The sequence below is a fragment of the Janibacter massiliensis genome, from assembly GCF_900289115.1.
GTDB classification, from domain to species: Bacteria; Actinomycetota; Actinomycetes; order Actinomycetales; family Dermatophilaceae; genus Janibacter_A; species Janibacter_A massiliensis.
Window position 1 is genome coordinate 1,562,098 of the sequence record NZ_LT985196.1, and the last position, 57,671, is coordinate 1,619,768.

The 57,671-nt window shown below is 72.4% G+C and carries 49 protein-coding genes (2 of these 49 only partly in view); 35 read left to right on the forward strand and 14 right to left on the reverse strand.

Translation table 11 applies throughout. The annotated features are described in order from the left end of the window. The 3 genes in view from def to dapF are tightly spaced (each overlapping or abutting the next) and all read left to right on the forward strand, a layout consistent with a single transcriptional unit that may run on beyond the window. Window positions 1–117, forward strand: partial view of a peptide deformylase gene (gene def, locus DAA34_RS07655; RefSeq protein WP_106818317.1) — the end only. The gene continues 555 nt to the left of window position 1, outside the view; the window shows 117 of its 672 coding nt (coding positions 556–672); the start codon falls outside the window, past its left edge; the stop codon is at window positions 115–117. Continuing rightward, a complete protein-coding gene (gene miaA / locus DAA34_RS07660; protein ID WP_106818318.1) occupies window positions 114–1,034 on the forward strand; it encodes a tRNA (adenosine(37)-N6)-dimethylallyltransferase MiaA in 921 nt (306 codons plus the stop codon). Before def ends, miaA begins: the two co-directional genes overlap by 4 nt. Continuing rightward, complete coding sequence (gene dapF, locus DAA34_RS07665; protein WP_106818319.1) at window positions 1,031–1,897, forward strand: diaminopimelate epimerase; 867 nt, start codon at window positions 1,031–1,033, stop codon at window positions 1,895–1,897. Before miaA ends, dapF begins: the two co-directional genes overlap by 4 nt. 9 nt (window positions 1,898–1,906) lie before the next feature. On the opposite strand, the gene DAA34_RS07670 is transcribed toward dapF, so the two are convergent. Genes DAA34_RS07670 through DAA34_RS07680 form a run of 3 tightly spaced genes read right to left on the reverse strand, consistent with a single transcriptional unit; the run spans window position 1,907 to window position 5,380 of the window. Next, entirely contained in the window at window positions 1,907–2,512 is a 606-nt protein-coding gene (locus tag DAA34_RS07670) for a class I SAM-dependent methyltransferase (protein ID WP_106818320.1), read from the reverse strand. Between the two features lie 22 nt (window positions 2,513–2,534). Next, window positions 2,535–4,052: a glycerol kinase GlpK gene (gene glpK / locus DAA34_RS07675; protein ID WP_106818321.1), complete on the reverse strand. Its 1,518-nt coding sequence runs from the start codon at window positions 4,050–4,052 to the stop codon at window positions 2,535–2,537. Next, entirely contained in the window at window positions 4,049–5,380 is a 1,332-nt protein-coding gene (locus DAA34_RS07680) for a family 1 glycosylhydrolase (RefSeq protein ID WP_199847441.1), read from the reverse strand. Before DAA34_RS07680 ends, glpK begins: the two co-directional genes overlap by 4 nt. Window positions 5,381–5,507: 127 nt before the next feature. Here DAA34_RS07680 and DAA34_RS07685 point away from each other — a divergent pair, with 127 nt between their 5' ends. Beyond that, window positions 5,508–7,226: a glycerol-3-phosphate dehydrogenase/oxidase gene (locus DAA34_RS07685; protein WP_234354163.1), complete on the forward strand. Its 1,719-nt coding sequence runs from the start codon at window positions 5,508–5,510 to the stop codon at window positions 7,224–7,226. Here DAA34_RS07685 and DAA34_RS07690 read toward each other — a convergent pair. Further along, on the reverse strand, window positions 7,216–8,955 hold the full coding sequence (locus DAA34_RS07690; RefSeq protein ID WP_106818323.1) for a thiamine pyrophosphate-binding protein: 1,740 nt from the start codon (window positions 8,953–8,955) through the stop codon (window positions 7,216–7,218). The two genes, DAA34_RS07685 and DAA34_RS07690, sit on opposite strands and share 11 nt — an antisense overlap. Window positions 8,956–8,990: 35 nt before the next feature. Then, window positions 8,991–10,589: an FAD-binding dehydrogenase gene (locus tag DAA34_RS07695; RefSeq protein ID WP_106818324.1), complete on the reverse strand. Its 1,599-nt coding sequence runs from the start codon at window positions 10,587–10,589 to the stop codon at window positions 8,991–8,993. A gap of 132 nt (window positions 10,590–10,721) precedes the next feature. Here DAA34_RS07695 and hflX point away from each other — a divergent pair, with 132 nt between their 5' ends. Beyond that, window positions 10,722–12,257 carry a GTPase HflX gene (hflX, locus tag DAA34_RS07700; protein WP_106819952.1) on the forward strand — a complete coding sequence of 512 codons (1,536 nt, stop codon included), beginning with the start codon at window positions 10,722–10,724 and terminating at the stop codon, window positions 12,255–12,257. 182 nt (window positions 12,258–12,439) lie between these two features. Here the strand turns inward: hflX and DAA34_RS07710 are convergent, their stop codons facing one another. Next, on the reverse strand, window positions 12,440–15,016 hold the full coding sequence (locus DAA34_RS07710; protein WP_106818325.1) for a DEAD/DEAH box helicase: 2,577 nt from the start codon (window positions 15,014–15,016) through the stop codon (window positions 12,440–12,442). Window positions 15,017–15,082: 66 nt separating this feature from the next. Between DAA34_RS07710 and DAA34_RS07715 the strand changes: the two genes are divergently transcribed. Both DAA34_RS07715 and DAA34_RS07720 read left to right on the forward strand, forming a co-directional pair. Beyond that, window positions 15,083–17,809 (forward strand): MGH1-like glycoside hydrolase domain-containing protein, encoded by a 2,727-nt coding sequence (locus tag DAA34_RS07715; protein ID WP_106818326.1) that lies wholly within the window; start codon window positions 15,083–15,085, stop codon window positions 17,807–17,809. Beyond that, entirely contained in the window at window positions 17,806–18,591 is a 786-nt protein-coding gene (locus tag DAA34_RS07720; RefSeq protein ID WP_106818327.1) for an SDR family NAD(P)-dependent oxidoreductase, read from the forward strand. The genes DAA34_RS07715 and DAA34_RS07720 overlap by 4 nt, the downstream gene beginning before the upstream one ends. 21 nt (window positions 18,592–18,612) lie before the next feature. Here the strand turns inward: DAA34_RS07720 and DAA34_RS07725 are convergent, their stop codons facing one another. Continuing rightward, window positions 18,613–20,286 carry an MMPL family transporter gene (locus tag DAA34_RS07725; protein ID WP_234354164.1) on the reverse strand — a complete coding sequence of 558 codons (1,674 nt, stop codon included), beginning with the start codon at window positions 20,284–20,286 and terminating at the stop codon, window positions 18,613–18,615. Window positions 20,287–20,431: 145 nt separating this feature from the next. On the opposite strand from DAA34_RS07725, the gene DAA34_RS07730 reads away from it, so the two are divergent. From DAA34_RS07730 to rpsT, 3 genes are all read left to right on the forward strand, one after another. Beyond that, window positions 20,432–22,615 carry an ATP-dependent DNA helicase gene (locus DAA34_RS07730; RefSeq protein WP_234354165.1) on the forward strand — a complete coding sequence of 728 codons (2,184 nt, stop codon included), beginning with the start codon at window positions 20,432–20,434 and terminating at the stop codon, window positions 22,613–22,615. 43 nt (window positions 22,616–22,658) lie between these two features. Continuing rightward, a complete protein-coding gene (gene holA / locus DAA34_RS07735; protein ID WP_407657017.1) occupies window positions 22,659–23,651 on the forward strand; it encodes a DNA polymerase III subunit delta in 993 nt (330 codons plus the stop codon). A 167-nt stretch (window positions 23,652–23,818) separates the two neighbouring features. After that, window positions 23,819–24,079, forward strand: a complete 261-nt coding sequence (gene rpsT, locus DAA34_RS07740) for a 30S ribosomal protein S20 (RefSeq protein WP_106818329.1) — start codon at window positions 23,819–23,821, stop codon at window positions 24,077–24,079. Between the two features lie 80 nt (window positions 24,080–24,159). Here rpsT and DAA34_RS07745 read toward each other — a convergent pair whose 3' ends face one another. After that, window positions 24,160–24,702: a type II toxin-antitoxin system PemK/MazF family toxin gene (locus tag DAA34_RS07745; protein ID WP_106818330.1), complete on the reverse strand. Its 543-nt coding sequence runs from the start codon at window positions 24,700–24,702 to the stop codon at window positions 24,160–24,162. 107 nt (window positions 24,703–24,809) lie between these two features. Between DAA34_RS07745 and DAA34_RS07750 the strand changes: the two genes are divergently transcribed. The 5 genes from DAA34_RS07750 to DAA34_RS07770 all read left to right on the forward strand — a co-directional run bounded on the left by DAA34_RS07750 (window position 24,810) and on the right by DAA34_RS07770 (window position 30,909). Further along, complete coding sequence (locus DAA34_RS07750) at window positions 24,810–26,453, forward strand: alkaline phosphatase D family protein (protein ID WP_106818331.1); 1,644 nt, start codon at window positions 24,810–24,812, stop codon at window positions 26,451–26,453. Further along, window positions 26,450–27,742 carry an alkaline phosphatase family protein gene (locus DAA34_RS07755; RefSeq protein ID WP_106818332.1) on the forward strand — a complete coding sequence of 431 codons (1,293 nt, stop codon included), beginning with the start codon at window positions 26,450–26,452 and terminating at the stop codon, window positions 27,740–27,742. The genes DAA34_RS07750 and DAA34_RS07755 overlap by 4 nt, the downstream gene beginning before the upstream one ends. 142 nt (window positions 27,743–27,884) lie before the next feature. Next, a complete protein-coding gene (locus tag DAA34_RS07760) occupies window positions 27,885–28,457 on the forward strand; it encodes a hypothetical protein (RefSeq protein ID WP_106818333.1) in 573 nt (190 codons plus the stop codon). A 101-nt stretch (window positions 28,458–28,558) separates the two neighbouring features. Beyond that, entirely contained in the window at window positions 28,559–30,424 is a 1,866-nt protein-coding gene (gene lepA / locus DAA34_RS07765) for a translation elongation factor 4 (RefSeq protein WP_106818334.1), read from the forward strand. 17 nt (window positions 30,425–30,441) lie between these two features. Continuing rightward, window positions 30,442–30,909 carry a hotdog fold domain-containing protein gene (locus DAA34_RS07770; protein ID WP_106818335.1) on the forward strand — a complete coding sequence of 156 codons (468 nt, stop codon included), beginning with the start codon at window positions 30,442–30,444 and terminating at the stop codon, window positions 30,907–30,909. A gap of 3 nt (window positions 30,910–30,912) precedes the next feature. Here the strand turns inward: DAA34_RS07770 and DAA34_RS07775 are convergent, their stop codons facing one another. Further along, window positions 30,913–31,695, reverse strand: coding sequence for a tyrosine-protein phosphatase (locus tag DAA34_RS07775; RefSeq protein WP_106818336.1), 783 nt, complete (start codon window positions 31,693–31,695; stop codon window positions 30,913–30,915). A 58-nt stretch (window positions 31,696–31,753) separates the two neighbouring features. Here DAA34_RS07775 and hemW point away from each other — a divergent pair, with 58 nt between their 5' ends. After that, window positions 31,754–32,998, forward strand: a complete 1,245-nt coding sequence (hemW, locus tag DAA34_RS07780; protein ID WP_106818337.1) for a radical SAM family heme chaperone HemW — start codon at window positions 31,754–31,756, stop codon at window positions 32,996–32,998. 27 nt (window positions 32,999–33,025) lie between these two features. Here the strand turns inward: hemW and DAA34_RS07785 are convergent, their stop codons facing one another. Further along, the gene (locus tag DAA34_RS07785) at window positions 33,026–33,883 is read right to left on the reverse strand and encodes a DUF4870 domain-containing protein (protein WP_106818338.1); all 858 of its coding nucleotides are present in this window, start codon (window positions 33,881–33,883) and stop codon (window positions 33,026–33,028) included. 1,142 nt (window positions 33,884–35,025) lie between these two features. On the opposite strand from DAA34_RS07785, the gene hrcA reads away from it, so the two are divergent. The 15 genes from hrcA (at window position 35,026) to leuA (ending at window position 51,781) form a co-directional block, all read left to right on the forward strand. Beyond that, window positions 35,026–36,057, forward strand: coding sequence for a heat-inducible transcriptional repressor HrcA (hrcA, locus tag DAA34_RS07800; RefSeq protein WP_106818341.1), 1,032 nt, complete (start codon window positions 35,026–35,028; stop codon window positions 36,055–36,057). Window positions 36,058–36,109: 52 nt separating this feature from the next. Beyond that, on the forward strand, window positions 36,110–37,231 hold the full coding sequence (gene dnaJ, locus DAA34_RS07805; RefSeq protein WP_106818342.1) for a molecular chaperone DnaJ: 1,122 nt from the start codon (window positions 36,110–36,112) through the stop codon (window positions 37,229–37,231). Further along, window positions 37,231–37,980 (forward strand): 16S rRNA (uracil(1498)-N(3))-methyltransferase, encoded by a 750-nt coding sequence (locus DAA34_RS07810; RefSeq protein ID WP_106818343.1) that lies wholly within the window; start codon window positions 37,231–37,233, stop codon window positions 37,978–37,980. Before dnaJ ends, DAA34_RS07810 begins: the two co-directional genes overlap by 1 nt. Before the next feature lie 92 nt (window positions 37,981–38,072). Next, a complete protein-coding gene (locus DAA34_RS07815; RefSeq protein WP_106818344.1) occupies window positions 38,073–39,122 on the forward strand; it encodes a WXG100 family type VII secretion target in 1,050 nt (349 codons plus the stop codon). Window positions 39,123–39,136: 14 nt separating this feature from the next. Next, a complete protein-coding gene (locus tag DAA34_RS07820) occupies window positions 39,137–39,928 on the forward strand; it encodes a hypothetical protein (protein WP_106818345.1) in 792 nt (263 codons plus the stop codon). Beyond that, window positions 39,925–40,590 carry a hypothetical protein gene (locus DAA34_RS07825; RefSeq protein WP_158707674.1) on the forward strand — a complete coding sequence of 222 codons (666 nt, stop codon included), beginning with the start codon at window positions 39,925–39,927 and terminating at the stop codon, window positions 40,588–40,590. Before DAA34_RS07820 ends, DAA34_RS07825 begins: the two co-directional genes overlap by 4 nt. Window positions 40,591–40,654: 64 nt before the next feature. Next, the gene (locus tag DAA34_RS07830; RefSeq protein WP_106818347.1) at window positions 40,655–41,719 is read left to right on the forward strand and encodes a PhoH family protein; all 1,065 of its coding nucleotides are present in this window, start codon (window positions 40,655–40,657) and stop codon (window positions 41,717–41,719) included. Next, the gene (gene ybeY / locus DAA34_RS07835) at window positions 41,716–42,177 is read left to right on the forward strand and encodes an rRNA maturation RNase YbeY (RefSeq protein WP_106818348.1); all 462 of its coding nucleotides are present in this window, start codon (window positions 41,716–41,718) and stop codon (window positions 42,175–42,177) included. Before DAA34_RS07830 ends, ybeY begins: the two co-directional genes overlap by 4 nt. Window position 42,178: 1 nt before the next feature. Further along, complete coding sequence (locus DAA34_RS07840) at window positions 42,179–43,465, forward strand: hemolysin family protein (RefSeq protein ID WP_106818349.1); 1,287 nt, start codon at window positions 42,179–42,181, stop codon at window positions 43,463–43,465. Beyond that, window positions 43,462–44,427 carry a GTPase Era gene (gene era, locus DAA34_RS07845; RefSeq protein WP_106818350.1) on the forward strand — a complete coding sequence of 322 codons (966 nt, stop codon included), beginning with the start codon at window positions 43,462–43,464 and terminating at the stop codon, window positions 44,425–44,427. The genes DAA34_RS07840 and era overlap by 4 nt, the downstream gene beginning before the upstream one ends. A gap of 46 nt (window positions 44,428–44,473) precedes the next feature. Further along, on the forward strand, window positions 44,474–46,213 hold the full coding sequence (locus DAA34_RS07850) for a BCCT family transporter (RefSeq protein ID WP_199847442.1): 1,740 nt from the start codon (window positions 44,474–44,476) through the stop codon (window positions 46,211–46,213). A gap of 10 nt (window positions 46,214–46,223) precedes the next feature. After that, complete coding sequence (locus DAA34_RS07855; protein WP_106818351.1) at window positions 46,224–47,255, forward strand: aspartate-semialdehyde dehydrogenase; 1,032 nt, start codon at window positions 46,224–46,226, stop codon at window positions 47,253–47,255. Between the two features lie 107 nt (window positions 47,256–47,362). Next, on the forward strand, window positions 47,363–49,060 hold the full coding sequence (locus DAA34_RS07860; RefSeq protein ID WP_158707675.1) for a hypothetical protein: 1,698 nt from the start codon (window positions 47,363–47,365) through the stop codon (window positions 49,058–49,060). A 33-nt stretch (window positions 49,061–49,093) separates the two neighbouring features. Then, window positions 49,094–49,885 (forward strand): hypothetical protein, encoded by a 792-nt coding sequence (locus DAA34_RS07865; protein ID WP_158707676.1) that lies wholly within the window; start codon window positions 49,094–49,096, stop codon window positions 49,883–49,885. A gap of 162 nt (window positions 49,886–50,047) precedes the next feature. Then, complete coding sequence (gene leuA / locus DAA34_RS07870) at window positions 50,048–51,781, forward strand: 2-isopropylmalate synthase (protein ID WP_106818354.1); 1,734 nt, start codon at window positions 50,048–50,050, stop codon at window positions 51,779–51,781. A 142-nt stretch (window positions 51,782–51,923) separates the two neighbouring features. On the opposite strand, the gene thiD is transcribed toward leuA, so the two are convergent. Further along, a complete protein-coding gene (thiD, locus tag DAA34_RS07875) occupies window positions 51,924–52,763 on the reverse strand; it encodes a bifunctional hydroxymethylpyrimidine kinase/phosphomethylpyrimidine kinase (RefSeq protein WP_234354166.1) in 840 nt (279 codons plus the stop codon). Between the two features lie 40 nt (window positions 52,764–52,803). Here thiD and DAA34_RS07880 point away from each other — a divergent pair, with 40 nt between their 5' ends. Beyond that, complete coding sequence (locus DAA34_RS07880; protein WP_106818355.1) at window positions 52,804–53,817, forward strand: permease; 1,014 nt, start codon at window positions 52,804–52,806, stop codon at window positions 53,815–53,817. Next, on the forward strand, window positions 53,814–54,569 hold the full coding sequence (locus DAA34_RS07885) for a TIGR03943 family putative permease subunit (protein ID WP_158707677.1): 756 nt from the start codon (window positions 53,814–53,816) through the stop codon (window positions 54,567–54,569). The genes DAA34_RS07880 and DAA34_RS07885 overlap by 4 nt, the downstream gene beginning before the upstream one ends. A gap of 8 nt (window positions 54,570–54,577) precedes the next feature. Here DAA34_RS07885 and DAA34_RS07890 read toward each other — a convergent pair whose 3' ends face one another. Then, window positions 54,578–55,204 carry an alpha-ketoglutarate-dependent dioxygenase AlkB gene (locus tag DAA34_RS07890; protein WP_106818357.1) on the reverse strand — a complete coding sequence of 209 codons (627 nt, stop codon included), beginning with the start codon at window positions 55,202–55,204 and terminating at the stop codon, window positions 54,578–54,580. A 90-nt stretch (window positions 55,205–55,294) separates the two neighbouring features. On the opposite strand from DAA34_RS07890, the gene recO reads away from it, so the two are divergent. Both recO and DAA34_RS07900 read left to right on the forward strand, forming a co-directional pair. Next, window positions 55,295–56,065, forward strand: a complete 771-nt coding sequence (gene recO, locus DAA34_RS07895) for a DNA repair protein RecO (RefSeq protein WP_106818358.1) — start codon at window positions 55,295–55,297, stop codon at window positions 56,063–56,065. Beyond that, on the forward strand, window positions 56,062–56,847 hold the full coding sequence (locus tag DAA34_RS07900) for an isoprenyl transferase (RefSeq protein ID WP_106818359.1): 786 nt from the start codon (window positions 56,062–56,064) through the stop codon (window positions 56,845–56,847). Before recO ends, DAA34_RS07900 begins: the two co-directional genes overlap by 4 nt. A gap of 7 nt (window positions 56,848–56,854) precedes the next feature. Here the strand turns inward: DAA34_RS07900 and DAA34_RS07905 are convergent, their stop codons facing one another. Then, window positions 56,855–57,253: a Fur family transcriptional regulator gene (locus DAA34_RS07905; RefSeq protein WP_106818360.1), complete on the reverse strand. Its 399-nt coding sequence runs from the start codon at window positions 57,251–57,253 to the stop codon at window positions 56,855–56,857. Window positions 57,254–57,273: 20 nt separating this feature from the next. After that, window positions 57,274–57,671, reverse strand: the end of a protein-coding gene (locus tag DAA34_RS07910) for a metal ABC transporter permease (RefSeq protein WP_106818361.1). The gene runs 577 nt beyond the window's last position; the window shows 398 of its 975 coding nt (coding positions 578–975); its start codon lies off the right edge, out of view — the gene reads right to left on this strand; its stop codon occupies window positions 57,274–57,276.

Consider the following 57,671-nt stretch of genomic DNA (forward strand, 5'->3'; position numbering starts at 1 on the left):
GACCCCTTCGGGCACGACGACGTCGACCCGGACGAGGTCGACCCCGACGACGTGGACCCCGACGACGTGGCCGCCGCCGACGAGCGCCCGGACGAGACGCCGTCCGCCCGGGGGTGAGCCCCGCGCCGCTCCTCGTCGTCCTCGGCCCGACGGCGACGGGCAAGAGCGACCTCGGGATCGCCGTGGCCGAGCGGCTCGGGGGAGAGGTCGTCAACGCCGACGCGATGCAGCTCTACCGGGGCATGGACGTCGGCACGGCGAAGGTCCCCGCGGATCGGCGCCGGGTGCCCCACCACCAGCTCGACGTCCTCGACGTCACGCAGGAGGCGACGCTCGCGGGCTACCAGGCCGCCGCACGGGCCGATGTCGATGCGATCCGTGCCCGGGGCGGTGTCCCCGTCCTCGTGGGCGGCTCGGGCCTGTACCTGCGCGCGGTGACCGACGACCTCGTCATCCCGCCGACCGACGCCGACGTGCGTGCGCGGCTGGAGGCGGAGGCGGCTCGCGTCGGCACCGCAGCCCTCCACGCGCGGCTCGCCCGGCTCGACCCGGCCGCGGCGACCGCGATCCTGCCGACCAACACCCGTCGGGTGGTGCGGGCGCTCGAGGTCGTCGAGCTCACCGGTCGCCCGTACTCGGCGACGATGCCCGACCGCACCTTCCGCGGACCGACGCTCCAGCTCGGGCTCCGCCTGCCCCGCGAGGACCTCGACGCCCGCGTCGACGCGCGGGTCGAACGGATGTGGGCGACCGGCATCCTCGACGAGACCGCCCGGCTCCTCGCGGCCGGCCTGCGGGAGGGACGTACCGCGCCGCGGGCCATCGGGTACGCCCAGGCGGTGGCGCAGCTCGACGGGTCGCTCGAGCAGCGGGAGGCGATCGAGGACACCCAGCGGGCGACCCGTCGTCTCGTCCGCCGGCAGGAGTCGTGGTTCCGGCCGGACCCGCGCACGCGGTGGCTGCCCGCCGACGCCCCCGACCTCCTCGACCGAGCGCTCGCCGTGATCGACGAGTCCGGGATGATGGGGGCATGAGCGACGGCATCCGGTTCACCAAGGGCCACGGCACCGAGAACGACTTCGTCCTGATCCTCGACCGGGACGGGACCCGGGACCTCAGCCCCAGCCAGGTCGTCGCCCTCGCCGCCCGCCGGGCGGGGATCGGCGGCGACGGGGTCATCCGGGTCGTCCCCACCCGGTTCGCCACCGACGAGCACGTGCGCGCGCTCGCCGAGCGGGCGCCGTGGTTCATGGACTATCGCAACGCCGACGGCTCGCCCGCTCAGATGTGCGGGAACGGCACCCGGGTCACCGCCGAGCTCCTCGCCCGCGAGGGCCTCGTCGACGACGAGGTCGTGCTCGCCACCCGCGCCGGTGCCCGGACCGTCGTGCGCGACCCCCGCGGCTGGCGCACGAGCATGGGCCGGTGGTCCTTCGGTGACGAGGCGACCGCCCGCGCCGACGGCTTCGACGCGCTCGTCCACCTCGACCCGGGTCAGCCGTACTCGGCGCTCTCCCTCGATCTGGGCAACCCGCACACCGTCGTCGCCCTGCCCGAGACCGTCGACCTCGACTCGGTCGACCTCACGGTGGCCCCCGAGGTGCGCCCGACTCCCCTGGAGGGCGTCAACGTCGAGATCGTCCGGCCCCTCGGGCCCGGGCACCTGTCGATGCGCGTCCATGAGCGCGGTGTCGGTGAGACGCGGTCGTGCGGGACGGGTGCCTGCGCCGCGGCCCTGGCCATGCGCTTCTGGGCGGGCGAGCCGGACGGTGCCGACCGGTGGACCGTCGACGTGCCCGGCGGCCGCCTCGAGGTCACCGTCCGCGGGGACGAGGTCGAGCTCGCCGGCCCGGCCGTCCTCGTCGCCGACGGCACCAGCCCGCTCGTCACGGGCTGACCGTCCGCGTCACCGAGTCACGCGCAGGACGCGGAACCCCTTCGAGGAGGCGACCCGCTCCGTCGGCAGCGCCAGCTCCTCGGTGATCCACCGCTGGAGGGAGTCGGCCCCGAGGTTCTTGCCGACGACGAGCCATGCCTGCCCCATCGGCGTCAGTCGGGGCAGCCAGCTGCGGAGCAGCTCGTGCAGCGCCGCCTTGCCGATGCGGATCGGCGGGTTCGACCAGATCTCCTCGAAGCGCAGCTCCGGGTCGACGTCACCGGGAGCGCACGCGACCACCGAGTCGAGGCCGAGCCGGGCGGCGTTGCGGTGCGTCAGGTCGACCGACCGCGCGTTGACGTCGACGGCGACGACGTGGGCGTCGGGGGAGCGAAGGGCGAGGGAGAGGGCGATCGGTCCCCAGCCGCAGCCGAGGTCGAGGATCGCGCCGGTCGGCACCGGGTCGGGTGCCTCCTCGAGGAGGATCGCCGTCGCCTTGTCCAGGCCTCCGGGCGAGAAGATCCCCGGCGCGGTCTCGACGACGACCTCGCGCCCGGCCAGCCGCACGGTGCGCTCGACGCGCTCGTCCGGCGACGCGGGGTCGGCGGTGAAGTAGTGGTCCGGCACGCCGCTCACCCTAGGGCCGGGCGACGGCCCGTCAGAGCACGTCGTCGTCGACCCAGTCGAGGGTCCGGGCCACGGCCTTGCGCCAGTTGCGGAACAGCCGGTCGCGCTCCGACGTCGGCATCTGCGGGGTCCACCGCCGGTCCTCGGCCCAGTTCGCCGTGATCTGGTCGGTGCTCTCCCAGTAGCCGACCGCGAGCCCCGCGGCGTAGGCCGCCCCCAGCGCGGTCGTCTCGGCCACCTCGGGGCGGACGACGTCGACGCCGAGCATGTCGGCCTGGAACTGCATGAGCAGGTCGTTGACGACCATCCCGCCGTCGACCTTCAGCTCGGTGAGCTCCACCCCGGAGTCGGCCCGCATCGCCTCGATCACCTCGGCGGTCTGGAACGCCGTCGCCTCGAGGACGGCGCGGGCCAGGTGCCCCTTCGTCACGTATCGGGTGAGCCCCACGAGCGCACCCCGGGCGTCCGGGCGCCAGTGGGGCGCGAACAGTCCCGAGAACGCGGGCACGAAGTACGCGCCGCCGTTGTCCTCCACGGACAGCGCGTGCTCCTCGATCTCGGCCGCGGTCGAGATGAGGCCGAGGTTGTCGCGGACCCACTGCACGAGGGAGCCGGTGACCGCGATCGAGCCCTCGAGCGCGTAGACCGCCGGGGCGTCGCCGAGCTGGTAGCACACCGTCGTCAGCAGCCCGTTCGCGCTCGGCACCGGCTCGGTGCCGGTGTTGAGGAGCATGAAGTTGCCCGTGCCGTAGGTGTTCTTCGCCTGGCCCGGCTCGAGGCAGGCCTGGCCGAACGTCGCGGCGTGCTGGTCCCCCAGGATTCCCGCGACGGGGACACCGTCGAGGATGCCCGGGCGGCACGTGCCGTACTCCTGCGAGCTCGAGGCGATCGTCGGCAGCATCGACCGGGGGATCCCGAGCTCGGCGACGATGTCCTCGTCCCACGCGAGCGTCCGCAGGTCCATCATCAGCGTCCGCGAGGCGTTGGTGACGTCCGTGACGTGGACCCCGCCGTCCGGCCCGCCCGTGAGGTTCCACACGAGCCACGAGTCGATCGTCCCCATGAGCAGGTCGCCGGCCTCGGCCCGCTCGCGGGCACCCTCGACGTTCTCGAGGATCCACGCCACCTTCGGGCCGGCGAAGTACGTCGCCAGGGGCAGCCCGGTCGTCGCGGCCCAGCGCTGCTCGCCGCCGTTGCGGGCGAGCCGGTCGACGATGCCCTGGGTGCGGGTGTCCTGCCAGACGATGGCGTGGTGGACCGGCTCTCCCGTCCGGCGGTCCCAGACGACGACCGTCTCGCGCTGGTTGGTGAGGCCGACGGCCGCGACGGCGCTGCTCGGCAGGTTGGCCCGGGCCAGAGCGCCACCGACGACGGTCCGGGTGGTGCGCCAGATCTCCGTCGCGTCGTGCTCGACCCATCCGGCGCGGGGAAGGATCTGCGCATGCTCGAGCTGTGCACTGGCGACCGGCTTCCCCGTGGGGTCGAAGACGATCGCCCGGGTGCTCGTCGTCCCCTGGTCGATCGCGAGGACGTGCTGGGCCGGCGTCATCGGCGGGCTCCTCTCTGCAGGCGGCCGAGGGTGGTCTCCCACGGCGCGGCGAACACCCCGAACGCCGGGGGGCAGACGGGTTGGTGGTCATGGGGCACCCCGCGCCCGGCGATGATCCGGCGGTAGGCCTCGACCCCGTCGGTCGGCACGCGGGTCAGGTCGCCGTCGCGGACCTCGACCCGCCACAGCGCGAACCGCGGGCGGTACGAGCCCCACTCGTAGTTGTCGGTGAGCGACCAGTGGTTGTACCCGATGACCGGGATCCCCTCGGCGATCGCCAGCTGAATCTGACGGACGTGGTCCGCCAGGTGCTGCCCGCGGGTGATGCCGTCCGCGCGCGGACGCCCGTCGTCGGTCGGCATCCCGTGCTCGACGATCCAGATGGGCAGACCGGGGAACTTCTTGGCGTAGATGCGCAGCATGTAGCGCAGGGACTCCGGCTGCGGCGTGATCGACCGGTAGTGCCCGATCGTGTCGCGCCAGACGGTGAGGTCGTCCAGGCTCAAGCCGTAGTAGTAGTCGATGCCGACGAAGTCCAGGGTGTCCCGGCACCGGTCGACGAACCACGAGTCGGTCAGGTGGTGCAGCGGTGCGGGCACGCAGGCGAGGTTGCTCGACACCATGCACCCGGGATCGACCTCGTGGGCGATCGCGTACGCGCGCTGGTGGCACTCGAGCAGACGGGCCTGCATCGTCCGGCGCTGCGCGCGGCTCAGCCGCCGGTTGCGTCGCTCCCCGTCGAGGTAGAAGGAGGGTTCGTTGATCGTGATCCACGTGACCCCGCGCCCGGCGTACCGCTGCAGCACCCGCTCGGCGTGCGCCAGCCAGGCATCGACGATCCCGTTCCAGTCCCAGCCCCCGCGCCCGAGCACCCACCCCGGGTAGACCCGGTGGTCGATCGTGATCATCGCCCGCAACCCGTGGCGGTCGAGCTCGTCCATGACCGCGTCGTAGAACGCCCAGCCCTCCTCGGAGAGGACACCGGGCGCCGGTTCGGTGCGGGCCCACTCGAGCGAGAACCGGAAGGTGTCGACGCCCAGGGAGGCGGCGAGCGCGATGTCCTGCGCGTACCGTCCCGCGAAGTCCGGCCCCGTCCCGAACGGCTCCCGGATCATCGGCGCGCGGCTGCTCTCGTGGCGGGTCCAGTTGCTGTCGGGGGAGCGTCCCTCCGCCTGGTACCCCGACAGCGCCACGCCCCAGCGGAAGTCCTCGGGCAGGGGAGGGGCCGGAGCGGCCGGCGGCACCCGCCGCCGGGCCGCCTCCGTCACCCCGGCGGCGCCGAGCAGACCTGCGGCGACCGCGACGAGGGGCAGGGCGTCCTTGACCATGCGGGGCATCCTCGCAGCCCCGGCACCCCCATGGGTGGGTGGACCACCTACCGTTGGCACGTCCGCCTCCCGCGACGCCCCGGACCGACCCGGCGGCCGCTCCGGGACCGACCCCCGGGAGCCGATCGTGCCGCGCGCCACCGCCCTCGACCCCACCTACCGCGCCGCTGCGTGGCGGGAGCTGACCACGGCCGACCCGCTCGACGTCCTCGTCGTCGGCGGAGGCGTCACGGGCGCCGGCGTCGCGCTCGACGCCGTGACGCGCGGCCTGCGGGTCGGGCTCGTCGAGCAGCGCGACCTGGCCTCGGGCACCTCGTCCCGGTCGAGCAAGCTCTTCCACGGCGGGGTCCGCTACCTCGAGCAGATGAACTTCGGGCTCGTCCGCGAGGCGCTGCGCGAGCGGGAGCTCATGCTCACCCGGCTGGCGCCGCACCTCGTCCGCGCAGTGTCCTTCCTGTACCCGCTCGAGCGCGGGTGGGAGCGGCCGTACGTCACGGCGGGCCTCACGCTCTACGACCAGATGGGCGGGGAGCGGTCCGTCCCCGGCCACCGACAGCTGAGCCGCGCGCGCGTCAAGCAGGTCGCGCCGGGGCTGCGTGACGGCGCGCACCAAGGCGGCCTGCTGTACCACGACGCGCAGGCCGACGACGCCCGGCACACCCTGACCGTGGCCCGGACTGCCGCGACCTACGGCGCATCGATCCTCACCTCCGCCCAGGTCGTCGGCCTGCTCGAGGACGGCGAGCGGGTCGTCGGCGCCACGGTGCTCGACGTCGAGACGGGGGAGGAGCACCAGGTCCGGGCCTGCTGCGTCATCGTCTGCGCCGGGGTGTGGACGGACGCGGTGCAGTCCCTCGTCGGCGGTGACCTCCCGTTCCGGGTGCGGGCCTCGAAGGGGGTCCACGTCGTCGTGCCGCGCGACCGCATCGACTCCTCGACCGGCCTCATCCTGCGCACCGAGTCCTCGGTCCTCTTCTGCATCCCGTGGGGCTCCCACTGGCTCATCGGGACGACGGACACCGACTGGTCGCACGACCTCGCGCACCCCTCGGCGACGCGCGCCGACGTCGACTACCTGCTCGCCGAGATCAACGAGGTGCTCGCCCGCCCGCTCGTGCCGGAGGACGTCGAGGGGGTCTTCGCCGGTCTCCGACCGTTGCTCGCCGAGGGCGACGACGAGGGCAGCACGGCGTCGTTGAGCCGCGAGCACGCCGTGGCCCGGACCCGACCCGGGCTCGTCTGCGTCGCCGGCGGAAAGTACACGACCTACCGGGTCATGGCCAAGGACGCGGTCGAGGCGGCGTCGGAGGACCTCGACGACACCCTTCGGGAGTGCATCACCGACGAGGTGCCCCTCATCGGTGCCGATGGCTACCGCGTCCTGGTCAACCAGGCCGAGCGGATCGCGCGCGACCACGGGCTCCCCGTGTGGCGCGTCCAGCACCTTCTCGATCGGTTCGGGGGGCTGGTCGACACCCTCCTCGACCTGGGCGCGGCCGACCCGACGCTCCTGGCGCCCGTGCCCGGCGCCCAGGAGTACCTGCAGGTCGAGATCGTCCACGCCGTGACCCACGAGGGTGCCCTGCACCTGGAGGACGTCCTGTGCCGTCGGACCCGGATCTCCATCGAGGAGCGCGACCGCGGGGTCGCCGCGGCCCCGGCCGTCGCCGAACTCATGGCGCCCCACCTCGGGTGGGACGAGGAGGCGCGTGACCGGGAGGTCGCCGCCTACCTCGCCCGGGTGGAGGCCGAGCGGCTCAGCCAGGTGATGCCGGACGACGCCTCGTCGGACGCCGCCCGGCTCGCCGCGCCGGAGGTGCGGGAGGTGCGCCCCCTCAGCCGGTGATCTTCCGCGACACCGCGCGGCCGGCGATCCGCAGCTTGTCGCGGGTCGGGAAGCGCTTGAAGTTCGTCTTGATGATTCCTTGGGTGAACGTCGAGCTGCGCGAGTAGTCGATGTGCACGTCGACGACGACGGGGCGGCCTTCGGCAGCGAGCGTGTGCGCCCGGTCGACCGAGGCGGCCAGGTCGTCGGCCCCGGTGATCCGGATGAGCTCCGAACCCGTCGCGGCGGCGAGGTGCTCGATCGCCATCGTCGGCATGACCGTGCACGTCTTGCGGTTGTAGGGCAGTGCCTGGGCCTGGGCGATCTGCGCGAGCTCGCCGTCGTCGAAGACGTAGACGACGAGGCCCAGGCCGAGGGCGCTCGCCGTCACCAGCTCGGACCCGGTCATCCGGAAGCAGCCGTCGCCGACGAAGGTGACGACCTCTCGGCCGGGGTGGGCGAGCGCGGCGGCGATGCCCGCCGGGACGGCGTACCCCATGGCGTTGAAGTCCGTCGGGGAGATGAAGTCGCGGGTCCCGCGCAGCGGCCACAGCTCGGCGGCCAGGAAGGTGTGGTTGCCGTCGTCCACGGTGGTGAGGCAGTCGTCGCCCACCCGGGCGTCGACGGCGTCGAACAGGGCTGCGGGGTTGACGCGATCCCCGCTGTCGTGGGTGAGGAAGTCGGCGCGGTACGACGCCTTCCGCTTCGCGATCTCCGCCGCCAGCGTCTGGGCCCGCTCGCCCGCGCGTCCGGCGCGGCCGGACACCCGCTCCAGCAGCGCCGGCACGATCGCCGCCGCGTCGCCGACGAGGCCGATGCGGGCGGGGTAGTTCCGGTCGATGACGGCCGGGTCGATGTCGACGTGGACGAGGTTCCTCGGCGGGTCGATGCCGAACGAGCCCGTGGCGATCTCGCCGAACCGGGCACCCACGGCGAGCATGGCGTCGTGCCCCTCGGCGGCCTCGCGCGCCGACGGCACCGCGGCGGGTCCGAAGCAGAACCCGGCGTGCAGCGGGTGGTCGTGGGGGAACGTGGCAACACCCTGGAGGGTCGTCACGACCGGCGCGCCGAGCGCCTCGGCGAGCCGCACGAGGTCCTCGCGGGCCCGGCGGGCGCCCCACCCGACGTAGAGGACCGGCTTCTCCGCAGACAGGAGGATCTCGGCGGCCTTGTCGAGCTGGACCGCGGGGGGCAGCGGCGCGGCCGGGGCGGGGACGAAGGGCTCGGGGTCCGGGGCGTCCTCGGCCTGCATCTGGAGGTTGACCGGCAGCTCGACGAGCACGGGGCCGGGGGTGCCCGTGGTGGCGATCCGGTAGGCCTCGTGGATCATCCCGGGAACGTCGGCGACCCGCTCGGCGCGGAACGCGGCCTTCGTCAGGCCCTTGGCGAGCTCGAGCTGGTCCATCTGGTGCAGCTGGTAGCCGAACTCCCCGTCCGAGCGGACCCCGCCGGTGATGACGAGCATCGGGATCCCGTCGAGCATGGCCTCGCCGATGCCGCTCGCAGCGTGGGTGAACCCGGCCGCGGGGACGAGCGCGAGACAGCCGACACCCGACCCGACACGGCTCATCGCGTCGGCCATGAAGCCGCCGTTGAACTCGCTCGTCACGAGGACCGGGGTGATCTTCTCGCTGCGGTCGAGCTCGTCGTAGAGCTCCGTGTTGTGCACCCCGGGGATGCCGAAGGTGTGGGTGACACCGACCTCCTCGAGGGCGCGGACGGCGAGGCTGGCTGCGGTCGTGCGGGGCATGGCGATCCTGTCCTGGGACGGTGGTCGGTCGAGGGTCAGTGGGCGAGGTGGGCGGCGAGGGTCCGCGCGGTGAGGATGCAGCCGCCCAGGAGGGTTCCCTCGAGCGTGCGCTTGCCGTGCATCCCGCCGCCGCCGAAGCCGGTCGACTCCCCGACGGCGTGCAGGCCCTCGATCGGCCGTCCGGCGGTGTCGAGGACCGCGCAGCTCTCGTCGGTGTGGATGCCGCCGAGACTCTTGCGGACGTTCGGGCGCATCCGGATGGCGACCAGCTCGCCCTTCCCGTCCTCGATCGGGTGGAACGCCTTCGTGCGCATCTTGTCGGCCGGGAAGGCGCGGACGGCCCGCAGGGAGACCAGCTGGTCGTCGGTGTAGAGGGACGAGCTCGACTTGATCTCCGCGTCGTACGAGCGGACGTCCTGGGCCATGCCCGCAGTGTCGATCCGGACGCCCGGGGTGACGCTCTCCATCCGGCGGGCGAGCTCCTCGAGCGAGGACGCGGTGACGACGTCCGGGCAGCGGTCGACGAGCGACTGCGGGATCTTCGTCTGGCCCAGGAGGATGTCCTTGGCGATGCCGGGGAGGTTCCTGGTGCGGAAGTTCGGGTTGTAGGTCGCGCCCTGGATGGCGAGCTCCTTGGCGAGGATCGCGCGGTTGAGGACCGCCCAGGAGTGGGTGTAGCCGGACTGCATGACGCGGGAGACGGCGTCACGGGTGTCGTACCCGGCCAGCAGCGGCGGGTCGAAGCGTCGCCCGTCGCCGCGCATCCACAGCGCGCTCTTCATCGGGATGAGCGACAGTCCGTGGCGGTCGTGGTCGCCCGCCCAGTTCGTCACGCCCGCGACGTAGACCCACATGTTCTCCATGTTCGTCAGGGCGGCCCCGAGCTCGACGGCGCGGTCGTGCATGGCGCCGTCGCTCGTCTCCCACACGCCGATGAGGAGGTCCTCGGGCACCTGGTGCCACACGGCCGTGGGCCAGTGCTCGCGGATCTTGTCGATGTTGCCGGTGAACCCGCCGGAGGCGATGACGGTCGCGTCGGCCCGCACCTCGAAGTCGTTGCCCGTGTCGTCGGTGCCCCGAACCCCGACGACACGGCCGCCCTCGGAGAGGATCTCCTCGACGCGGTGCTCGAACCGCAGGTCGAGCCGACCGCCCTCGAGCGGCTCGATCGCCTGGCGCACGCCCGACACGACGGCCGGCCCGCAGCCCCACATGATGTGGAACCGCGGGACCCGGTTGCCCTTGCCCGCGTGGGCCCGCTCCGCCCAGTTGGCGGTCGGGAAGAACGAGAGGCCCAGGTTCTCGAGGAACTCACGAACGTCGGGCACGCACCGCTCGACGTACTTCTTCCCCCAGTGCTGCTGCGTCTCGCTGCCGGGGCCGTACTCGGCGTACGACCGCCAGTCCTCCCACGCCATCTCGGGGGAGTCCTTGACGCGCGCGCGGCGCTGCTCGGGCGAGTCCACGAAGAACCAGCCGCCGAAGGCGTCGCGGGCCTGCCCGCCGAAGCGGTCCCGGCCGTCACCCTCGAGGACGGTGACCCGGCGCCCGGCCCGGACGAGCTCGAGCGCGGTGACCAGACCGCTGATCCCTCCGCCGATGATGACGACGTCGGTGCCTTCCGCTGCGGCCATGCCCGCCTCCGTCCGTTACTGCTCGGTAACCTCGTCCTCAACCTACCCCTTCGGGAACGAGGGCGGTCGAGGCGGTGCCGGGGAGGAACCAGGTCGACCCGCATGCCGTCCGGGTGCGACCATGGGCCGACGATGACGGAACCCGACGAGACCACCCAGGTCCACGAGACCGATGACCACCGGCCCGGCGGAGCGGCACGGCACGGCGGCGAGCCTGCACTGCCACGAGGGGTGCTCGCCCGACGGGCGGCCGCACTCGCCGACCCGCCGACCGACGACAGTTTCCTCGACGACGCGGCGCTCGGCTTCGACGGCGAGCAGCTCGACCGCGAGGACCGCGCGGCGCTCCGGCGCGTCGGTGGGCTGTCGACCGAGCTCGAGGACGTCACCGAGGTCGAGTACCGCGCCCTGCGACTCGAGCGGGTCGTGCTTGCGGGCGTGTGGTGCGACGGCACCGCCGAGGAGGCCGAGAACTCCCTGCGCGAGCTCGCGGCCCTCGCCGAGACGGCGGGGTCGGAGGTTCTGGCCGGCGTCCTCCAGCGGCGCCAGCGTCCCGACCCCGGGACCTACCTCGGGAAGGGTAAGGCCGCCGAGCTGCGCGACATCGTCGTCGCCGAGGGCGCGGACACGGTCGTGTGCGACTCCGAGCTCGCTCCGAGCCAGCGGCGGGCGCTCGAGGACGTCGTCAAGGTGAAGGTCATCGACCGGACCGCGCTCATCCTCGACATCTTCGCGCAGCACGCGAAGAGCAAGGAGGGCAAGGCCCAGGTCGAGCTCGCCCAGCTGCAGTACCTCCTGCCGCGCCTCCGCGGGTGGGGTGAGTCGATGTCCCGGCAGGCCGGTGGCCAGGCTGCCGGTGGTCAGGGCATGGGGTCGCGCGGCCCCGGTGAGACGAAGATCGAGCTCGACCGGCGCCGGATCAACAGCCGGATCGCCAAGCTGCGACGCGAGCTGACCGGGATGAAGACCCACCGGGACACCCGTCGTTCCGCGCGGCGCGCGGGCTCCGTGCCCGCGGTCGTCATCGCCGGGTACACCAACGCGGGGAAGTCGACCCTCCTCAACCGCCTGACCCGGGCCGGGGTTCTCGTCGACAACCAGCTCTTCGCGACGCTCGACACGACCGTCCGCCGGACCGAGACCGAGGACGGTCGGGAGTACACGCTCACGGACACCGTCGGCTTCGTCCGTCAGCTCCCGCACGAGCTCGTCGAGGCCTTCCGCAGCACCCTCGAGGAGTGCGCGGACGCCGACCTGCTCCTGCACGTCGTCGACGGCAGCCACCCGGACCCGGAGGGGCAGATCAGCGCCGTGCGCGCCGTGCTCGCCGACGTCGACGCCGCGGACGTCAAGGAGATCGTCGTCGTCAACAAGGCCGACGTGGCCGCCCCGGACGTCGTCGACCGGATCCTGCGGAACGAGAAGCACTCGATCGCCGTGTCCGCGCGCTCCGGCCGGGGCGTCGACGCGCTGCGGGACCTCGTCGCGCGCGAGCTGCCCCGACCAGAGGTGGAGGTCGACGTCGTCGTCCCGTACGAGCGGGGCGACCTCGTCTCCCGGATCCACGCCGAGGGCGAGGTCCTCACGACCGAGCACGGCGAGGCGGGGACCCGGGTCCGGGCTCGGGTCAACGGAGACCTCGCCGGGGAGCTGGCCGAGCTCGGGTGAGGCGGGCGGGGTTCACCGGTCGGCGAGGACGTCGGCGGTGGGCCTGACACGGATCTGCGGCTCGTAGAGACCCATGACCTGCAGCGCCGCGGCGTGATTGTCGTCGGTGGAACCGGCGCACGCGTCCGGCACGACGGTGACGAAGCGCCCGGCGTCGGCCCCGAGGTCGGCGCGCAGCGGTCTCAGAGACGGCGCAGCGCCGTGACGACGACGACCGCCTGGCCCGCCGCGTCCGAGCCGTCGACGTCGAGCGCGGCCTCGATGATCCAGTCGTGGTCGTCGGCCGGGTCCGAGAGCGTCTGCACGACCGACCACCACCGGCCCGTGCCCGACGGTGGCTCCGGGTGCTCGCGATCGATCCGCACCCACCGGGGGCTGCGGGCGTCGGCGTCCAGGCGGATCTCGTCGTGCTCGTCCCAGTAGGCGCCCAGGGCGGCATCCCAGGCGTCGCGGTCGAGGACACCGTCGAGCTCGCGCAGCCGGTCCTCGTCGAGCGCGGCGAGCGCGTCGACGTCGTCCCGGGCAGCGAGGACGACCCGGCGCCACAGCGCGTTGCGGACCATCGTCTCGAAGACGGCCCCACGTTCGGTGACCGGTCGGGGCGGGCGCGGACCGTCCTGGTGCGCGACCGCTGCCGCCACGGCCGACGGGTCGGCGCCGGAGACGAGCGCCTCCCACTCGTCCAGCAGCGAGGAGTCGACCTGGCGGACGGTCTCCCCGAGCCACTCGATGAGCTGCTCGAGCGCCTCGTCCCGGTGGGCAGCCGGAACGGTCCGCGACAGCGTCCGGTACGCATCAGTGAGGTAGCGCAGGACGAGCCCCTCGGACCGCTGCAGGTCGTAGCGGCTGACGAGCTCGGTGAATGTCGAACCGGTCTCCCACATCTCGCGGACGACCGACTTCGGACCGAGCCCGTCGACCGGCAACCACGGGTGCGTCTCGCGGTAGGTCTCGTACAACGCCTCGAGGAGCTCACGCAGCGGCTGGGGGTGGATGACCTCCTCGAGGAGGACCATCCGCTCCTCGTACTCGATCCCGTCCGCCTTCATGCGGGCGACGGCTTCGCCCCGGGCAGCCCGCTGCTGGGCCCACAGCACCTGGCGGGGCGCCTCGAGGATCGCCTCGACGACGGAGACGACGTCGAGGGCGTGGTCGGGGGAGTCGGGGTCCAGCGCCTCGAGCGCGGCGACGGCGAAGCTCGCCAGGGGCTGGTTGAGCGCGAAGTCCCGCGGGAGCTCCTGCGTCGTCACGATCGTGCGGCCGTCGCCGTCGGGCACGGGCAGGCGGAGCAGGACCCCCGAGTCGAGCAGGGATCGGCCGAGCCGCAGCGCACGCAGGGCCAGGCGCGTGCGCCCTCGGCGGTCCTCGTGGTTGTCCCGGGTCAGCCGGGCGAGCCGGGCGATCGCGTCCCCGGGTCCCGAGACGACGTCGAGGATCATCGCGTCGGTGATCCGCATCCGGCTCGTCAGCGGTTCGGGCGTGCCGGCGACGAGCTTGTCGAAGGTGTCCTCGGTCCAGACGACGAACCCGTCGGGGGCCTTCTTGCGCTTGTACCCCTTCCGACGCCTCGGGTCGTCCCCGATCTTCGCCAGCGCGCGCTCGTTCTCGATGACGTGCTCGGGTGCCTGGACGACGACGTGACCGCGGGTGTCGAAGCCCGCGCGGCCCGCGCGGCCGGCGATCTGCATGAACTCCCGCACCCGCAGCACGCGGTGGCGTGAACCGTCGAACTTCGTCAGGCCGACGAGCAGGACGGTGCGGATCGGCACGTTGATCCCGACCCCGAGCGTGTCGGTGCCGCAGACGACCTTGAGCAGCCCGGCCTGCGCGAGCTGCTCGACCAGGCGCCGGTAGCGCGGCAGCATCCCCGCGTGGTGGACCCCGATCCCGCGCCGCAGGAGGGCCGAGAGGGCCTTGCCGAACCCGGTGGCGAACCGGTGCCCCGCGATGCGCTGGGCGATCGCGTCCTTCTCCTCCCGGGTGAGGAAGGAGTGCTGCTGGAGGCTCGCGGCGTGCTCGGCCGCGGCGGCCTGCGTCGCGTGGACGACGTAGACCGGCGCCTCCTTCTCCTCGACGAGCCGGGCCAGGCGCTCGTCGAGCGGCTCGAGGGACCACTCGAAGGTCAGAGGCACGGGCCGGGGCGCGTCGTCGACGACAGCCACCCCCCGACCGGTCCGGCGCTCCAGGTCGGTGACGAACCGGTCGACCGGCCCGAGCGTTGCGGACATCAGCAGGAACTGGGCCCCGGTCAGCTCCAGGAGGGGCACCTGCCAGGCCCACCCGCGGTCGGGGTCGGCGTAGTAGTGGAACTCGTCCATGACGACGAGCCCGACGTCGGCGTCGCGGCCCTCGCGCAGGGCGAGGTTGGCCAGCACCTCGGCGGTGCACACGATGATCGGCGCGTCCGGGTTGACCGACGCGTCGCCCGTGAGCATCCCGACGTCGTCGGCGCCGAAGATCGCGCACAGGTCGAAGAACTTCTCCGAGACGAGCGCCTTGATCGGCGCGGTGTAGAACGACACCTCGTCCCTGGCGAGCGCGGCGTGGATCGCGGCGACGGCGACGAGCGACTTGCCCGATCCGGTCGGCGTGGCCAGGACGACGTGCGCGCCGCCGGCGAGCTCGACCGCCGCCTCCTCCTGGTGGGGGTAGAGGGGCGTGCCGCGGGCCTCGGCCCAGGTGACGACGTCCTCGAGGGCCTGCTCGGGACTCGTGCCGCCGCTCCTCCGGGGGAGGCTCGGGGCAGGGGTCGCGGACATCGTGCCCATGCTGTCACGTGCCGCGGCCCGGTCGCCCGAGGGCGCAACCTTTGACAGGGTGGGGCCGTGGCCACGGACAACACCGACGCGACCCGCCCCCCGTCCCCGGAGACCGCCGAGCACCGGCGGCTCGCCGAGGCACCCGGACCCGACGCGGACTGGCGCGTGTGGGGGCCCTACGTCTCCGGCCGGCAGTGGGGGACGGTCCGGGAGGACTACTCCGCGCACGGCGACGCCTGGGAGTTCTTCCCCTTCGAGCACGCCCACACCCGGGCCTACCGCTGGGGCGAGGACGGCATCGCCGGGCTGTCCGACCGCTACGGCTTCCTCAACGTCGCCACCGCGCTGTGGAACGGCAGGGACGACCGGCTCAAGGAGCGCTACTTCGGCCTCACGGGACCGCAGGGCAACCACGGCGAGGACGTCAAGGAGTACTGGTGGCATCTCGACGCCACCCCCACCCACAGCTTCGCCGAGCACCTGTACCGCTACCCGCAGGCGGCCTACCCCTACGAGGAGCTCGTCCGCCGGTCCGCTGAGCGGGGCTACGGCGACCCGGAGCTCGAGCTGAGCGAGCTCGGCCTGCTCGAGGAGAACCGCTTCTTCGACGTCGTCACCCGGCACGTCAAGGCGAGCCCGTTCGACGTCCTCGTCGAGATCGAGGTGACGAACCACGGGCCGGACCCCGCGCCGCTCGTCGTCGCCCCGCAGGTGTGGTTCCGCAACACGTGGGCCTGGGGTCGGGACACCCGGCAGCCGGAGATCCGCAAGACCGTCGTCGGACCGGGCGTCAGCGGCGCGGTCCTGCACCACGAGTGGCTCGGGGGCCACCACGTCGTGGCGGAGGGCGACTGCGAGCTCATGCTGACCGACAACGAGACGAACCAGCTCGCGACCTTCGGCACCGCGCAACGGCAGCCGCAGCACCCGAAGAACGCCATCGACGCCGCGATCGTCCACGGCGACCGTTCGATGCTCGCCGATCGGCGCGGCACGAAGGCGGCCTTCGTCTGGCGGTTCGACGCCATCGCCCCCGGGGCGACCGAGCGCGTCCGGCTCCGGCTCTTCCGCGACGACCAGGGGATCGACCCGGCGCGGGCGTTCGAGGGTCTCGACGGCGCCGCCGGCCTTGTCGCGACCCGCCGTGCCGAGGCGGACGCCTTCTACGCCGCCGTCATCCCCGCGGCGACGAGCGCCGAGGACGCCCACATCGCCCGGCGCGCCTTCGCGGGACTGATGTGGTGCAAGCAGGTCTACCGCTACGACGTGCGGGAGTGGCTCGAGGGCGACCCGGGGCAGGTCCCCCCGCCGGGCGAAAGACGCGCGCCGCAGCCGGCCGGGCGGAACACGTCGTGGGAGACGCTCTCGCTCGCGGACGTCATCTCCATGCCCGACGAGTGGGAGTACCCGTGGTTCGCCACGTGGGACCTCGCGTTCCACTGCGTGGCCCTGGCCCACGTCGACCCCGCTTTCGCCAAGGAGCAGCTCCTGCTGCTGTGCCGCGAGTGGGCGATGCACCCCAGCGGCCAGATGCCCGCTTACGAGTGGAACTTCTCCGACGTGAACCCACCGGTCCACGCATGGGCCGCGTGGCAGGTGTTCTCCATCGACGGGGGCTCGGACCACGACTTCCTCGTCAAGGTCTTCACCAAGCTGCTGCTCAACTTCGGCTGGTGGGTCAACCGCAAGGACGTGGACGGGTCGAACCTGTTCGAAGGCGGCTTCCTGGGGATGGACAACATCGGTCCGTTCGACCGGTCGGCCCCGATGCCCGACGGTCGACGGCTCGAGCAGGCGGACGCGACGAGCTGGATGGCGTTCTTCTGTCTCAACATGCTGCGGATGGCCTGGGAGCTGGCCCGCACGCAGAAGGCGTGGGACGAGACGGCGACGAAGTTCCTCGAGCACTTCCTCCTCATCGCCGAGGCGATGGACAAGATCGGATCGGCGAACATCGCGCTGTGGGACCCCGAGGACGGGTTCTTCTACGACACGGTCATCGACGACTCGGCGGGCCGGACCACGCCGGTCCGGGTGCGCTCGATGGTCGGGCTCCTGCCGCTCATGGCAGTCGCCTGCGAACCGGACTGGGTCGAGACGGACCTGCCCGACTTCACCGCCCGTCGGTCCTGGCTGCTCGAGCGCCGTCCCGACCTCACCGACTCCGTCGTCCACTCCGAGTTCCACGGCATCCCGGACATCACCCTCTCGCTCGTCGACGCCGACCAGTTCCGGCGGGTGCTCGCGACGCTGCTCGACGAGGGGGAGTTCCTCTCACCGTTCGGCATCCGGTCCCTCTCGGCCGCCTACCGCGACGGGCTCACCCTCGACCTCGGCGACACGATGCTCGACATGCGCTACGCCCCCGGCGAGTCCGAGAACGGGATGTTCGGCGGCAACAGCAACTGGCGCGGACCGGTGTGGTTCCCCGTCAACGTGCTCCTCACCGACGCGCTGCGCACGTACGCCGTCGACATGAACCGCGAGCTCGCCGTCGAGTTCCCCACAGGCTCGGGCGCCCACGTGCCCCTCCACGAGGTCGCCCTCGGGCTGGAGCAGCGGCTGATCGACCTCTTCCGGCTCGCGCCGGACGGCCGACGGCCCTCCGACCCGGTCCACGTCCCGTCGGGACCGCTGTGGGGCCAGGCCCACCCGACGTTCAGCGAGTACTTCCACGGGGACACCGGCGCCGGGCTCGGCGCCTCCCACCAGACCGGGTGGACCGCGATGGTCGCCCACCTCGTCTGCACCACCAGCCGCGACATCCACGCAGAGAGGGAGCACGACCGATGAGCCAGAGCACCACCCCGACCCGCCCGCTCGAGGGCAAGGTCGTCGTCGTCACCGGGGGGAACTCCGGGATCGGTGAGGGCATCGTCCGCGAGGCCGCCGCGCAGGGCGCGAAGGTCGTCATCGACTGGGTCAGCAACGAGGAGGCCACCGACCGCATCGTCGCCGACGTCACGGCCGCCGGTGGACAGGCGATCGGGTTCCGGGCCGACGTGAGCAAGGTCGCCGAGCTTCAGGCGCTCGCCGACGCAGCCGTCGAGGCCTACGGCCGGATCGACGTGTGGGTGTCCAACGCGGGCGTCGAGTTCCACCAGACCCTCGAGACGCTCACCGAGGACCGGTACGACCTGCTCATGGACATCAACCTCAAGGGTGCCGTGTTCGGTGCGAAGGTCGCCGCGGCCCAGATGGAAAAGCAGGGCGACGGCGGGGTCATCGTCAACATCACCTCCACCCACGAGGACTGGCCCATGCCCTCGGACCTCGCGTACTGCATCTCCAAGGGCGGGATGCGGATGCTCACCCGGACCGCCGGCGTGGAGCTCGGTGCGAAGGGGATCCGGGTCGTCGGCGTGGGGCCCGGCGCGATCGACACCCCCATCAACGCCGACGACGACGAGAGCGCCAAGGACGCGCTGCGGCAGGCCATCCCGCTGGGGTACATCGGGTCGCCGCTCGACATGGGCAAGCTCGTGTGCTTCGTGGCCTCCGACGCCGCCAGCTACGTCACCGCGACGACGATCATGGCCGACGGCGGTCTCATGCAGAAGCCCGGCGCGGTCTGACCGCACATGAGGGAGTCCTCATCAGCGACTCATCGGGCCTTCACGGGCCGCACCTAGCGTCATCCGTGCCGCCAGACGGGCGGCCGCGGATGACGACAGGAGATGTGACATGGGTGGTTCCGGACGTACGAAGGGCATCGCGATCCTGCTGGCTCTGCTCCTCGTGCCCACCGTGGGAATCGGCGCCTGGGCCGCGGCGCGAGGCGGTGACGGTCCGCGCGTCGAGGACTCGGCCGTGCAGCTGCAGGAGCCGCGGACCGCGGACGACGTGGACGAGCGGGACGACACGGACGACGTGGACGAGCGGGACGACGACCAGGCCGACGCTGAGGACCAGGCCGACGCTGAGGACCGGGACGACGCCGATGCCGGGGACGACGCTGAGGACCGGGACGACGCTGATGACGGGGACGACGTCGATGACGGGGACGACGACTGACGGAACCGATGGCGAGGCTTGAGGGCGCGGGCGGCCCGGCGCTCACCCGGCGCCCGCGCCTGGCCCGCGGGACGATCGTGGGCGAGCCCCACCCGCGTGCCCAGCAGGCCGGAGGCCAGCACCGCGAGCACGACCGCTCCTGCGGCGAGCACCGCGCCGGGACGCCGGACGACGCCGGCGGCGATGCGGCCCCACACCCCGTCGGGGCGCTCGTCCCCGGCGCGGGGGACGAACGGCCAGAACGCGCGCCGCCCGGCCATCGCGAGGACCGCGGGGAGGACGAGCAGCACGGCGGCGAGGGCGACGAGCAGCCCGACCGCACCGGCCAGACCCAGCCCGCGGGTGCCGGGGACGGTCGCGAGGAGGAGGGTGACGAGCGCGAGGACGACCGTGAGGTTGCTGGCGACGATCGCGGGAGCCGTGCGGCGCCACGCCACCGCGAGCGCGGCGCGGTGATCGGTGTGCGTGCGCAGCTCGTCGCGGTAGCGGGAGATGAGCAGGAGGGCGTAGTTCGTCCCCGCGCCGAACACGAGGACGCTGACGATGCCCGCGTCGAACGACAGCCCGCTCGCCTGACCGACGGCCGCGGTGACCCGGACGGCCACCTGGTCGGCGACCGCCACGACCGTGAGCGGGAGGATCCACAGGATCGGGGAGCGGTAGGTGAGCAGGAGCAGGAGGGCGACAACCCCGACCGTCACGAGGAGGAGTGTGACGTTCGCCCCGTCGAAGGACGACGCGAGATCGGCGCCGAAGGCCGGCCCGCCCGTGACCTGCACCGTCAGCCCGTCCGGCGCCGCCGCGGCGACGTCGGCGCGGATCGCCCTCACCGTCTCGGCGGTCTCGGAGCCGTCCCGGCCGAGCGTCACGTCCCGGGTGACGACGACCGCCCTGCCGTCCTCCGACCGCTGCGGCCGGTCACCGAGCGCGGTCATCGCAGCGACGTCGTCCGCCGTGAGCCGGCCCCCGTCGTCCCGCGTCCCGACGGGAAGGACCGGTGCACGCCCGGCGTCGGGGAAGTGCGTGAGCCGCTCGGCGACGACGGCGGACTCCGCGGAGCCGGGGAAGGCGTCACCGCGCGGCGGCACCTCGGCCGAGCGCATCGCGCCCGAGACGAGGATGGTCGCGAGGACGAAGAGGAGGACCGCGACCCGCGCCCCCCACCGGGAGGTGAGACGCGCCGCCAGGCCGGTGGACGCGGTCTCGGGGGGCGGTGCGACGGACGACGCGGTGGTCGGGGCAGGGGTGCGGGTCATGCCCCCGAGTCCATCCGGAGCGACCCCCGGCGCACATCACGCGACGGATGGGACCGGGAATCAACCGAACGATGGACCCCGTCCTCCGCCGCGGGGCCACGCCGCGCGAGCGCGGTGCCACCGACGAACGCCCTAGGCTTGGCCGGTGCCCTCCCTCGACGACCTGCTCGCCGCCGCCGTCGGCGGGGTCGGGGGGACGACCCGCGCCGGGCAGGTCGAGATGGCCCACGCCGTGGAGCGCGCGATCGGCACGCAGACCCACCTGCTCGTCCAGGCCGGCACGGGCACGGGCAAGTCCCTCGCCTACCTCGTCCCGTCGATCGCCCACGCGGTCGCGACGAGCCGGCCGGTCGTCGTCGCCACCGCGACGATCGCCCTCCAGGCCCAGATCGTCGACCGGGACCTGCCGCGGATCGCCGACGCGCTCGCGGGCCTGCTCGGTCGGCGCCCGACCTTCGCGATCGTCAAGGGACGGCGCAACTACGTCTGCGTCAACAAGCTCGCCGGGGGCTTCCCCGACGACGAGGACGGTCTCTTCGCCGTCGGCGACGCGGACGAGCGCGCCGGCCGGATCGGCCAGGAGGTGGTCCGCCTGCGGGAGTGGGCGGAGGAGACGGAGTCGGGCGACCGGGACGAGCTCGTCCCCGGCGTGTCCGAGCGCGCCTGGCGGCAGGTGTCCGTCAGCGCCGCCGAGTGCCTCGGGCAGCGCTGCCCGATGGTCGCCGAGTGCTTCGTCGAGCGGTCCCGCGAGGCCGCCCGGGACGTCGACGTCATCGTCACCAACCACTCCTTCATGGCGATCGACGCCTTCGAGGGGCGCCACCTCCTGCCCGAGCACGACGTCCTCGTCGTCGACGAGGCGCACGAGCTCGTCGACCGCGTGACGTCGACGGTGACCGACGAGCTCACCGGTGCGGCCGTGCGGACGGCGACGAAGAAGGTGCGGCGCCTCGTCGACTCCGTCGAGGGCCTCGAGGACGCGGGGGAGCGGCTCGAGGCCGCGCTCGACGACCTGCCCGAGGGACGGCTCGCCCGCGGGATCCCCGATGCGCTCGGGCTGACCCTCTCCGGTGTCCTCGAGGCGAGCCGGGCGCTGCTCACCGAGCTCAAGGGCGAGAAGGACACCGACGGTGCCCGGCAGGCCGCACGGGCGGCGCTGTCGGACCTGCACGACATCACCGACCGCCTCCTGGGCGGCCGGGAGCTCGACGTCGCGTGGATCACCCGGGACCAGTACCGCGGGTCCGTCCTGCGGGTCGCGCCGATGAGCGTGGCGATGGCCGTGCGGGACCACGTGTTCGGCGACCGGACGGTCGTCCTCACCTCGGCGACGATCGAGCTCGGCGGCACCTTCGACGCCGTCGCGGGGACGATCGGGCTGCGTGGCGAGGGTGCCCCGGAGTGGACGGGCCTCGACGTCGGCAGCCCGTTCGACTACCCCACCCAGGGGATCGCCTACGTCGCCCGGCACCTGCCGCCGCCGGGGCGGGACGGCACGCCGCCGGAGGTGCTCGACGAGATCGAGGCCCTCGTGCGCGCAGCGGGCGGGCGCACCCTCGGGCTGTTCTCGTCGATGCGGGCGGCCCGCGCGGCGGCGGAGGCGATGCGCGAGCGGTTCGGCGACGACATCCCGGTGCTCCTCCAGGGCGAGGACCAGGTGACGACGCTCGTGCGGCAGTTCGCCCGCGAGCCGCGCACGGTCCTGTTCGGGACGATGACCCTGTGGCAGGGCGTCGACGTGCCCGGCAGCGCCTGCCAGCTCGTCATCATCGACCGGATCCCCTTCCCGCGCCCGGACGATCCGCTCGCCTCGGCCCGGACCGAGGCGATCGGCCGGATGGGCGGCAACGGCTTCATGGCGGTCTCGGCCACGTACGCCGCGCTCCGGCTCGCCCAGGGCGCAGGTCGCCTCGTCCGGCGCTCGAGCGACAGGGGTGTCGTCGCCTTCCTCGACCCGCGGATGATCACGGCCCGCTACGCCGGCTTCCTCCAGAAGTCGGTCCCCCCGTTCTGGCCGACGACCGACCGTGCGCTCGTCCTGGGCGCTCTCGAGCGGCTGGACGCCACGGCGGACGAGGTCGTGGCCGTGGCCGAGCCCGGTCGGCGGGCCATCGGCGGCGCGCCCGACCTCCAGCGCGAGCACCCGGCCCCGGCCGCCACGGAGATGCCGCCGGACGGCCACACGTGGACGGACGACGCCGACGAGGAGCTGCGGGACGGGGTCGACCTCGGGCTCGACCTCGACGAGCTGAGCGAGAGCCTCGAGCTGCCCGCGGCGGTCATCGAGGCCCGGCTGGTCGAGCTCGGCCTCACCCTCGCCACCTCCTGAGTCGGGCCCGGCGCCGTCGGTGGCCCGTGGCAGGGTGGCCCCCGTGGACGACGTCGTGGAGGTGCGCAGCGGAGTGCCGCCGCTCGTGCTCGTGTCCGGGCCCGAGCCGGTGCTCGCCGACCGCGCGCTCGAGCAGGTGACGCAGGACGTCCGCCTCGCAGACCCGCAGGTGGAGGTCGTCCACCTCCACGCCGCCGGGTACGAGGAGGGTGCGCTCACCCTCGAGGCGAGCCCCTCCCTCTTCGGCGAGGCGAAGCTCGTCATCGTCCACGACCTCGACGAGGCGCCCGACGCCCTCCAGACCGATCTCCTCGCGTACCTCGCGGACCCGCCCTCGGAGGTGACGCTCGTCGTCACCCACAAGTCCGGCAACCGGGGCAAGAAGGTCCTCGACGGGCTGAAGAAGGCTCGAGCCAGGGTCATCGAGGCGCCGGCGATGAAGTCCGACCGGGACAAGTCGGAGTTCGTCGCGAACGAGTTCCGCCGCGGCCGCCGGCGGATCACCCCGGACGCGGTCGCCGCGCTCGTCCAGGCGGTCGGCTCGGACACGCGCGAGCTCGCCTCCGCCTGCCAACAGCTCCTCGACGACACGACGGGGACCGTCGACGAGGACGTCGTCCTGCGCTACCACGGCGGCAAGGTCGAGGCCACGGGCTTCCAGGTCGCCGACGCCGCCGTCACGGGCGACGCCCCCGAGGCGTTGCGGCTCCTGCGGCACGCGCTCGCCGTCGGGGTCGACCCGGTGCCGATCGTGGCCGTGCTCGCCCTCAAGCTCCGCCAGCTGGCCAAGGTGGGAGCGGCGGGCAGCGGCCGCTCGGCCGATCTCGCCCGTGACCTCGGCATGGCGCCGTGGCAGGTGGACCGGGCCCGACGGGACCTGCGCGGCTGGACCGGGGACGCGCTCGGCCGCTCGATCCAGGCCGTCGCCCAGGCCGACCACGACGTCAAGGGCAACGGCCGCGACCCCGTCTACGCCCTCGAGCGGGCCGTCCTGACGCTCGCCAAGGAGCACGCCGGCACAGCGCCTGGCCGTTGACTTTGGCCCAAGGCCGCCGCCCGGGTAGTCTGGTGCGTCGCGTGCGCGCCAGGTCGTGCGCGCACGAGAGCACGACCCGGACCACCTCTCCCACGGCATCCCCACGCCGGTCCCGAGGTGGTCTGCCGCCCTCTAACGGCACCGATCGACCGACAGAAAGCAACCCAGTGGCGAACATCAAGTCCCAGATCAAGCGGATCAAGACGAACGCGGTCCGCACCGAGCGCAACCGCGCGACCAAGTCGGAGCTCCGCACGTGGATCCGCAAGGTCCGCACCGCCGTCGAGGCGGGCGACGCCGACGCGGCCAAGGACGCGCTCAGGACCGCGACCAAGAAGCTCGACAAGGCCGTGAGCAAGGGCGTCATCCACGCCAACCAGGCCGCGAACAAGAAGTCCGCGCTCGCGAAGAAGGTCGCGTCGCTCTGACGGGCGTGACGACGACGAAGGCCCTCACCGGTTCCGGTGGGGGCCTTCGTCGTCGATGGGCGCCCCCGGGGGTGCCTGCGTCAGCCTCGGTGCTCGCGCAGCGCCTCGGCGACCTCGTCGAACCGGTCCCGGTCGAGCACGGCGCCCTCACGGCGGATCCCCGCGGGGTCGACGCGCACCACCCGGTGGATCGCCGCCTCGCTCGGCCGTCGGCGGGCGTCCCACGCCCCGGGCCCGACGTCCACCCACTCCCGACCCGCGCGCCGCTCCTGCTCCGCGTCCCGGTCGTGGTCCTTGCTCGTCAGCGGGACGCCGAGCAGCCACGGTCCGTCCCTGCCCACGAGGAGGACCGGACGGTCCTTCCCGCGGGAGTGGTCCTCCTCGTAGGGCACCCACGTCCACACGACCTCGCCCGGGTCCGGCCGTCCGTCGGGCGTCGGCGCCCAGTGCGCGTCGACGGGGCCGTCGTGGTCCCCGGGGTACGACGAACCGGGTGGTGGGCCGGTGACACGGCCTGCGCGCCGCGGCCGCGGCGCGGGAGCCTGCACGGGGCCTGCGACCCCCGGCGGCACGAGGCTGCGGCGTGCTCCGACGAGGAGCGCCCTGGCGAGACGGGTGAGCACGGCCCGAGGCTAGCGGCCGGGCAGGGTGAGCGGGCTCACGCCCGGCGTGCACGCCGTTCACCGAGCCGCAACCGGTGGGTCATCGGGATGAGATTAAGTACGGCCCCATGATCGAACGCCGCACATTCCTCGCCGGGTCCGCCGCAACGGCCGGCGTCGCCGCCCTCGCGACGTCCGTGGCCGCCCCCGCCGAGGCCGCCTCCCCCTTCCGGCACGGTGTCGCCTCCGGCGACCCGCTGCCCACCCGCGTCGTCCTCTGGACGCGCGTCACCCCCACCGAGGCGTCGACCCCGGGCTCCGGCCGCGGTCCCCGCGTCCTCGTGACCTGGCAGGTCTCGACGAGCTCCACCTTCCGGACGATCGCGGCCTCCGGCTCGATGTGGACCGGCCCCGAGCGCGACCACACGGTCAAGGTCGACGCCGGCGGTCTCAAGCCCGGCGTCCGCTACTGGTACCGGTTCCGCCTCAACGGGGTCACCTCCCCGGTCGGGCGCACGAAGACCGCCCCGGCGAAGACCGCCCACGTCGACCGCCTCCGGTTCGCGCTCGTCTCCTGCTCGAACTGGGAGGCCGGGTACTTCTCGGCCTACCGTCACCTCGCGGCTCGCGGGGACCTCGACGCGGTCCTCCACATGGGTGACTACATATACGAGTACGGAACCGGCGCCTACGCCGCCGGCGAGAACGGCGTCATCCGGGCCACGGTCCCGACGCACGAGATCATCACCCTCGCCGACTACCGGAAGCGCCACGCGCAGTACAAGACCGACGCCGACCTCAAGCGCCTGCACGCCCTCGTCCCGTGGATCACGACGTGGGACGACCACGAGTCGGCGAACAACTCGTGGTCCGGCGGCGCCGAGAACCACACCCCGGAGAAGGAGGGGTCGTGGGCAGCGCGCAAGGCGGCCGCCCAGACGGCCTACGACGAGTGGATGCCGGTCCGCCTCCAGGGCACGGCCGTCGTCGGTGACGGCGCCCGGATCTACCGCTCGTTCCAGTTCGGTCAGCTCGCCGACCTCTCGATGCTCGACCTGCGCAGCTACCGCACGGAGCAGCCGCTGCCGATCGAGTGGCAGAAGATCACCGACCCGAACCGCACGATCATGGGCAAGAGCCAGCTGTCCTGGCTCAAGGGCAAGCTGTCGGAGACGGACGCGACGTGGAAGCTCGTCGGCAACTCCGTCATGGTCACGCCGCTCGTCCTGGGTCGCCTCGACACGCAGATGCAGGAGTCGATCTCGCAGCTGACCGGCCAGACCCCGATGGACGGTCAGCCGTTCAACACCGACGCGTGGGACGGCTACCAGGCCGACCGGCGCGACCTCATCGACCACCTCGGCGACGAGGGCATCCAGAACACGATCTTCCTCACCGGCGATATCCACACCGGCTGGGCGTGCGAGCTCCCGTACAACACGGGCCGCTACCCGGCGACCGACAAGGTCGGCGTCGAGCTCGTCTGCGCGAGCGTGACGAGCGACAACGTCGACGACGCGCTCAAGGTCGCTCCGCGCACCCTGTCCCTGGCGGCCGAGGGCGTCCTCAAGGCCACCAACCCGTACGTGAAGTACGTCGACCTCGACAGCCACGGGTACTCGGTCCTCACCCTCACGCCGGGCAAGGCGCACATGGACTGGTACGTCCTGTCCGACCGGACGAAGAAGGACGCCACCTCGCGCTGGTCGCGCGGCTACGTCGTCAAGGCCGGCACCAACACCCTCCAGCGGGTCTGGGGGCCGTCGGCATGAGCGACTGCGGACACAGCACCACCGGTCTGACGCAGGAGGCCCGCGGGCTCGACCGCCGGCAGCTCCTCCGGCTCGCGGGCGCCGGCGGTACCGGCGTCCTCGTCTCGTCCGCGCTGGGGGAGACCCCGGCGGCGGCCGCGACCGCCGGGCAGCAGCGGGTCTACGTCGTCGTCACGGACGGTCTGCGGACCGACGAGATCACCCGGGAGCTGACCCCGACGCTGCACTCGCTGCGCTCGGGCGGCACGTGGTACCCGACGGCTCGCTCGATGCCCGTCATGGAGACCATCCCGAACCACGTGATGATGATGACCGGGGTCCGACCCGACCGGGGCGGCGTGCCGGCGAACAAGATCTACGACCGCGCCCTCGGCAAGACCCGCACCTGCGGGCAGCCGACGGACATCAAGGTCAAGACGGTCATCCAGCGACTGCGGGCCCGCGGCCTGCGGACGGCCACGGTCCTGTCGAAGGAGTACCTGTACACGGTCTTCGGCACGCAGGCGAGCTACCGCTGGGAGCCGGAGCCGCTGAACCTCCTCACCCAGCACGCCCCGGACGCCGCGACGATGGAGGCGCTCCATGCCGTCGTCGACCGGCTCGACCCGCACCTGACGTTCGTCAACCTCGGTGACATCGACCGCGTCGGGCACGTCGACATCGGTGGGGTGAGCAAGCTCCCGCTCATGCGGCGCGCGGCTCTGGCCAACACGGACAAGCTGCTCGGGAAGTTCGTCGCCCACCTCAAGGCGACCGGGCGCTGGGCGACCTCGACGATCATCGTCCTGGCCGACCACTCGATGGACTGGTCGGTCGCGACCAACGTCGTCTCCCTCGGCGCGCCGATCTGGTTCGACAAGACCCTGCGCGACAAGGTCGAGATCGCTCAGAACGGTGGCGCGGACCTGCTGTACTGGACCGGTCCCGCCGCCGAGAAGGCCGCTGGCCTCAAGCGGCTGCGCGAGGTCGTCCTCAAGCAGGCCGGCGTCCTGTCGGTGCACACGCCCGCCGAGCTGCGGCTGGGTTCCAAGGCCGGCGACCTCGTCGTCTACTGCAAGGCTGGCTGGCGGTTCGCGGACCCGACGGTCTTCCACAACCCGATTCCGGGCAACCACGGCCACCCGGTCACCGCGCCGATCCCGTTCTTCATCGCGGGTGGCTCGTCGAAGGTGGCCAAGCGGACGGTCCGCACCGGGTGGGCCCGCACGATCGACGTCGCCCCGACCATCGGCGCGATCTTCGGCCTCCCGGCGATCACCGGCGGGTACGACGGGGTCAACCGTCTCTGAGGCAGGCGAGCACCTGCACGGGACGTGAGCCGGCGATGAGGGAATCCTCATCGCCGGCTCACGCGTCCCTCATCGAGGCCACCTAGCGTCGTCGACGAGCGCCCGGAGCACACGGCCGAGGGCACGTCGAAGGAGCACCACCATGAAGCGTCTCGTCACCGCCGCCTCCGTCGTCGCCCTCGCGGGCGCCGGTCTCGTCGCCGCCGGTGGTCCGGCTGCCGCCGACGACCGCCGCTGCACCGGGCGCATCTCGAGCCGGACGATCGACGGCAACCTCGTCGTCCCCGCGGGCGCGACGTGCGCCGTGAACAGCCTCAAGGTCAAGGGCAACGTCATCGTCAACCGGGGCGGCACCTTCACGAGCTACAACTCGACCGTCGAGGGGAACGTCCAGGCCGAGGGCCACAAGTACGTGCGGTACACCTACGGCTGGGTCGACGGCGACATCCAGCTCGAGCAGGGGTACTCCCACCACCTGCGCAATGCGTTCGTCGACGGCAACATCCAGCTCGAGTCGAACCGCGGAAGCGGCCAGAACGTCATCCGCTCGCGGACGGACGGTGACATCCAGGTCTTCTCGAACCGGTCGGGCCGCCCGACCATCTACGGCAACCGCGTCGGCGGGAACCTGCAGTGCAAGAGCAACAACCCCGCCCCGCGGGGCTGGGACAACATCGTCCGGGGCAACAAGGAGGGCCAGTGCTCCCGCCTCTGACCTGACCGCCGTCGGCCCCGTCGCGCCCGCGACGGGGCCGACGTGCGTCCTGGGAGGATGTCCCGGATCCCCGCCCGCCGACCCAGAGGCTGACCCCGCCCGTGCCCCAGACGACGACGGCCCACCGGCCGAACGCCACCCCCCCGGAGCAGATCCGCAACTTCTGCATCATCGCCCACATCGACCACGGCAAGTCGACGCTGGCGGACCGCATGCTGCAGATCACCGGGGTCGTCGAGGAGCGCAAGATGCGCGCCCAGTACCTCGACCGGATGGACATCGAGCGCGAGCGCGGCATCACCATCAAGTCCCAGGCCGTCCGCATGCCGTGGTCGGTCACGCGACCCGACGGCACGGACGAGGTCTTCGCCCTCAACATGATCGACACCCCCGGGCACGTCGACTTCACCTACGAGGTCTCCCGCTCGCTCGCCGCGTGCGAGGGCGCGATCCTCCTCGTCGACGCGGCCCAGGGGATCGAGGCTCAGACGCTCGCCAACCTCTATCTCGCGATGGAGAACGAGCTGACGATCATCCCCGTCCTCAACAAGATCGACCTCCCGGCGGCGCAGCCGGAGAAGTTCGCCGAGGAGCTCGCCGGGCTCATCGGGTGCGAGCCGGAGGACTGCCTGCGGGTGTCGGGCAAGACGGGCGAGGGCGTCGAGCCCCTGCTCGACGAGATCGTCCGCCAGCTGCCGCCGCCCGTCGGTGACCCCGACGCTCCGTCGCGGGCGATGATCTTCGACTCGGTGTACGACAACTACCGCGGCGTCGTCACCTACGTCCGGGTCGTCGACGGCAACCTCAACCCGCGCGAGCGCATCTCGATGATGTCGACCCGCGCGACCCACGAGCTGCTCGAGATCGGCGTCATCTCGCCGGAGATGAACCCCAGCGACGGGCTCGGCGTCGGCGAGGTGGGGTACCTCATCACCGGGGTGAAGGACGTCCGCCAGTCCAAGGTCGGCGACACCGTGACGAACGAGCGCCACCCCGCGGCCGAGGCCCTCGGTGGCTACCGCGACCCGAAGCCCATGGTCTTCTCCGGCCTGTACCCGATCGACGGCTCCGACTACCCGGCGCTGCGGGACGCGCTCGACAAGCTCAAGCTCAACGACGCCGCGCTCGTCTACGAGCCGGAGACGTCCGCGGCCCTCGGCTTCGGCTTCCGGTGCGGCTTCCTCGGCCTGCTCCACCTCGAGATCGTCCGGGAACGGCTCGAGCGGGAGTTCGACCTCGACCTCATCTCGACCCAGCCGAACGTCGTCTACGACGTGACCATGGACGACGGCACCGAGCTGCACGTGACGAACCCCAGCGAGTTCCCGTACGGCAAGGTCGCCGAGGTGCGTGAGCCGGTCGTCAAGGCGACGATCCTCGCCCCGAGCGAGTTCATCGGTGCGATCATGGAGCTCTGCCAGGGCAAGCGCGGCCAGCTCGGGGGGATGGACTACCTGTCCGAGGACCGCGTCGAGATGCGGTACACCCTGCCGCTGGCGGAGATCGTCTTCGACTTCTTCGACCAGCTGAAGTCCCGCACGCGTGGGTACGCCTCCCTCGACTACCAGGAGGCCGGCGACCAGGCGGCGGACCTCGTCAAGGTCGACATCCTGCTCCAGGGCGAGACCGTCGACGCGTTCAGCGCGATCGTCCACAAGGACAAGGCGTACGCCTACGGCGTGATGATGGCCGGCAAGCTCAAGGACCTCATCCCGCGCCAGCAGTTCGAGGTGCCGATCCAGGCAGCGATCGGCGCCCGGGTGATCGCCCGGGAGAACATCCGCGCCATCCGCAAGGACGTCCTGGCCAAGTGCTACGGCGGCGACATCTCCCGCAAGCGCAAGCTCCTCGAGAAGCAGAAGGAGGGCAAGAAGCGGATGAAGAACATCGGGACGGTCGAGGTCCCGCAGGAGGCCTTCATCGCGGCGCTGTCCTCGGACGACTCGGCGGGCAAGGACAGGAAGTGACCCAGTAGGGTCGTCCTGTGCCCGACACCTACGCCCTGTACCGCCGTCTGGCCCGCCTCCCGCGCGGGCGGGCGATCTTCTCGGCGTTCTACGCCAATGCCGCACCGTACTTCTGGACCGTCCGCCCCGCGGTCGTCGATGTCCGGCCGCATCACGCGGAGCTGACGATCCGGAAGCGACGCGCCGTCCTCAACCACATCGGCACGATCCACGCGATCGCGGTGTGCAACGGCCTCGAGGCGGCGATGGGGCTGCTCGCCGAGGCGAGCGTGCCCGCCGGGCGCCGCTGGATCCCCATCGGGATGGACGTGCGCTACCTCGCGAAGGCGAGCACCGACCTGGCGTGCCTCGCTGAGACCGACCCGGCGGACTGGGAGGCGACCGGCGAGGTCCCGGTGCGGGTGCGGGCCACCCGGGCGGACGGCACCGTCGTCGTCGAGGGGACGATCACCATCCGCGTGTCCGACAAGCCCGCCCGGGTCTGACCCTCAGTTCACGAGGCTGGTCCGCAACCGCTCGAGCTGGGCGTCGTCCCAGCCGTGCTCGCGCAGCCACCCGGCGGCGCCGCCGTGGTCGTTCGCGAGCGTCTCGAGGATCGCGGCCATGACGGCAGGCTTGGGGGTCTGCTCGTCGATCGAGCGCTCGACGAGGCTCTCGGAGTACGGGGCCACGTGGCGCAGGCGGTCGATGATCGCCTCGATCCGCTCGGCGCTCGCCGCGTAGTCCGCGACGATGACCTCGTCCGGCACCCCGACGGCCGACAGGGCGAGACCGACGACGGTTCCCGTCCGGTCCTTGCCGGCGGCGCAGTGGACGAGGGTCCCGCCCGCGCTCGCCGCCACGACCTCGAGGGCTCCGCAGACCGAGTCGGGGCGGTCCCCGAGGTACCCCAGGTAGTGCTCGCGCCAGTAGGACTCCCGCGAGCGCTGCTCACCGGTGGCCTTCTCGAGCCAGGGCATCGCGAGCGCCTCCTCGACGGTGACCTCGCGGTCGTCGTCCCGCAGGAAGCTGTGGTGGTGGTGGGCCAGCTCGGTCTCGCGCAGCGGGCCCGGACCGGTCAGCGCGACCTCCTTGTGGCTGCGGAGGTCGACGACGTCAGTGATGCCGATCTCCTCGAGGAGGTGGCGGACGTCCGAGACCGACAGGTCCTGGAGGTTGTCGGACCGGATGAGGCGGTGCCGTCGCGTGGTCCGGCCGTCGTGGGTGGGCAGCCCGCCCAGGTCGCGCATGTTGACGACGCCATCGAGCGCCATCCACCGTCCGTCAGCCATGCCCCGACCCTACGAGACCCGGGTGGCCGCCATCTGAACGGACTGCGACGATGGGCCGATGCCCAGCCAGCCCTCGCCCGGCGATCCCGCCCCCGACGACGGGGCGCTGCCCGCCGGTTCGCTCGCAGGGCTCGGGACGCGGCCCTTCGGGGTCTACCTCCACGTGCCGTTCTGCCGGGTCCGCTGCGGCTACTGCGACTTCAACACGTACGCGCCCGGCGATCTCGGCAGCGGCGCCGGGAACGACCCCGGTGCGTGGGCCGGGAACGCGCTCGCCGAGCTCGACCTCGCCGCCCGCGTCCTCGGTGGCGCTGCCCCGCCCGCGGCGACGGTGTTCGTCGGGGGCGGCACCCCCACGCTCCTGCCGGTCGCCGACCTCGCGCGTGTCATCCGCGGCGTGCGTGATCGTTTCGGCCTCGAGGCCGACGTCGAGGTGACCACGGAGGCCAACCCCGACACGATCACCCCGGCCGTGGCGCAGGATCTCGCTGAGGCGGGCTTCACCCGGGTCAGCCTTGGGATGCAGTCCTCGGTACCGGGCGTGCTGCGAGTCCTCGACCGGACGCACGACCCCGCGGGCGTGGCCCGGGCCGTCACTGCGCTCCGGGGCGCCGGGCTCGCAGTGAGCCTCGACCTCATCTATGGCACGCCGGGGGAGTCGCTGGGGGACTGGCGGTGCTCCCTGCAGGACGCACTCGCGCTCGAACCGGACCACGTCAGCGCCTACGCGCTCGTCGTCGAGGACGGCACCGGGCTGGCGCGCCGGGTCGCCCGCGGCGAGGTGCCCATGCCGGACGACGACGACGAGGCCGACAAGTACGAGCTCGCCGACGAGGTCCTGTCCGCAGCCGGCTTCGACTGGTACGAGGTGAGCAACTGGGCGCGCACCCCGGCCGACCGCTGCCGGCACAACCTCGGCTACTGGGGCGACGGTGACTGGTGGGGTGTCGGCCCGGGCGCGCACGGGCACGTCGGCGGGGTCCGCTGGTGGAACCACCGGCTGCCGGCCCGCTGGGCCCGGGCGTTGGCGGACGGTCGGTCGCCCGCCCAGGCCCGAGAGGTGCTCACCCCGCAGCAGCGCGCCGACGAACGCGTGCTGCTGGGGATCCGTCTCGCGGACGGGTTGCCGATCGACGACGTGCCGCCCGCGGGGCGCCCGGCGGTCGCCGCGCTCGTCGCCGACGGGCTCGTCGACGGGCGGGTCGTGCTCACGCGGCGCCGACTCGTCCTCACCCGGAGGGGGCGGTTGCTCACCGACACGGCCGTGCGCGCCCTCCTTGCGGGGGGCGCGCACGGCGGATGAGGCGGGCGGTGGGTCCGCCCGGGCCGATCAGGACTTGATCATCTCGGGTACGGGCATCCGGTACCACTCGCCCTTGTTCGCCTTGACGGCGCCGATGATCTCGAAGACGTAGTGGGCGATCATCGGGACGAACACGAGGATGATCCCGAAGCCGCACGTCACGAGCGCGATGATGCCGGTGATGACGTAGGCGATGAGCAGGACGATCTGCAGGTTCAGCGACTGGACGGCGTGGAACTTCACGAACCGGCTGCGCTCACCCATCGTCAGCATGACGATGAGGGGCGCGAGGAAGCCGAGGAAGAGCGACCCGACGTGGGTCAGCATGGCCCACTGGAGCTCTTCCTGCGGGTTCATCGGCAGCTGACCCGGTGCTGCCTGCGGGACGTACCCGGGCTGCCCGGGCCCGGGGTAGGCGCCCCCGGGCATCGGCTGCGCGGGAGCGGCCTGCGGGTAAGGCTGCTGGGCTCCGGCCGGGTCGTACGACGGCGCGGCCGGCGGGACGTACCCGGGCTGCGGTCCGGTTGGCGGGACGTACCCGGGCTGCGGTCCGGTTGGCGGGACGTACCCGGGCTGCGGCGGGGTGTCGGGCACCTGCTGCGCGGACGTGCCGTACGCAGGCGCCGAGGAGGCCGGCGCGGACGCGTCAGGAGCGGGGGGCGGGCTCGCCGCGGAGGCGCCGAGGCCGGCGGAGGGGTACGCGTCGGAGGTGCGGGGCGCGGCGATGCGGGTGGTCGGGTCCTCCTCGGGGAGGTGCTCGGTCGTGCCGTGCGAGGGCGTGCCGTTCGCCGTCTCCGCGGCGTGACCGAGCGCGTCGTGGCTGGACGCGGGCGCCGTCGGGTCCCGGTCGGACGGGCGGGTGCCGTCGAAGGAGTCGCTGCTCATGTCGTTCCCCTGACTGTCGAGTGCTTCCCCGCCAGCGTATCGGCTGCCCCCTCAGGGCGTGCCCGGGTCGGCGACGAAGTCGATGAGCTCCTCCACGCGGCCCAGCAACCCCGGCTCGAGGTCGGCGTAGCTGCGGACCGTGCCGAGGATCCGCTGCCACGCGTGGGCGACATCGGCCTGTGACCCGTGCGGCCAGCCGAGGTGGGTGCAGACGCCTTCCTTCCACGGGGTGCTGCGCGGGATCGTCGGCCACGAATCGAGACCGAGGCGTTCGGGGCGCACGGACTGCCACACGTCGACGTACGGGTGCCCGACGATGAGGACGTGCTCGGCGAGCGGGTGGCGGCGCGCCTCGGCGACGATCCGGGACTCCTTGCTGCCCGGCACGAGGTGGTCGACCAGGACGCCCATGCGCCGGTGCGCCGACGGCGCGAAGTCGTCGATGACCGCGCGGAGGTCGTCGACGCCGTCGAGCATCTCGACCACGACGCCCTCGACCCGCAGGTCGTCGCCCCACACCTTCTCGACGAGCTCGGCGTCGTGGCGGCCCTCGACGAAGATCCGGGAGGCGCGGGCGACCCTGGCCGGCGCGTCCCGGACCGCCACCGAGCCGCTCGCCGTGCGGGTGGGCGGCGCTGGCGGGGCCGAGGCGGGGGTCTGTCTCTTATACACATTCCCGAGCCCACGAGACGGACTCCTACCTCGCATGCCGCCTTCTGCTTGAAAAAAAAAAAAACCGACTCTTATACCCCTCTCCTCTCCCCCGCGCCTCGCCGCACCATCTTCTGCCGTCTTCTCCTTCCAACATACGATTGAAAAAAAAGACATAAATAGGACGAGCAAGNTCCTCGAGGTGCACGACCCACAGGCCACCCGCCCGCTCGCAGCGCACGACCGCCCCCACCCAACCGGTCTCGACCTCCTCGACGACGAGGCCCGGCTCGGCGGCGGTGGGGACCGAGGCCGGGCGGCCGGCGCGCCGCCAGTCGCCGGAGAGCGGGTCGCTCGCATACCTGTCGTGCATCCCGGCACGGTAACGAGCCGCCGCCGCTCCCGACCGGCGACATCCCGGGGAGGGCCGAGGGCGTAGGATTGGCACTCGCTACGGGTGAGTGCCAGCGCGACGACGGGACGGAGGCGAGATGAGCGAGGAGCGACGGATGCTCGTCCTGCGCGCCATCGTCGAGGACTACGTCGAGACGTCGGAACCCGTGGGTTCGCGCGCCCTCCTCGACCGCCACCAGCTCGGCGTCTCGGCGGCGACCGTGCGCAACGACATGGCGGCGCTGGAGGACCGGGGCCTCATCGTCGCGCCCCACACGAGTGCGGGGCGGGTTCCGACGGACGCGGGGTACCGCGCGTTCGTCGACGCGCTCTCGGAGCTCAAGCCCATGTCCCGCGCCGAGCGGAGCGCGATCAAGGAGTTCCTCGAGGGGGCCGTCGACCTCGACGACGTCGTCGACCGGACGGTGCGGCTGCTGTCGACCCTCACGCGCCAGGTCGCCGTCGTCCAGTACCCCACGCTGTCCACGTCGACGGTGCGGCACGTCGAGCTCGTGCCCATGGGGCCGCTGCGCCTGATGATCGTCCTCATCGTGGGCACCGGGCGGGTGGAGCAGCACGTCGTCCAGGTCCCGCTCGACCTCGAGTCCGACTCCGGCCGCGAGACGCTCGCCCGGGTGCGGGCCGACGTCAACGAGGCGACGAACGGGCTGCGCCTGCGCGACGCCGCCGGGAGGCTGTCCGGTCTCGCGGGACAGTCGCGACCGGCCGATGCGCCGTTCGTGCAGGTCGTCGTCGACGCCCTCGTCGACGCGCTCGCCCAGGAGCGCGAGACCCGGGTGACGATGGCGGGGACGGCCAACCTCGTCCGGCATCCGAACGACTTCCCCGAGTCGATCGAGCCGGTGCTCGACGCCCTCGAGCAGCACGTCGTCCTCCTGCGTCTGCTCGCGGCCGAGGGCCACCAGGACGCCGTGGCGGTGCGGATCGGCCGGGAGAACCCGGTGGCCGGGCTCCGTGGCACCTCTCTCGTCACCACCGGCTACGAGGCCGGGGGCGACCGCGCCGGTGGGCTCGGCGTCCTCGGGCCGACGCGGATGGACTACCCGACGACGATGTCGAGCGTCCGCGCGGTCGCCGCGTACCTCTCCCGCGTGCTCACCGACCGGTGACCGGCCCGCGCCCCCGACCAGCCGACCACTCCTGCGATCCAGAAGGACGTTCGTGAACGACTACTACGCCGACCTCGGCGTCGACCGCTCCGCCAGCCCCGAGGAGATCAAGCGCGCCTACCGACGCCTCGCCCGGACGCTCCACCCGGACGTCAACCAGGAACCCGACGCCGAGGACAGGTTCAAGAAGGTCTCGCAGGCCTACGACGTGCTGTCCGACCCGGAGAAGCGGCGGGCCTTCGACGCCGGCGCCGATCCGTACGCGAACGCCGCCGACGGGTTCGGCCAGGGCTTCACCTTCAGCGACATCATGGAGCAGTTCTTCGGGGCCGCGGCCGGTGCTGGCCGAGGCCCGCGGTCGCGGCAGGCGCGCGGGAACGACGGGCTCGCGCGGCTCGACATCTCGCTCGCGGACGCCGTGTTCGGTGCGGAGAAGGAGCTGTCGATCGACACGGCCGTCACGTGCGCGACCTGTCACGGCGACGGCGCGCAGCCCGGTACCGGCCGCCGCGTCTGCGAGGTCTGCGGCGGTGCCGGGGAGATCCAGCAGGTCCAGCGCAGCTTCCTCGGCCAGGTGATGACGAGCCGCCCGTGCGTCGCCTGCCAGGGGTTCGGCGAGGTCACGCCGAGCCCCTGCGTCGACTGCTCCGGCCACGGGCGGGTCCGCAGCCGCCGCACGATGACGATCCGTGTCCCCGCCGGTGTCGACACCGGCACCCGCATCCACCTCGCCGGCGAGGGCGAGGTCGGCCCGGGCGGCGGGCGGAACGGCGACCTGTTCGTCGAGCTGCACGTCGAGCCGCATCGCACGCTCCAGCGTCGCGGGAACGACCTCCACGGTTCGGTGACCGTACCGATGACCGCGGCGGCGCTCGGGGCGAGCCTGGAGTTCGACACCCTCGACGGGATCCAGCAGATCGACGTCCACCCCGGCACCCAGGCGGGGGAGACGATCACCCTCGACGGGCTCGGTGTCGGGCGGCTGCGCGGCGACGGCCGGGGAGACCTCGTCGTCCACGTCGACGTGCAGACCCCGACCAACCTCGACGACGCGCAGCGCGACCTGCTGCGCGACCTCGCCGCGATGCGGGGGGAGGAGCGCCCGAGGACGAGCCTGGCGTCGACGGACGGTGGCTTCTTCGGTCGGCTGCGTGGGGCCTTCAAGGGCCGCTGATGACGCTGCCCCTCTTCCTCCTCGACCCGGGTCGCGCGAGCGCTGCCCGGGTTGGTGGACCCGTCGTCCTCGACGGGGCGGAGGGGCGGCACGCGGTGACGGTGCGGCGCATCGGGGTGGGTGAGCGGGTCCTCCTCACCGACGGCCGTGGCCGCGTGCTCGAGGTCGAGGTGACCGGGACCGAGCCGACCGTGCTCACGAGCCGGGTCCTCGAGGCGCGCTCCGAGCCGGAGCCCCGGCCGCGGTTCGTCCTCGTCCAGGCCCTGGCCAAGGGCGGACGGGACGAGGACGCGATCGAGGCGTCGACCGAGCTCGGCGTCGACGAGGTTGTCCCGTGGCAGGCCGCCCGCAGCATCGTCCGGTGGCGGGGCGAGAAGGCCACGAAGGCGCTGGCGAAGTGGGAGTCCGTCGTCGTCGCCGCGGCGAAGCAGTCGCGCCGCGCTCGCGTCCCGGTCGTCTCGCCGGCAGTGACGACCGCGGAGGTCACCGCGCGCTGCAGACCCGGTGCCCTCGTCCTCGTCCTCCACGAGGACGCGTCCGAGCGACTCTCCGAGCTGCGGACCGACGACCTCGACAGGGTCGACGAGATCGACCTCGTCGTCGGACCGGAGGGCGGGATCGGTCCCGAGGAGCTCGAGGCTCTCGCCGCGGCGGGTGCACGTCCTGTGCGGCTCGGGCCGACGGTCCTGCGGACGTCGACCGCCGGCCCGGCGGCGCTCGCCGTGCTGGCCTCTCGGGTGCGGTGGTGAGCGGGGGAGTGCTCCCCATTCCCTCGAGCGTCCGGCCCTCGTAGCGTGGTCGACCGGACAGGGGCGACCACGCGCACGGAGGGGAAGACACGATGACGCTCACCCACGGACTCGACCCGGCGAAGGTCCGGGACATCGCGACGCGGATGATGGCGACGAGCCGCAAGCTCGATGACGTCTCGTCCGAGGGGACCGCGACGGTGCAGGCGCTCGGCGAGGCGTGGGAGGGGCCCGACCTCGTCGAGTTCAGCGGCCACTGGAACCACTACCGCGGCACGATCGACCGGACGACGGAGTCGATCTCCCGCTTCGCGGACCTGTTGAACGAGCAGGTCCGCCAGCAGGAAGAGACCTCCGGCGCAGGCGGCGGGGTCGTCTCCGGCCCTGGCTCCGGTCCCGCCTCCGGTACGACCCCTGGAGGCGCTGGTCGCGGTCCGTGGGGTCCGCTGATGGATTTCCTCGGCGGTGCACAGTTCTGGGGCGGCCTCGCAGCGAAGATCAGCACGATCGCCTCGAAGGCCGGCGTCCTGCTCTCCGCACTGAGGTACCCGGGCCTGCTTCGCGCTGCGGACGCAGCCGGTGACCTGCGGGCATGGATGCAGGCGAGCTGGGCGGCCAACAGGGCGGGCTTCAGCATGCTCAAGGGCCTGCTGACCGGCGAGCAGATCGCGGCGAGGCTCGGCGTCCCGTTGTCGTACGTCGACGAGCTGGGCCGCTCGGGCAGGCTGAGCGGGCTCTTGTCCAGGGTGCCCTTCCTGGGCGGTGCGGCGTCCGCCGCTGGCAACCTCATGAGCAAGGTGTTCGGGCCCATCGGCATTCTGACCGGTGGCCTCGACGTCTGGAACGGGCTGCAGAACGGTGACTACCTGAAGGCGTTCGGCGGCGCAGCCGGGCTGACCAGCGGCCTGCTGACGACGGGGATCGCGTTCGGGCTCATCGCCGGAGGTCCGATCACCGTCGGGATCGCGGCGGGGGCGGCCATCGTCTCCGCAGGGGTCGCCATCTACCAGAACTGGGACGCGATCTCCTCCGGCATCACCCAGGCTGCTGGGGCGGTGGTGGACTTCGGCGAGAGCGTCGTCGACGGGGTTGGTAGTTTCATGTCCGACCCGATCGGCGCGATCGGCGGACTCTTCGGCTGAGGGGACAGGGGAGCATGTCCGAGCAGAGCTTCACCACGCCCGGGATCGTCGACTCCGACGCGGCTGCCGAGGCGGCACGCAAGGCCGTGGAGGCTTTCCGGCAGGAACCGGAGCAGCTGCTGGGCCTTGGCAGCGTGACGGACGAGGAGCTCGTCGCCTACGTGGGGGATCCCACGCGCTGCCACCCGTTCGGGAGCTGGTACCCCGGGCTGTCACCCGAGCAGATGCAGCTCGCGCAGATGGCCGCCCTCCGGACGCTGACCACGCGCGAGCAGTTCATCATGGCGGCCGACGGCCCGGACTCGGGTGACTTCGTCATGCCGGACCAGACCCTCGCCCTCCTCAGGCTCCGTGATGCCGACCCCACCTTCACGGCGCAGCGCCAGACCTCCGACGGCGTCTCGTGGCTCATCGTCCGCCCCGTCGACGACGGGTGCTTCCTGCGCGAGCTGACGACGCCCCAGGGGTACCGCGCCTACGCGCTCACGGACGGCGGGAAGCAGGCGCGCGCCGACTTCATCCGCTTCATGTACGTTCCCGACGACGCGCGCCCGGCCGACGTCGATCGGGCGGTGGGCACCGCGCAGCTCGAGGCGGGGGAGGGTGTGCCGTTCCTCGAGGGCTGCGACGCCGTGACGACGGTCGTCCGGGTCGGTGACGAGTTCACGGACGGCGGTGACATCCGGGTGGTTCACCTCAAGGACGGCGAGGTGTTCGTCGGTCGGCCCGACGGCGACACCATCCGCTACACGGGCGCGTCCGTCGACCAGCTCCGAGAGATCTGGGACGAATGGCGCACCGCGTGAGCGACCCGGGACGGGTCCTCGTCGCCTTCCGTACCATCCCCCCGCTCGGCTTCTTCCTCGTATTCCTCGTCGGGGCGGGGCTCCTTGCCGGGGTGGGTCTCGCACTGGCGCCGAACCCGGCGCTGGGAGCTTCGGTGGCGGCCGCACCGCCGCTGATCGCGGCCCTCGCGTTTCTGGTCGGCCACTGGTTCGACCGTGTCCGGGTGTGCGAGCACGGGCTGCGGCTCGGGTTCAGCGGAGGGCTGGTCGTCCCGTACGCGAGCATCGATCCCGGCCGCGTCTACGCGTCGCGGACGACGTTCCTCCCGCGGCACGTCAACATCCCCACCTCGGGCGCGCGGGGCGTGGCCGGGCCTGCGGTCCTCCTCAACGGTGCGGCGGGCCCGACCTTCGCGCCCAACCTCGCCGGTGCGCCCCGTACCGGAGCGAGCCCCTACGGGTGGTACCTCGTCAGCCTCAGCAGCAAGCGGAAGCGGCGGCGCCTGCTCGAGGCGCTCGAGCACGCGATGATCGCCGACGGCCAACCCGCCGTCGGGCTCGCCGCGGCCGTCCGGGACCTGCGGACGATCAATCCGACGTTCTCGACCGGTGGTCCCCGGATCGTCGTCGACCGCCTCGAGGGGGACCCGCCGCTCGGCGTCGCCGCGCCGAAGCCTGCGTGATGACCCCACCCGGCGGGAAAGCCGGCTGTCCCGTCGCTGCCCGTGCCATACGATCGATCGCAACATGACGAGCGACGATCGACCGATCCCCGACCTCTCCGCGGCGCTGGACGCCGTACCCGACGAGCGTGCGACGAGCGACCGGCAGGACACGACGGTGACCATCGTCCTCCCGCAGTCGGTGTCCCCGGTGAGCCTGCTCGGCCCCCGCGACGAGCTCCTGCGGACGATGGAGCGGCAGTTCCCTCGGACGCAGATCCACGTGCGCGGCAACGAGCTCACCGCCACCGGCCCCGCCGCCGACACCGCGATCGTCGAGACGCTCGTCGCCGAGCTCCTCGAGATCGTCGAGCAGGGCCAGCCCCTCAACCGCGACGCCGTCGAGCGATCGATCGGCATGCTCCGCGACCGACCCGGTGTCCGCCCGGCCGACGTGCTCACCCAGAACATCGTCAGCAGCCGCGGCCGGGCGATCCGGCCGAAGACCCTGGGGCAGAAGGAGTACGTCGACGCGATCGACAGCCACACGATCGTCTTCGGCATCGGCCCCGCCGGCACCGGCAAGACCTACCTGGCGATGGCCAAGGCAGTCGCCGCGCTCCAGGCGAAGCGGGTCAACCGGATCATCCTCACCCGGCCCGCGGTCGAGGCGGGGGAGCGGCTGGGGTTCCTCCCCGGGACCCTCAACGACAAGATCGACCCGTACCTGCGTCCGCTGTACGACGCCCTGCACGACATGGTCGACCCGGACTCGATCCCCAAGCTCATGGCGTCCGGGACGATCGAGGTCGCACCGCTCGCGTACATGCGCGGGCGCACCCTCAACGACGCGTTCATCATCCTGGACGAGGCGCAGAACACCTCGCCGGAGCAGATGAAGATGTTCCTCACCCGACTCGGCTTCGGCAGCACGATGGTGGTCACGGGTGACGTCACCCAGGTCGACCTGCCCGGTGGGACCGAGTCGGGGCTGCGCGCCGTGCAGCGAATCCTCGACGGCGTCGATGAGATCCACTTCGCGCGACTGTCCCCGGAGGACGTCGTCCGCCACCGGCTCGTCGGTCAGATCGTCGACGCCTACGGCCGCTACGACGCCCGCAACCACCAGGGGACGGGGGGCACGTCATGATCGACGTCCTCAACGAGACCGAGATGGACGTCGAGGGGACCGAGCTCGTCGCCTGCGCCCGCTACGTCATGGCTCGGATGAACGTCCACCCTCAGGCGGAGCTGTGCATCCGGCTCGTCGACGAGGCCGCGATGACGACGCTCCACGAGCTGTGGATGGACCTGCCCGGCCCCACGGACGTCATGTCGTTCCCCATGGACGAGCTGCGCCCGGGGCGTGGTGACGAGGTCTCCGACCCCGGGATGCTCGGCGACGTCGTCCTGTGCCCCTCGGTCGCCGCACGCCAGGCGCGGGAGGGGGGGCACTCGACCATCGACGAGCTGCTCCTGCTGACGACCCACGGGATCCTGCACCTCCTCGGGTTCGACCACGCCGAACCGGCGGAGGAGAAGGAGATGTTCGAGCTGCAGCGTCAGCTGCTGCTCACCTTCCTCGCAGAGCGCGGTCGGCGGCACTGACGTGTTCCTGCGCCTGACGATCGCCGCGGTCGTCGTCCTGCTCCTGGCCTTCCTCCTCACGCTCGTCGAGGCAGCCGTCATCCGGACCTCGCGGGCGCGGGTCGAGGAGCTCGCGAACGACGGGCGCGCCGGAGCGCGATCCCTGGCGGCGATCGTCGAGGATGCGCCGCGGCACCTGGCCGTCCTGTCGTTCCTGCGGGCGCTCGGGGAGACGACCGCGGCGGTCCTGCTCACGCTCGCGGTCCGTGAGCGGGTCGAGGGGCTGGTCCCCTCGCTCGCCATCGCGATCGCGGCGATGTCCGTCATCTCGTTCGTCGTCGTCGGCGTCTCGCCGCGCACGCTCGGCCGCGCCCACTCCGACCGCGTCGCGCTGCTGTCGGCACCCGTGCTGCGCGGGCTCACCCGGGTGCTCGGGCCGCTCGCCCGCCTCCTCATCGCCTTCGGCAACGCCGTCACCCCCGGGCGCGGGGACAAGGACGGGCCGTTCCGCTCCGAGGCCGAGCTGCGCGACCTCGTCGACATCGCGAACGAGTCCTCCCTCATCGAGGCCACGGAGCGGGCGATGATCCACTCCGTCTTCGAGCTGGGCGACACGATCACCCGTGAGGTCATGGTCCCGCGCACGGACATGATCACCATCGAGGCCACGAAGTCGTGCCGTCAGGCGATGTCCCTCTTTCTCCGCTCGGGGTTCTCGCGCGTGCCGGTCATCGGGGAGGACACCGACGACATCGTGGGGCTGCTCTACCTCAAGGACGTCGCGCGGCGGGTCAACGGTGACGACGCCGCACGGGAGCTGCCGGTGACCGTCGCGATGCGCCCGGCCCCGTTCGTCCCCGAGAGCAAGCCCGTGGACGACCTCATGCGCGACATGCAGATCGCCCGCACCCACCTGGCGATCGTCGTCGACGAGTACGGGGGCACCGCGGGTCTGGTGACGATCGAGGACATCCTCGAGGAGATCGTGGGGGAGATCGCCGACGAGTACGACCGCGAGACCCCGGACGTCGAGGACCTGGGCGGTGGCCGCTACCGGGTCCAGGCATCCATGGACATCGACGACCTCGCCGAGCGCTTCGGCGTCGACATCGAGGAGGACGACGTCGACACGGTGGGCGGGCTCATCGGCAAGACCATCGGCCGGGTGCCGATCCTCGGGTCGCACTGCGTCGTCGGCGGACTGTCGATGACCGCCGAGCGGATGTCCGGACGCCGCCACCGCATCGCCACGGTCGTCGTCGAGCGGGTCGGGACGTCGGCCGACGAGACCGAGGGAGGCGCCGCATGAGCGACGACGACGAGCTGGTTCCCGTGGCGACCGGGGCGCCGGACGGGCAGACCCCGTACCGCGCCGGCTTCGCCTGTCTCGTCGGTCGGCCGAACGCGGGCAAGTCGACGCTGACGAACGCGCTCGTCGGGGACAAGGTGGCCATCACCTCGAGCAAGCCCCAGACGACCCGCCACACGATCCGGGGGATCGTCACGGGCGAGCGCTCGCAGCTCGTCCTCGTCGACACCCCCGGCCTGCACAAGCCGCGCACGCTCCTGGGGCGGCGGCTCAACGACCTCGTCCGGGAGACGCTGCTGGGCGTCGACGTCATCGGCTTCTGCCTTCCGGCGGACCAGAAGGTCGGCCCGGGTGACTCGTTCATCGCGGCCGAGCTCGCCGAGCTCGTGCAGGCCAAGCGGGTGCCCGTCGTCGCGATCGTGACGAAGACCGACGCGGTCGACCGGGACCGGCTCGTCGAGCAGCTGATCGCCGTCGACCGGCTCGGCGACTGGGCGGGGATCGTGCCCTGCTCGGCACGGCGCGGGGACCAGGTGGAGGTCGTCCGCGACCTCCTCGTCGAGCATCTGCCGGCGAGCCACGGCCCGCTGTACCCGCAGGACGTCCTCACCGACGAGCCGACGGAGACGATGATCGCCGAGCTCGTCCGCGAGGCCGCGCTCGAAGGGGTTCGTGACGAGCTGCCGCACTCGATCGCCGTCGTCGTCGAGGAGATCCTTCCTCGTCCGGACCGGTCGCCGGACGACCAGCTCCTCGACGTCCGGGTCAACGTCTTCGTCGAGCGGGACAGCCAGAAGGCGATCATCATCGGGCGCGGCGGATCTCGCTTGCGCGAGGTCGGTTCGACCGCCCGCGCAGGCATCGAGAAGGTGCTCGGATCGCGGGTCTTCCTCGACCTGCACGTGAAGGTCGCCAAGGACTGGCAGGGCGATCCGAAGCAGCTGCAACGACTGGGTTTCTGACCCGCGGCTTTTGCGGGCGGCGGGGCACCTCGACATGCTGGGGCCCATGAACACCACGGATACCGTCGCGCCGGGGGGCCATCCCTCCCCGCCCGACACGCCCAGACGACACCCCGCCCTCGACCTCGGCGAGCACCGCGCGCCCGCGTCGGGCTCGCTCGACGCGGTGGTCTTCGGGGTCACGGCGGTCCTGTCGGTGGCGTTCATCGCGTGGGGTCTGATCGACACCGCCTCGCTCGCCGGGAGCTCCAAGGCCGGCCTCGGCTGGGTCGTGACGAACACCGGGTGGTTCTTCGCCCTCGTCGCGACATCGTTCGTCGTCTTCGTCATCTGGCTGGCCGCCGGGCCGTTCGGATCGATCCCGCTGGGGAACGACGGCGAGGCTCCCGAGTTCCGCATGGCGTCGTGGGTCGCGATGATGTTCTCGGCCGGCATGGGGATCGGCCTGATGTTCTACGGCGCGTACGAGCCGCTGCTGCACTTCGTCACGCCCCCTCCGGGAGCCCGCGGCGGTGAGGCCCAGGCCGTCGAGACCGCGATGGCGACGACCCTCTTCCACTGGGGACTGCACCCGTGGGCGATCTACGCGGTCCTCGGGCTGGCCATCGCCTACAGCACCTTCCGCCGCGGGCGTCGACTCACCGTGAGCGCGGTGCTCACGCCGCTCCTCGGGCGACGCCAGGCCGACGGCCCGGTCGGGAAGGTCGTCGACATCCTCGCGATCTTCGCCACCCTGTTCGGCTCGGCGACGTCCCTGGGACTCGGAGCCCTTCAGATCGCCTCCGGCATGACGATCGTCGGGTGGGTGGGCACGACCGGCAACGCCCTGCTCGTCGGCATCATCGTGGTCCTGACGATCGCGTTCATCCTCTCGGCCGTCTCCGGGGTGGCCAAGGGCATCCAGCTGCTGTCGAACACGAACATGGTGCTCGCGCTCGTCCTCGCCCTCTTCGTCTTCGTCGTCGGGCCGACGATCTTCATCCTCAACCTCCTGCCGACGACGCTCGGGGCGTACGCCCAGGACCTCTTCATGATGTCCGGGCGCACCGCGGTCGAGAACAAGACGACCGCCGACTGGCTCGCCGGATGGACGATCTTCTACTGGGCGTGGTGGGTCTCGTGGACCCCGTTCGTCGGGATGTTCATCGCCCGTATCTCCCGCGGCCGGACCATCCGGGAGTTCGTCACCGGCGTCCTCCTCGTGCCGACCGTCGTCAGCCTCGTGTGGTTCGCGATCTTCGGCGGCGCCGGCATCAAGGCGGAGCAGAACGGGGCCGACCTCGCGGGTGCGGCCTCGGCCGAGGCCTCGCTCTTCGCCCTGCTCGACACGATGCCGTGGGCGACGGTCACGTCGATCCTCGTCATGGTCCTCGTCGCGATCTTCTTCGTCTCCGGTGCGGACGCCGCGTCCGTGGTCATGGGCTCGCTCTCGCAGCGCGGGGACATCGAGCCCAAGCGCTGGGTGGTCGTGTTCTGGGGTGCCGCGACCGGTGCGGTGGCCGTGATCATGCTGCTCGTCGGCGGGGCCGACGCCCTCACGGGGCTCCAGCAGATCACCATCGTCGCGGCCCTGCCGTTCCTCGTCGTCATGGTCGCGCTCGCGGTCGCGCTGAGCAAGGACCTCATGACCGACCCACTCGTCATCCGTCGTCGCTACGGGGCGGACGCGGTCGAGCGGGCCGTCGTCGAGGGCGTGAGCGAGCACGGTGACGACTTCGGCCTGTCCGTCGAGAAGCGAGACCACGCCGACGACGCGGCCGCTCCGGGGCCCGGCGCCACCGTCTAGGGTGTCCGGCATGCGAGTCGGAGTCTTCGGTGCCACGGGTCAGGTCGGGCAGGTCATGCGCGACCTCCTCATCCAGCGGTCGTTCCCCCTCGACGACGTGCGCTTCTTCGCGTCGGCGCGCTCGGCGGGGTCGACGCTGGAGTTCGACGGCCGCGAGGTCGTCGTCGAGGACACCTCGACCGCCGACTTCGACGGGATCGACATCGCGCTCTTCTCCAACGGTGGTTCGACGTCGCGCGAGTGGGCGCCCCGGGTGGCCGCGGCGGGTGCGACCGTCATCGACAACTCGAGTGCGTGGCGCAAGGACCCCGCGGTGCCGCTCGTCGTCGCCGAGGTGAACCCCGAGGACCTCGACAGCATCCCCAAGGGCATCGTCGCCAACCCCAACTGCACGACGATGGCGGCGATGCCGGTCCTCAAGCCGCTGCACGACGCGGCGGGCCTCACCCGGCTTCGGGTGGCGAGCTACCAGGCGGTGTCCGGCTCCGGCGGCGCCGGGCTCACCGAGCTCGACAGCCAGCTGCGGGCGGGTTACGCCTCCGGCGACCCGAAGGACCTCGCGCAGGACGGCGGGGCCCTGACCCTGCCCTCGCCGCAGATCTACGAGGCACCGATCGCGTTCAACGTCGTGCCGGTCGCCGGCTCGATCGTCGACGACGGCAGCCTCGAGACCGACGAGGAGCAGAAGCTGCGCAACGAGTCGCGCCGGATCCTGCACATCCCCGGCCTGCCCGTCTCCGGCACCTGCGTGCGCGTGCCGGTGTTCACCGGGCACTCCCTCGCGGTGCACGCGGAGTTCGACCGCGAAATCAGCCCCGAGCAGGCCCTGGAGATCCTCGGGGGAGCGCCCGGCGTCGTCGTCGTCGATGTGCCGAACCCCCTGCACGCGGCCGGTCGTGACGAGGTCTTCGTCGGCCGTGTCCGGGTCGACCAGGCCGCCCCGGCGGGCAAGGGCCTCAGCCTGTTCGTCGTCGGCGACAACCTCCGCAAGGGCGCGGCGCTGAACGCCGTGCAGATCGCCGAGCGTCTCGCGGCCCGTTGACCGGCGCGAGCCGGCTCGGTCGATTCCGCGGGGTCCGACTGCATGGGGCACGGCCCCGCGCCGACCAGTGGTGGTGGCCCTGGGTCGGGCTGGCCCTGCTGGCCTGCATGCCTGCCGCCTGGCACCTCCTGGACGCGCTGCGCACCGGTTGGTGGCCGGTCAATGACGACGCACTGACGGCGCTGTCCGCGCGCGACGTCACGACCGGCCATGCGCCCGTGATGGGTCCGCGGACGACGACCCGCAACGAGACGGGGATCGAGACCCATCACCCCGGCCCGGCCCTGTACTACCTGCTCGCCCTGCCGAGCGCGCTCGGCGGGCACCGGCCGGGTGCGCTCCTCCTCGGCACCCTCCTGCTGTCCGTGGTCCTCGTCGCGACCGCGGTGCTCGTCGCGCGTCGCGTCGGCGGCCCCGCCGCCGCGGTGACGATGGCGCTCGTCGCCCTTGCGCTGCAGTGGGCTGTCGGCGGGGGTCTCATGCTGCGCCCGTTCAACCCCTACCCCTCGGTCGTCGCGGTGCTTCCGCTGTTCGCGCTCGCCTGGTCCGTCGTGCGCGGCCGACTGACATCGGTGCCGGGATTCCTCGTCGTCGCCTCGCTGTGCGTGCAGGGGCACCTCTCGTACGGGATCGCGCTCCTGCCGCTCGTCCTTGGGGTGGTCGTCGTGGGCCTGCTCGGGTGGTACCGGTCCCGGGGTGTGGTGTGGCCGCTGCGCGGATGGCGGCGGGTGGGTGCGCCCTCGCACCGGCGGCTCTGGGCGGTCGCGGTGGGGCTCACGGCGGTCGTGTGGCTCCCGCCGATCGTGGAGCTCGTCCGATTCCGTCCGAACAACCTCACCCAGCTCCTGCGTTACCTCGGGTCCGAGCGGGGCGACTCGCTCGGCGTCCCGCTCGCCGCGAAGCTCATGGCGCGGTTCGCGGCGCCTGTCCCCGGGGGCATGGAGGGGGTCCCAGCCGTCGGCGCGTTCGCACCGGACGTCAGCGCCCGCGCCGCCGGGTGGCCGCAGGTCGTCGTCGGTGGCGCCCTCGTGCTGCTGCTCGTCGCGCTCGCCGTCGGTCCCGTGCTGTCCGGCCCGGTGCTTCGCGCATGCGCCGGCAACGCCCGCGTCCACGACGTCGTCCAGACCCTGCTGCCGCGGCCGTCGGAGGTGGACGGCGCGCGCGTGGCGCTGCTGCTGTGGGTGGGGGCCACGCTCGTCGTGGCGTCCGTCCCGCTCGGCGCGGGCGGGGCGACGTGGAACTTCCTCCAGGCGTGGGCCGCCACCTTCCTCCTCTGGGGCGTCGTCGGGCTGTGCGCCGTCCGCCGGGTCGCCCGTCTGGTCCCCGCACCGCGGCCCGTGGCCGCCCGCGGCCTGGTCGGTCTCGGCGCCGTGCTCGTCGCCCTCGGCCTCGCGGCCGCCGTCACCTCCGCGCCCCGGGTGCCCTGGGGCTCCGGGAACGGCGTGCGCGCGGCCATGCCGATGATCGTCGACGGGCTGGATGCCGTCGCGCCCCGGCGCGGGTCCGAGCGGCGGCACGTCGTCATCACCGGTGACTCGCTCGGCGCCTCGTACTCGATCGCTCCCGGCATCGCCGTCGGCCTCGACGAGACGGACGACGTCCACCTCGGTGCCGTGTGGGAGGCGCCGGAGGACACCGACTTCCGCAAGCTCGTCAGCGCCCCGGAGGGCAGCCCCGAGGTCTTCGTGGGGACCGAGGGTGGCCAGGACGAGGTGCCGCCGCCCGAGGGTGCGCGACCCGTGTGCGTGCTCGACGGGCCGGACGGCGGTCGATTCGTCGTCTTCGTCGTCCCACCTGCACGCTGAGTGCCGCCGCGTCCGTGCCGTAACCTCGCGGTCATGTCTGCTCAGCTCGAGGAGCGGCGTCGGTACTCGCTGACGCCCCCGTTGAAGATCGTGCTCCTGCTCTCGCTCGTGCCCCTCGCGGCGGCGGCCTACTACCTGTTCGTGCCGTGGATGCTGCAGACGCAGACCGGGTACATCCGCTGCGGGAGCGTGTGGGCACCGCCGTCCGGCGAGTTCGAGCGCAACGTCTGCAACGACGCGGTCGACGTGCACCGCATCCGGTTCTGGACCCTGCTGGGTCTCGGCCTGGCCCTCCCGATCGCAAGTGCCCTGCTGCACGGCTTCACGTCCCGCTCGGAGTTCCGGGAGTCGGCGCCCGATGTGCCCGAGGACGACCCCCACGACGAGCCGGTCCGTCCCCGCCGGGTCAGGGACGACGTCTGGGACGACGAGAGCGACGTGCAGGTCGAGCGGCGGCGCGACGCGCTGCCGGACGACCCGGCGCCCCACGACGAGGAGCTGCCGAGCCGCTCGTCCGCGTACGTCGCCCCCGCGCCCGAGCCGCGCCGGGAGGGACGCCGTGACGGGGTGCGCGGGGTCTTCGGCCGGCGGCGTGACGACGACCTCGACCTGACCGTCGACCGGCCGGTGGATGACGACCCGGACGACGGGGACGACTGGGACGCACGGGAGGACGTGGACACCCGCGGCCGACGCCGGCGGACCGGGTCGGACGACCGCCTCGACGACGAGGACCGCCACGACACCCGCTCCGCGCGTCGGCGGAGCCGCTTCGAGCGGGCCGACGTCGACGACCGGGGTGACGGCGACTGGACGACCGGCTGACCGGCCGACTCCGTCGGTTACCGTGGACCCGTGACGTCGATCCCGGGTGACGCCCCGCGGACCCTCCTCCTTCGCCGCCGCGACGAGGCCTGACCCCGGCCCCCTCGTCGCGGAGCGCGCCGTGCCCGGCCGGGACCGAGCCCGCGACCCGAAGGAAGACCGATGATCCACCCCCAGCAGCCGAGCACCATGCCGGTGCACAAGTACGTCCCGTTCGACCAGCAGATCCGCGTCGAGCTGCCCGACCGCACGTGGCCCGACCGCGTCGCCACCACGGCACCCCGCTGGTGCGCCGTCGACCTGCGCGACGGCAACCAGGCCCTCATCGACCCGATGGATCCCGCGCGCAAGCTGCGGATGTTCCAGCTGCTCGTGAAGATGGGCTACAAGGAGATCGAGGTCGGCTTCCCCTCGGCGAGCCAGACCGACTACGACTTCTGCCGGATGCTCATCGAGGACGGGCACATCCCCGACGACGTGACGATCCAGGTCCTCACCCAGTGCCGCGACCACCTCGTCGAGCGGACCTTCGACGCCATCGCCGGGGCTCGCACCGCGATCGTCCACTTCTACAACTCGACCTCCGTCCTGCAGCGCCGCGTCGTCTTCGGTCTGGAGAAGGAGGGAATCATCGACATCGCCCTCCAGGGGGCGCGGCTGTGCCGGAAGCTCGAGGAGACGATCCCCGACACGACCGTCTTCTACGAGTACAGCCCCGAGTCCTACACCGGGACCGAGCTGGAGTTCGCGGTCGAGGTGTGCAACGCGGTCATCGAGGTCATCGACCCGACGCCGGAGCACAAGATGATCGTCAACCTCCCGGCGACGGTCGAGATGGCCACGCCGAACGTCTATGCCGACTCCATCGAGTGGATGATCCGCCACCTCGACCGGCGCGACAGCCTCGTCGTCTCCCTCCACCCGCACAACGACCGGGGGGAGGGCGTCGCGGCGGCCGAGCTCGGCTACCTCGCCGGGGCCGACCGCATCGAGGGCTGCCTGTTCGGCAACGGCGAGCGCACGGGCAACGTCTGCCTGGTCACGCTCGCGATGAACCTCTTCAGCCAGGGCATCGACCCCCAGGTCGACCTGTCCGACATGGACGAGGTGCGCCGCACGGTCGAGCACTGCACGCAGCTGCCGGTCCACCCGCGTCACCCGTGGGGCGGCGAGCTCGTCTACACCGCGTTCTCCGGCTCCCACCAGGACGCGATCAAGAAGGGCTTCGAGTGGATGGAGCGCGACGCGAAGGGCGCCGGTGTCGCCTCGACCGACGACATCCCCTGGGCGGTGCCGTACCTGCCGATCGATCCGCACGACATCGGCCGCAGCTACGAGGCGGTCGTGCGCGTCAACAGCCAGTCGGGCAAGGGCGGGGTGGCCTACCTCCTCAAGAGCGAGCACGGGCTCGACCTGCCGCGGCGGCTCCAGGTCGAGTTCTCCAAGGTCGTCCAGCAGCGGACCGACGCCGAGGGCGGCGAGCTGGGCGCCGACGAGCTGTGGCGCACCTTCGCGGACGAGTACCTCCACGACGAGATCGACGGCGAGGGATGGGGCCGGTTCCACCCGGTCCGGTCGGTGCTCACCGGCGGTGACGAGGGGCGCGACCACATCGTCACGACGATCCTCGACGCGGGCCGGGAGGTGACCGTCGAGGGGACCGGCAACGGGCCGATCGCCGCCTTCATCGACGCTCTCTCGCAGGTCGGCGTCGACGTGCGGGTGCTCGACTACAGCGAGCACGCCCTCTCTGCCGGTGGGGACGCGCGGGCGGCAGCCTACGTCGAGTGCGCGGTCGGCGACCGGGTCCTGTGGGGCGTGGGGTTGCACGAGTCGATCGTGCGCGCGTCCTTCCGGGCGGTCCTGTCGGCCGTCAACCGGGCGCAGCGGGACTGAACGCACGAGCGGGTGCCGGTGACCCCCTCGCGTCACCGGCACCCGCTCGTATCGCCATCGTGGCACCCGCACCTCACCCGGCACCTGAGCATCGGTACTCAGGTCCGGTGCACCGGGTACTCGGGTCGCAGGCAGCGGGTCCTCAGGCGGGGTGCCGGCGGGCGGCGGCCGCGTGGTGGACCGGCCCGGGACCTCGTCCGATGGCGAGCTCGTCTGCGTGGGACAACGCGGTCGTCAGGTAGTCCTTCGCCCCGGAGACGGCCTCCGCCCAGGACCGGCTGACCGGCCGCAGGGCCGCGATGGCGCTCGAGAGGGTGCAGCCGGTGCCGTGGGAGTTCCGGGTCGCGATCCGCGGTCCGCGCAGGAGCTGTTCCCCCTCGGGTCCGACGAGGACGTCGATCGCCTCTGGCCCGTCGCCGTGGCCGCCCTTGACCAGGGCGCGGGGGATCCCCGCGGCGACGAGGGCGGCGGCCTGCTCGCGCTGCTCGTCGACGTCCCGCGCGACGTCCGCCCCGAGCAGCACGGCGGTCTCGTGGAGGTTGGGGGTGATGAGATCGCACGCGGGCGCGAGGCGGGTCATCGAGGAGATGGCGTCGGCGTCGAGGAGGCGGGACCCCGCGGTCGAGATCATCACCGGATCGAGGACGACCGGGCAGTCGATCACGTCGACGACGAGCCGGTGGACCTCGTCCACGATGTCCGCGCTGGCGAGCATGCCGATCTTGACGGCGTCGATCGAGACGTCCGCGACGAGGGTCTCCACCTGCTCGCGGACGAACCCGGCCGGCACAGCGTGCACCCCGGTGACGCCGGTCGTCGCCTGCGCCGTCAGCGCGGTGAGGACCGCGCAGCCGTACGCGTCGAGGGCGGCGAACGTCTTGAGGTCGGCCTGGATCCCGGCGCCCCCGGACGGGTCGCTCCCGGCGATCGTCAGGACGACGGGTGGATGCCCGGCCGGTCGTCGCGGAATGGTTCTGCTCACCTCTCGCAACCTAACGGATCCGGTCAATAGGGTGTCGGGCATGTCGAGCGTCAGCGATGTCGGTAGCTCCGGTGACCCCGGGCCGCACCGGCCGGGCGCGGGGCGTCCGAGCCTGGCGCCGGCGTTCGCCATCGCCGCCCTCATCCTCGCGCTGTCGTTCACCCGACCCTGGTGGCAGGAGCTGTTCGCCACCCGGCAGGGCGTCGCGGCGTGGTTCACCGTGTTCGTCTCCCTGTCCTTGCAGGCCCTGCCGTTCCTCGTCCTCGGGACGGTCCTGTCGTCGGCGATCGCCGTGCTCGTCCCGGCCGACGCCCTCAGCCGGCTGCTGCCTCGGCGGTCGGCGGCGGCCGTCCCCGTGGCCGGTCTCGCCGGCGTCGTGCTCCCCGGGTGCGAGTGCGCCTCCGTCCCCATCGCCGGCTCCCTCGTCGACCGGGGCCTCAAGCCGGCCGTCGCCTTCGCCTTCCTCCTTGCCGCGCCGGCCATCAACCCGATCGTCCTCGTGTCGACGGCGGTCGCGTTCAACGGCGACCTCCGGGTCGTCCTCGCCCGGTTCGTCGCGAGCCTCCTCATCTCCGTCATCGTCGGTTGGATCTGGCTCAGGCTGGGGAGGGACGACCTCATCCGCATGCCGCGACGGCACGTGCACGGCGGGTCGCGACTGGCGCAGCTCGTCGCCGCCGCGCGCCACGACTTCCTCCATGCCGGGGGCTACCTCGTGCTCGGGGCCGCGATCGCGGCAACGGTCAACGTCGCCCTCCCGACGTCCTGGCTCACCGCTCTCGGCTCGAAACTCGTCGTCGCGGTCCTCGTCCTCGCGGTCTTCGCCGTCGTCGTCGCCGTGTGCTCCGAGGCAGACGCGTTCGTCGCCGCGAGCCTCAACGCCTTCCCGGCCACCGCGCAGCTGGTGTTCATGTGCGTCGGCCCGGCCGTCGACGTCAAGCTGTTCTCCATGCAGGTCGGCACGTTCGGGCGTCGCTTTGCGGTCGTATTCGCCCCCCTCACCCTCGGCGTCGCGATCGTCGTCGCCTCGATCGTCGGAACGGTGCTGCTGTGAACCGGATCATCGAATCGAGCATCCTCGCCGCCGTCGGCTCGGTCGCCGTGACGGCGGCCGTCACCGGCCTCGCGGTCCGTTTCGTCAAGCCCGGGCTCACGTGGTACCTCGTCGCTGCCGGGGCGGTCCTCCTCCTCATGGCCGTCCACGGCATCCTTGGCGAGGCGCTCAGCGCCCCAGCACCCTCAGACGACCGGACCGCGGACGGGCACCACGGGCTCGGCGGGGAGACCGTCGACGCCGAGGAGGGGCATGCCCATGACCACGTCTCCCGGGTCGGCTGGCTCATGCTCGTGCCGTTCCTGCTCATCGGGTTCGTCGTCCCGCCGCCGCTGGGGGCGTACTCGGCCGGCCGCAGCGGGGGAGAGGTGCGCAAGACGTCCTCGGCGTTCGCGCCGCTGCCGTCCGGCGACCCGGTCGAGCTGACCCTCACCGACTACTCCCAGCGCGTCCTCTACGACGACAGCGGCTCCCTCGAGGGCCGACGCGTCCGGCTCGTCGGGTTCGCGAGCCCCGGCCGGGACGGGGGCTGGGTGCTCACCCGGATGGCGATGTCGTGCTGCGCCGCCGACGCCGCCGCCATCAAGGTCGTCCCCGACGGCGCGCAGTCCGTGCCGGCCGACACCTGGGTCGCGCTCGAGGGGACGCCCCTGCCGGCCCCGGAGCAGCAGGGGAACGCACCCCGGCTCGCGCACCTGAAGGTGGAACAGCTGACACGGGTCTCGGTCCCCACCAACCCGTACGACCTCTGAGCCTCGCCTCAGAGCACGCCGGCGACCCGGAACTGGATGGAGATCCGCGGCCCCACCGGGCTGCGCGTCTTCGGCACGGCGTGCTCGAAGGTTCGCTGGCACGACCCGCCCATGACGGCGAGGTCGCCGTGGCCGAGGTCGAACCGGGCAACCGTCGGTCCGCCGCCGCGCTGCCGCAGCGCGAGCGTGCGCGGGCTGCCCAAGGAGAGGATGGCGATCATGGTGTCGTCGGTGCGCGAGCGCCCGATGCGGTCGCCGTGCCACGCGACCGAGTCGGCCCCGTCGCGGTACAGGCAGAACCCGGAGGTGACGAACCGCTCTCCGAGCTCGGCCTCGTAGTGCTCGGACAGGGTCTCGCGCGCCTGTTCGACGACAGGGTCGGGGAGCGGGTCGGAGCGGCCGTAGAAGCGCACCAGGCGGGGGACGGTCACGACCGTCCCGTACATCTCCCGCTCCTGCTCCTGCCAGGGGACCGCCTCGATCAGGCGGTCGAGGAGGACCGCGGCACCGTCGAGCCACCCCGGCCGGTGGTCGACCCAGGCACCCCGTCCGAGATCCGTGCGGCGGATGCCTGTGAGATTGCCGAGGAGTGGCTCGTCGGCGTCCCACAACGAGGTCTGCAGGAGAGCGCTCACGCCCTCACCCTACCGCATCATCGAACGTGCGTTCGATTCCTGCGCGGCGGGTCGTCAGGGCCGGCGCACGGCGTCGGGTGACAATGTCCTGTGCCCCTCTACCGTGACCAAGGCGTGGTCCTTCGCACCCAGAAGCTGGGTGAGGCCGACCGGATCATCACGCTGCTCACGCGCGAGCGCGGCAAGGTCCGGGTCGCGGCCAAGGGGGTCCGTCGGACGAAGAGCCGGTTCGGCGCCCGCCTCGAGCCCGCCATGCATGTCGACCTCCAGTGCTACGAGGGGCGCTCGCTCGATTCCGTGACGCAGGCCGAGACGCTCGCGCCGTGGGGCGACCAGCTGGCGCGCCGGTACGAGAGCTGGACGAGCGCGTGCGCCGTTCTCGAGACGGCCGACCGGCTGACCGAGGAGCGCGAGACCGCCGTGCAGCAGTACCACCTGCTGTGCGGCGCGCTCCGCTCGCTCGCGGCGCAGGCCCACGACCCCGCGCTCGTCCTCGACGCCTATCTCGTCCGGGCGCTCGCCGTCGCCGGGTGGGCCGCGAGCTTCCACGACTGCGCCCGGTGCGGCCAGCCCGGGCCGCACCGCGGGTTCCACGTGCCCTCGGGCGGTGTCGTCTGCCCGGCGTGCCGGCCACCTGGCTCGAGCGCTCCTGCCCCCGAGACCCTGGCCTTGCTCGCCGCCCTGCTCGCCGGCGACTGGGACGTCGCCGACGCGAGCGAGCAGCGTCACCGCCGCGAGGGGGCAGGCATCGTCGCGGCGTACCTTCAGTGGCACCTCGAGCGCGGCGTCCGGTCGCTGCGCCTCGTCGACCGTTCGACCGTCGTCCGCCCGACCGTCCAGACCGGAGGTCTGCCCGCGTGAGCGCCCATATCCGCCCGTTCCCGCACCCGTCGGGTGCGACCCCGCCGCCGCTGCCGATGGAGGCGCTGCCCCGGCATGTCGCCGTCGTCATGGACGGCAACGGGCGGTGGGCCAACCAGCGGGGGCTGCCCCGGACGAAGGGGCACGAGGCGGGGGAGGGCGCGCTGCTCGACGTCGTCGCCGGTGCGATCGAGCTCGGCATCGAGCACCTGTCGGTCTACGCCTTCTCCACGGAGAACTGGCGCCGCTCGCCGGAGGAGGTGCGCTTCCTCATGGGCTTCAACCGCGAGGTGATGCGCCGCCGTCGGGCCCAGCTCGACGAGTGGGGGGTGCGGATGCGCTGGGTCGGGCGCCGTCCCCGCCTGTGGCCCTCGGTCGTCAAGGAGCTCGAGACCGCCGAGCGGATGACGCAGGACAACACGGGGCTGACCCTGTGGTTCTGCGTCAACCACGGCGGGCGCGCGGACATCGTCGATGCGATGCGGGCCGTGGCCAACGACGCCCGGGAGGGCCGGCTCAAGGGCTCGGGGATCACCGAGGCCACCGTGCGCCGGTACCTCTCGGCGCCCGACATGCCGGACGTCGACCTCTTCGTCCGCAGCTCGGGCGAGCAGCGCACGAGCAACTTCCTCATGTGGCAGGCGGCCTACGCCGAGCTCGTCTTCCAGGACCGGTTGTGGCCCGACTACGACCGCCGGGACCTGTGGGAGGCGGTCGAGACCTACGCCCGGCGCGAGCGCCGCTACGGCGGTGCGGTCGACGCGGTCGCCGAGACCTCCTGAGCCCGGGTCATCCGGCGTCGGCGCAGGCCTCGCAGATGCCGATGATCTCGACGGTGTGGTCGACGTCGCTGAAACCGTGCTGGCGGGAGACCCGCTCGGTCCACGCCTCGACCTCGGCGGCCTCGATCTCCACCGCGGTCCCGCACTCCCGGCACAGCAGGTGGTGGTGGTGGCCGTCGCTGCAGCGGCGGTACAGCGCCTCGCCCTCGTCGGTGCGCAGCACGTCCACCGCGCCGTCCTGCGCCATCCCCTGCAGGGTGCGGTAGACGGTCGCGAGGCCGACCTTGTCGCCCGCGTCCCGCAGCGCTGCGTGGATGTCCTGGGCCGAACGGAACTCCATGCTCGAGCGCAGGAGATCGGCCACGGCGGTGCGCTGGCGGGTCGTCCGGCGGTGCTGCTGGCTCATGATCGCGTCATCATCCCAGATCAGCCGTGATGGCCGTGCTCGTCCCAGTGCGCCCCGTGGGCGGCGTGCCGGTGCCCGTCGTGGAGGTAGTCGACGTGGTCGTCGTGGAGCACCGCCTCGTGACCGCACTCGTCCCAGTGCTCGTGGTGGTGCTCCTCCGCACGGTGGTGCCGGCGAACCGCCCCGTGGACGGCGGAGGCCAGCGCAGCGACGAGGAAGACCCCCACCGCCAGGAGCACGATCGTGCCGCCGGAGGGGGTGTCGGCATGGAAGGAGACGATGACGCCGCCGACGCTCGTGAGGAGCCCGGTCGCGACGGCGATCCCGAGGGTGGAGCGGAACGACCGCCCGAGCACCTGCCCCGTCGCGTTCGGCAGGATCATCAGGGCGCTGATGAGCAGCAACCCGATAACCCGCA

Excerpts from the sequence above, each read along its gene's own strand:
- DAA34_RS07720 (WP_106818327.1), top strand. The coding sequence starts at position 17,806 with ATGAGCCAGAGCACCACCCCGACCCGCCCGCTCGAGGGCAAGGTCGTC.
- DAA34_RS07695 (WP_106818324.1), bottom strand. The coding sequence starts at position 10,589 with ATGGCCGCAGCGGAAGGCACCGACGTCGTCATCATCGGCGGAGGGATC.
- DAA34_RS07855 (WP_106818351.1), top strand. The coding sequence starts at position 46,224 with ATGCGAGTCGGAGTCTTCGGTGCCACGGGTCAGGTCGGGCAGGTCATG.
- DAA34_RS07755 (WP_106818332.1), top strand. The coding sequence starts at position 26,450 with ATGAGCGACTGCGGACACAGCACCACCGGTCTGACGCAGGAGGCCCGC.
- hflX (WP_106819952.1), top strand. The coding sequence starts at position 10,722 with ATGACGGAACCCGACGAGACCACCCAGGTCCACGAGACCGATGACCAC.
- era (WP_106818350.1), top strand. The coding sequence starts at position 43,462 with ATGAGCGACGACGACGAGCTGGTTCCCGTGGCGACCGGGGCGCCGGAC.
- dapF (WP_106818319.1), top strand. The coding sequence starts at position 1,031 with ATGAGCGACGGCATCCGGTTCACCAAGGGCCACGGCACCGAGAACGAC.
- DAA34_RS07810 (WP_106818343.1), top strand. The coding sequence starts at position 37,231 with ATGACGCTGCCCCTCTTCCTCCTCGACCCGGGTCGCGCGAGCGCTGCC.
- DAA34_RS07905 (WP_106818360.1), bottom strand. The coding sequence starts at position 57,253 with ATGAGCCAGCAGCACCGCCGGACGACCCGCCAGCGCACCGCCGTGGCC.
- DAA34_RS07725 (WP_234354164.1), bottom strand. The coding sequence starts at position 20,286 with ATGACCCGCACCCCTGCCCCGACCACCGCGTCGTCCGTCGCACCGCCC.
- DAA34_RS07815 (WP_106818344.1), top strand. The coding sequence starts at position 38,073 with ATGACGCTCACCCACGGACTCGACCCGGCGAAGGTCCGGGACATCGCG.
- DAA34_RS07785 (WP_106818338.1), bottom strand. The coding sequence starts at position 33,883 with ATGAGCAGCGACTCCTTCGACGGCACCCGCCCGTCCGACCGGGACCCG.
- DAA34_RS07775 (WP_106818336.1), bottom strand. The coding sequence starts at position 31,695 with ATGGCTGACGGACGGTGGATGGCGCTCGATGGCGTCGTCAACATGCGC.
- DAA34_RS07865 (WP_158707676.1), top strand. The coding sequence starts at position 49,094 with ATGTCTGCTCAGCTCGAGGAGCGGCGTCGGTACTCGCTGACGCCCCCG.
- DAA34_RS07880 (WP_106818355.1), top strand. The coding sequence starts at position 52,804 with ATGTCGAGCGTCAGCGATGTCGGTAGCTCCGGTGACCCCGGGCCGCAC.
- DAA34_RS07690 (WP_106818323.1), bottom strand. The coding sequence starts at position 8,955 with ATGCCCCGCACGACCGCAGCCAGCCTCGCCGTCCGCGCCCTCGAGGAG.
- ybeY (WP_106818348.1), top strand. The coding sequence starts at position 41,716 with ATGATCGACGTCCTCAACGAGACCGAGATGGACGTCGAGGGGACCGAG.
- hrcA (WP_106818341.1), top strand. The coding sequence starts at position 35,026 with ATGAGCGAGGAGCGACGGATGCTCGTCCTGCGCGCCATCGTCGAGGAC.
- DAA34_RS07680 (WP_199847441.1), bottom strand. The coding sequence starts at position 5,380 with ATGGTCAAGGACGCCCTGCCCCTCGTCGCGGTCGCCGCAGGTCTGCTC.
- DAA34_RS07750 (WP_106818331.1), top strand. The coding sequence starts at position 24,810 with ATGATCGAACGCCGCACATTCCTCGCCGGGTCCGCCGCAACGGCCGGC.
- DAA34_RS07760 (WP_106818333.1), top strand. The coding sequence starts at position 27,885 with ATGAAGCGTCTCGTCACCGCCGCCTCCGTCGTCGCCCTCGCGGGCGCC.
- glpK (WP_106818321.1), bottom strand. The coding sequence starts at position 4,052 with ATGACGCCGGCCCAGCACGTCCTCGCGATCGACCAGGGGACGACGAGC.
- hemW (WP_106818337.1), top strand. The coding sequence starts at position 31,754 with ATGCCCAGCCAGCCCTCGCCCGGCGATCCCGCCCCCGACGACGGGGCG.
- DAA34_RS07820 (WP_106818345.1), top strand. The coding sequence starts at position 39,137 with ATGTCCGAGCAGAGCTTCACCACGCCCGGGATCGTCGACTCCGACGCG.
- DAA34_RS07710 (WP_106818325.1), bottom strand. The coding sequence starts at position 15,016 with ATGTCCGCGACCCCTGCCCCGAGCCTCCCCCGGAGGAGCGGCGGCACG.
- DAA34_RS07860 (WP_158707675.1), top strand. The coding sequence starts at position 47,363 with ATGCCTGCCGCCTGGCACCTCCTGGACGCGCTGCGCACCGGTTGGTGG.
- DAA34_RS07830 (WP_106818347.1), top strand. The coding sequence starts at position 40,655 with ATGACGAGCGACGATCGACCGATCCCCGACCTCTCCGCGGCGCTGGAC.
- DAA34_RS07850 (WP_199847442.1), top strand. The coding sequence starts at position 44,474 with ATGAACACCACGGATACCGTCGCGCCGGGGGGCCATCCCTCCCCGCCC.
- leuA (WP_106818354.1), top strand. The coding sequence starts at position 50,048 with ATGATCCACCCCCAGCAGCCGAGCACCATGCCGGTGCACAAGTACGTC.